Source organism: Actinomadura craniellae (assembly GCF_003289645.1).
Taxonomy (GTDB): Bacteria; Actinomycetota; Actinomycetes; order Streptosporangiales; family Streptosporangiaceae; genus Actinomadura_D; species Actinomadura_D craniellae.
This window is the reverse complement of the sequence record NZ_QLYX01000020.1, coordinates 55171-111133: the sequence shown is the minus strand read 5'-3', so window position 1 is coordinate 111133 and position 55963 is coordinate 55171. Positions and strand designations below refer to the sequence as shown.

Genomic DNA, 55963 nt, shown 5'->3' with positions numbered 1-55963 from the left:
CGATCCGCGGGCCGACCGTGCTCGTCGGCGCCCTGGCTGGACGTCCGCGAGCACGAGTCGTGCCCCGACCTGGACAGCAAGGAGCGGCGCCCCTGCCCCAGGAGATTGATGGAATGGCTCAGCCGAGCAGGCCGCTGAGCAGGCCCCGCCGCTGCTCCTCGCGCTCGATCTTGACGATCACAACCGGGCGGTTGATGTTGGTGTTCTTGTTGTCGAACCGCGTGTGATCGTGGTCCTGCTTGTAGTAGTCGAAGTCGTGGTGCGCGTGGTGCGTGTGGTGCCCGTGGTCGCCGCCGCAGCCACCGGCGAAGGCGGGCGACGCGGTCAGCAGGACGCCGCCCATGGCGGCGGTGACGGCGCCGGCAGCGGCCAGTCGCTTCAGCATATGAGCCTCCTAGCTCATTGATGAACAGTTCTCTCGTGCCCTACGGCGATGTAGCGCACGACTAGGAATAACACGGTGATCGACCTCTCACACCTGCTGGGAGCCACTGAAATACCAGGCTTGGGAATATCATTACGAGCACCTACCCGCACTCCACGGAAAGCGTCGATAGTGCCCATCCTTTGGGTAGTTCATATTCTGTGAGGTTTGCCGGTTGATCTGGTGTAATGTCCAGTATGTGGATGGTTGGAGGTGTCCTCTTTCAAGGGTTTGGAGGCGTTTTCCAAAGAGCCCGAGCGGGTGGTTTGGGTCGGCAGGGTCGGTTCGGTTCGACGGCGTTAGCAAGTCGTGATTTGCTGTACAAGTCTGAACTTGATTCGGCCACGACAACAATTATCTCGTGCGGGTCTTGTGGAGAGAGCGCGGCCGGCCGGCGGCGCGCGAGATGAATTCGATCCGCACCGGGAGGGCCCGCTCGCAGGCCGGTCTCGCGGGCCGCTCTCGGAGCCCGGTCATCTCGCCGGGATCAGCTGCGGTCCGCCACCCCTCCTGGCGATGGCACCCCCGCGGGCGACCACCCGCACGGCTGCCGTCCGTGATGTCGGTGTTGCCTGGTGCGGGCGCTTCATCGGGCGACCTCAGCTCTACCAGGGACCGGAGGCCACCGGTTCTTCGGTGACGCCTCTTCACCATCCGACCGCGACGGCCGATCAGGGACCGTCCGGCCACGCGGCGTGCCGAGGGGGTGCCTCGCGGAAGGTAAGGGGGCCGCCGCCGCGGCGCCTGCCGTCCGGCGCAGAGGGTGGAGCGTCCTCCTTATATATAAGGCGTCCTTGCTATCCGAACGGGACCGTCGAAGCCGCTTGCCGGGTGTGACCCGGAGTCGCCGGCGGAATGCGAGAACGCTCGATCGGGTCCGTTACGCCCGGCGGCGGGTGTTCCGTACCGGCGCTTGAGTAAAGCTCGAACAATGGTCGATTAACATGCCGCCATCGCGGCTACGACGATCTTTCGGATGGTGCATCTTCTTTTTCGTGCGCCGGCCCACCGGACACGCCGAACCGCAAGAAGAATCGCGGCCGGTGGACGACCCGGGTGCTAGCGTGACGCCGCCATAGAGTCCATTCGGTGGCCGACCGATCAATGCAGGCCCGAATTCCGTAAGGAGCACGACATGCGACCGGATCCGATCCACAACGGGGCGCTTCGCCCGGTGGGTCGATTCCGGCGTGGGCTGGGCCGGGCCATGCTCAAGACGGCGCTGGTCGGCGGGCTCGCCCTGGCCGGCTGGATGCTCGCGGGAGCGGCCGGCACGGCCTGGGCGGACGAGTCCGGTTCCGTCGAGGAGGTCGCCGGCACCGCGCTGCGGACCCTCGGCCCGATCGCCGACCGGCCGCTGGAGCAGGCCGGCGCGGTGCTCGACCGGACGGCCGCCGACATGCGCGGAGGCCGGATCGACCCGGTCGAGCGGGTCGCGGACACCGGCCGTGCGGTGCTGGGCCGGCCTTCGGCCGTCCTGACCGGGGCCGCCAAGGAGATCGCACCGGCACCCCGCCAGACCCGGCCCGGCATCTCGCCGCCCGCCGCCGTCGGCGGCCAGGCCGCGGAGCGAAACGACCGGCCGGTTCCGGCACCCCGGACCGCGCCGTCCGAGGCGGAGTCCGCACAGGTCACCGCCACTGCGCCCACGACCGGGGTGTCCCGGTCGGCGCAGCGGGAGGACGCCGAGGCAGGCGATCACCGCGCCGAGCGGCGTGCTCCCGTGCTCCCGATCTCCGCGCCGGAGGTTCCGGCGGGCCAGGACGACGGCGACGGCGCCTACGTGCACGGCGGGCCGGGCCCGCTCCTGGACGGCCCGGCGTCGGGCGTTCCGGCGCCCACGCCACCGCCGGCCCTCGGCCTGGTGGCCACGCGTTACTCCTACCGGGACGGCCTCCGGACACCGGCCGATCCCACCGTCACCCCCGACTAGATTCCCGCCGTACGCCCCGGCGGGTGCGACCTGCCCCGTGAATCACCGCGGCTGATCATTGCCGGTCCGAATTCACCGAAGGTCGCGACCATTCAGGGCGGTCATCGCGAATCCGCCGCCGGACGTTCCGCGGCGCGACGTTAATCCGATCAGTGTGCGGATCCGACCGGAACCGCCTTCCTTTCCGCCGAGCCCGGCGAAGTCCGATACGCCCGGCGGTCACACGAACCTTCCTGCACCATGGCCGGGCCCGCCATGCCCGGTTGTCGGACCACATCAATTCCGAGAATCACCGAGAAAGTAGGAGAAGAAATGCGTAACTGGATGAAGATGGCAACGGGTACCGCCGTCGTCACCGGCGTCGTCGCCTTCGGCGCTGGCCTGGCCCAGGCGGCCGCGCCCGCCGCCTGCCCCGGCGACGGGCGCGTGGCGGCCTGCGACGGCGACCGCTCCGGGTACGGCACGCTTCCCTTCGCGACGCCGAACCAGCAGGTCAAGCCGTGGTCGCTGCCGCACACCGGCCAGGTGGACCCGAACCGCGGCCTGCACGCCCACGCCGACCTGCGGGCGCACCGCATGGCCGACGGTTCCGCCCAGGCCCCCGCGGGCCAGCGGAAGGCCGGCGCCCGCGGCGACGAGTACTTCTCGATCAAGTTCGGCAAGCAGCACCACCACGCGGACTGCCACCACGGCTGCCACCACGACGTGCCCTGCGAGGAGCAGCACTGCGAGGGCGGCTTCGAGGAGGGTGGCGTCGAGAAGGGCGTCGAGAAGCCCCGCCACTTCCACAAGCCGCGGCACTTCCACAAGCCCCGCCACTTCCACAAGCCGCGGCACAAGGGCCGCAAGCTGCCGGTGACCCACCGGATGGCCGACCCGGCCAGCCTGCCGCAGCAGGCCCAGGGGCGTCCCATGCCGCAGCCGCGGAACGAGCCGCAGCCGCGGTCCTACAGCATGCCGCTGCCGAAGGACGCCAAGAGCCTGACCGACAGCGTGGGCGTCACGCCCGCGGAGGTCACCTACGGGCGGGGTGCCGGCGCGCGGCCCGCGAACCCGCAGCGGAGCCAGCCGAACCAGGACGGCCTGACGGTCACCACCATCCGGCCGAACGCCCCCACCGGCGGCAACTCCAGCACCGGTGCGGACCAGTCCTCGGCCCTGCGGGACCTGGACCGGGCCCTCGGCAGGATCCTCTGACGGCGTTCCGGGAACTTCCGGTCCCGTCGTGATGCATCACCGTCCGGCCCGCGGGCCGGACGGTGAGCGGGGGAGCGTCCGCCCGGGCGCTCCCCCGCTCGCGCGCCCCTCGAACGCGAGGAACAGCGAGGTAGGCATGAGATCGGTACGGCTCGCCCTGGCGGCCCTGCTGGTCGTGGCGCTGAGCGTGCCGCCCGCCGCCCCCACGGCGGCGGCGCCCGCCGCGGTCCCGGCAGCCGCCCCCAAAAAGAAAAAGAAGAAGACGACGACCGTCACCGTCCACATCCCGCGGTTCGGCCGCAAGTACCGGCACCGGGTGGTCAAGGGCGTGAGCCAGCGGGCGCTGACCCGCGGGATCGGGCACTATCCCGGCACCGCGCCGCCCGGCGCGATCGGCAACATGGTGCTGGCGGGCCACCGCACCATGCATCCCGCGCCCTTCGCGAACATCCACCTGCTGCGCAAGGGCGACCGGATCATCGTCAAGGCGCGCGGGCGCCAGTACGTCTACCGTGTCTTCAGCCTGCGCATCGTCCCCGAGAGCAACAAGAAGATCGCGGAGCCCGTCCCGTTCCGGCCGGGCAAGGTGCCGACCCAGCGGATCGCCACCCTGTTCAGCTGCCACCCGAAGGGGTCGCGGACGAAGCGGTACGTGGCGTTCGCCCGGATGGCGTAGCCCGGCGGGCGCGCACCGCGGTGAACAGCCCGGCGGCGGTGGCCCCAAGGGTCCCCAGCGCCTCGTCGCCGAGCGTGTCACGGTAGATGCCGACCGTCTCGGGGGTGTCGAGGATGAACGCCCCGTATTCGGCGATCTCCCAGCCGATGGCGGTGATGGCCCCGATCCCGGCACAGCACAGCGCCAGCACCCAGGGCGGCAGCGCGGGGCCGCGCAGCAGCGCGGCTCCGGCCGCGGCGCCCAGCAGCACCCAGTTGCCGAAGTGGCAGGCGTCGTCGAACCAGGTGACGGTGTCGTAGAGGTTCGCGGCGTTGCCGGCCACGTCGACGACGAACGGGGCGGTGAGCAGCGCGTCGATGTCCCAGGGGTAGCGGCCCCGGCGGCGGATCGCCCAGATGGCCGGGACGAGCAGCGCGGCGAGCGGGTACGCGATCGCCCGGGTGTCCATCGCCTTGTCGGCGAACCGCTCCCAGTCCTGGTGGGTCAGCGCGAACAGCAGCAGGAGGACCAGCGCGGCCTTGAGCGAGAGGGCGGCGGCCCGCCAGATCCGGTGGTCCATGGGCTCCTGCTCGGTTCGAGGGCGGGAAAGATGCCGGAAAGCATACGATCTTGGGAACGTCCGGGCGGCTCGAAGAGTCTGACCGGGGCGAGCTTCGCCAGGTAGTTCGCCGTTTGTTCACTTCGGATGCGCATCTGTTTACCTCCGCCGGGGATCATTGTGGGTATGAGCGTCAATCCAGGACATTTCCCCCTCCCGGACGAGGCGCTGCCCGGTGATCGCTTCCTCGATCGCGAGGAGAGCTGGCTGCGGTTCAACCAGCGCGTCCTGGAACTCGCCGAAGACCCCGCGCTGCCGCTGCTGGAGCGCGTGCGCTTCCTGTCGATCTTCGCCAACAACCTGGACGAGTTCTTCATGGTGCGGGTGGCCGGGCTGGCCCGCCGGCTGGCCACCGGGCTGGCCGTCCGCTCCGCCAGCGGCCGGCAACCCCGCGAGACCCTGGAGCGCATCGCCGCCGTCGCGCACGAGCTGATGCTGCGGCACTCGGCCTGCTTCCACGAGGAACTGCGCCCCGCGCTGGCCGAGGAGGGCATCGAGGTCCTGCGGTGGGACGCGCTGGCGGAGACCGAGCGCGAGCGGCTGCGCCGGCTGTTCAGCGAGCGCATCTACCCCGTGCTGACCCCGCTGGTGGTCGACTCGGCGCACCCGTTCCCCTACATCTCCGGACGCTCGCTCAACCTGGCCGTCATCGTGCGCGACCCCGACAACGAGGCGACCCTGTTCGCCCGGGTCAAGGTCCCCCCGGTGCTACCGCGGTTCATCGAGGCGTCACCCAGCCGGTTCACCCCGCTGGAGGACGTGATCGCCGCCCACCTGCACGAACTCTTCGTGGGCATGGAGGTGGTCGAGCACCACGCCTTCCGGGTCACCCGCAACCAGGACCTGGAGATCGACGAGGACATCAGCGAGGGCCTGCTCCAGGCGCTGGAGCGGGAACTGTTGCGCCGCAGGTTCGGCCCGGTGGTGCGGCTGGAGGTGGAGGAGTCGATCTCGCCCGAGGTGCTGGAGCTGCTGACGGCCGAGCTCGACCTGGACGAGTCGCAGATCTACCGGGTGCCCGGGCCGCTGGACCTGGCCGGGCTGGATGCCATCGCCGACCTCGACCAGCCGCAGCTCAAGTACCCGCCGTTCGTGCCGTCCAAGCAGTCGGTGCCGCACGACGCGGACTTCTTCGCCGCCGTCCGCGAGCGCGACGTCCTCGTCCACCACCCCTACGACTCGTTCACCACCACCGTGCAGCGGATGATCGAGGAGGCCGCCGCCGACCCGCACGTGCTGGCCATCAAGCAGACGCTGTACCGCACCAGCGGCGACTCGCCCATCGTGGACGCCCTGATCGACGCCGCCGAGCAGGGCAAGCAGGTCGTCGTGGTGGTGGAGCTCAAGGCCCGGTTCGACGAGCGGGCCAACATCGCCTGGGCGCGCAAGCTCGAACGGGCCGGCTGCCACGTGGTGTACGGGTTCGTCGGGCTGAAGACGCACTGCAAGCTGTCGCTGGTGGTCCGGCAGGAGGCCGACGGCGGGCTGCGCCGCTACTGCCACATCGGCACCGGCAACTACCACCCCAAGACGGCCCGGCTGTACGAGGACCTCGGGCTGCTCACCGCGAACGCCGCTGTGGGCGAGGACGTCAGCGCGCTGTTCAACCACCTGACCGGCTACTCCCGGCAGAACACCTACAACCGGCTGCTGGTGGCGCCGCGCAGCCTGCGCGCCGGTCTGATCGAGCGCGTCGAGCAGGAGATCGAGAACCACCGGGCCGGGCTGCCCGCCCGGGTCCGGTTCAAGTGCAACTCGCTGGTGGACGAGGCCACGATCGACGCGCTCTACCGCGCGTCCCGGGCGGGGGTGCCGGTCGACGTCTGGGTGCGGGGGATCTGCGTGCTCCGGCCGGGCGTCCCGGGCCTGTCGGACAACATCCGGGTGCGCAGCGTCCTCGGCCGCTTCCTGGAGCACTCGCGGGTGTTCGCGTTCGAGGCGGGCGGCGACCCCGAGGTGTGGCTGGGCAGCGCCGACCTGATGCATCGCAACCTCGACCGCCGGGTCGAGGCGCTGGTCCGGGTCGCCGACCGGGCCCAGCGGGCCGAACTGGTCCGGCTGCTGGACCTGGCGATGGAGGACGGCACCGCCACCTGGCGGCTGGACGGCGACGGGGTGTGGACCCGCTCCGTCGCGGCGCTCACCGACGCGGAGCGGCCCCCGCTCGACGTCCAGGTCCATCTGATGAAAAGCCGGCGCTGGAGGACGGTGGATGGCTGAGGCTCGACCCCCGATTCACGCCGCCGGGGCGGTGCTGTGGCGCCCCGGCAGCGCAGGGCCCGAGGTGGCGCTGGTCCACCGGCCCAAGTACGACGACTGGACGTTCCCCAAGGGCAAGCTGAAGGACGGCGAGCACGTGCTGCGCGCCGCCGTCCGCGAGGTGGCGGAGGAGACCGGGCTCACCCCGCTGCTCGGCCGCCGCCTGCCGCGCAGCTCCTACATGAAGGACGGGCGGCCCAAGCAGGTCGACTACTGGGCCGCCACCGTCGCGGCCGGGAACGGCTTCGTCCCCAACGACGAGGTCGACCGGATCATCTGGAGCGCTCCAGCGGAGGCGGAGCAACTGCTCAGCTACCCGCGCGACGTCGACCTGCTGCGCGAGTTCGCCGCCGGCCCCGCCCTGACCCGGCCGGTCGTGATCCTGCGGCACGGGTCCGCCGGGGACAAGGGCCGGTGGCGCGAGCACGACGCGCTGCGCCCGCTGGACTCCCCCGGCCGGGCCGAGGCGCTGGCGCTGGCCGACCTGCTCGCCGGGTACGGACCCGTCCGGCTGGTCGCCTCCGCCACCGCCCGCTGCACGGAGACCCTGCTGCCGTACGCGCAGCGCGCCCGCGTGTCGGTGGTCACGGACCTGGCGTTCACCGTCGGCCACACCGACGCCGCGACCGCCCGGTCCCGGCTGGCCGGCCTGCTGGACGACGGGGTGTCCACCGTGGTGTGCACCCACGGCGAGCTGGTCGGCGAGCTGGTGGCCGAGTTGTGCGACCGCTTGGGCGAGAAGCGCCCCGACGACCCGTCCCTGCGCAAGGGCGGCTTCTGGGTCGCGCACCTGGCCGCCGAGGACCCCGCCCTGGCGGCCCTGGAGCGGCACACGGCTCGCCCCTGACCCGTAATCGGCCCACTCGACCGGCCTGGAATTGGACCTGATGGGTGCACCGGTCGAGTCCTAAAGTCGGCGCATGGGAAGAGTTCTGTTGAGCATGTCGGTGTCCCTGGACGGATTCTCCGCGGGGCCGGACGTCGGCGTCGAACGGCCCATGGGGGAGGGCGGCGAGCGGCTGCATGAATGGATGTTCCACGGCAACGCGGATCAGGGGGTGAACGCCGAGGCGGTGCGGGACCTGCTGGCGACCACGGGGGCGACCGTGGTGGGCAGGCGGATGTTCGACGTGGGAGTCGGGCTGTGGCAGGACACCCCGTACCCCCTCCCGTGCGTCGTGCTCACCCACGAGCCGCGGGAGGACCGGGTCGAGAAGAGCGGGACGTTCATCTTCGTCACGGGCGTCGAGGACGCGCTGCGGCGGGCCCGGGAGGCCGCGGGCGGGAAGGACGTCCTGGTCATGGGCGGAGCGCACACCGCCCGGCAGTTCGTGCGGGCTGGACTCGTGGACGAGATCCGGCTGCAACTGGTGCCGGTACTGCTCGGCGCGGGCACCAGGCTGTTCGACCACCTGGACACCGGTCGCATCGAGCTGGAACGGACTGGCCTGGCCGGGTCGCCCCAGGTCACGCACCTGTGCTTCCGCGTCGTGCGGTAGCCGGTCCGGGCTAGGTCGCCTTGCGGGCGGCCAGGCGTTGCTCGTTCGGCCAGCGGACGTCGTGGGCCCAGCCGAGCCGCTCGAAGAGCCAGATGAGCCGGGCGCTGGAGTCGATCTGGCCGCGCAGCGCGCCGTGCCGGGCCGAGGTCGGGTCGGCGTGGTGCAGGTTGTGCCACGACTCGCCGCCGGAGATCGGCGCGAGCCACCACACGTTGCCGGACCGGTCGCGGGATCGGAACGGGTGGGAGCCGGCGAGGTGGCAGATCGAGTTGATCGACCAGGTCACGTGGTGGAGCAGGCCGATCCGCACCAGCCCGGCCCAGAAGAACGCCGACCAGGCGGCGCCGCCGTCCCAGGCGCCCGCGCCCCACAGCCCGCCCACCACGGCGGGGGCCAGCAGGGAGAACAGGACGATCGCGGGCTGCCAGGCGGCGACCCGTTGCAGGTCCCGGTCGGCGAGCAGGTCGGGGACGTACCGCTGCTGGTTGGTCTTCTCGTTGTTGAACGTCCACCCGACGTGCGCCCACACCATGCCCTTGACCAGGGCGGGGACGGACCTGCCGAAGCGCCACGGCGAGTGCGGGTCGCCGGGCTGGTCGGAGTACTGGTGGTGGCGCCGGTGGTCGGCCGCCCAGGTCATGACGTCGCCCTCGATGGCCATCGTGCCGGCGACCGCCAGCCCGATCTTCAGCGGGCGGTTGGCCTTGAACGACTTGTGGGTGAACAGCCGGTGGTAGCCGATGGTGATCCCGTGGCCGGTGACGACATACATGACCGCGCCGATCACCAGATCGCGCCAGGTCACGCCCCAGCCCCACAGGACGACAATGGAGGCGATCACCGCCACGAACGGGATGCCGACGAAGATCCCGACGATCACCCGGTCGGGGGTTCCCATCCGCTCGCCCCACGGGGCGTTCGGGTCGGCGAGTACAGCCTGTTCCGCCATCTGGCTCTCCTTCTGGCGAAGTGGAGTCAGCGGAACGGTACTGAGGGGGCTCCCGGTGAACTACGGGCCGAAGTCACTGCTGTCACCCGGGTTTTCGTCACGGTCGTGACAATCCCGGTGGGTCAGCAGAGGTCGTCGAGGACGGTGCGGGCGGCGGCGATCCCGTCCTCCGCCCGGATGCGCTTGCCGAGGGACCGGGCGGCGGCGCGCAGCCCGGGGGTCTCCGTGGCGGTGCGGATCCCGGCGGCCAGCCGCTCGGCGGTCAGCTCCTTGAACGGCAGCGGGGCCGGGCCGGCGTCCAGGGCCGCGACGCGCTCGCCCCAGTAGGGCTGGTCGCCGAAGAAGTGGCAGACCAGCGAGGGGACGCCGGCGCGCAGCCCGGCCGCGGTGGTGCCCGCCCCGCCGTGGTGGACGACGGCGGCCATCTTCGGGAACAGCCAGGTGTGCGGCACGTCGTCCACCACCATGAGGTCGTCGCCGGCCAGCCCGGGATCGACGCCGTGGACCACGCCGCGGGCGCCCGCCGCGCGCAGCGCCGCGACGATCATCTCGCCGGTGGCCGCCGGGTCCTTGGGGACCATGCTGCCGAAGCCCACGTACACCGGGGGCGGCCCGGCCGCCAGGAAGGACTCCAGCTCGGCGGGCGGTGTCCAGCCGGGGGCGGCGTCCAGGAACCAGTAGCCGTGCATGTGCACGTACGACGGCCAGTCGGCGGGCCGCGGGACCACGGTGGGGCTGAACGCGCACAGCACCGGCCGCCGGTCCCGCCGGGCGCGCGGCGCCGGTCCGCGCGGGGGGAGCTTCGGCAGGTCCAGCGCCGACCGCCGCCAGGGGTTGATGAACGGCCGCAGCAGCTGCCAGGCCATCAGTTCCATCAGCTCGTAGCTGAGCCGGTTGCCGGGCTTGCCGAGCAGGCCCGCCTGGGGGATCAGCGGGTGCGGGAAGGCCCGGGTGGGCTGGCTGGGCTGGAAGTGCACCAGCGCCCAGGGGATGCCCAGCCGGGCGCCGAGGTGCTCGCCCAGGAAGCCCATCGTCGGTGTGATCAGCAGGTCGGCGTCGGTGCAGGCGGCGTACGTCTCCGCCAGCATCCGCTCGGCCAGCGGCCCGAGGATCTTCTTGAAGTTGCGGACGAACTTCACCGGGTTGCGCCCGCCCGCCAGCCATTCCTGGAGCTCGTCGGACTCGGCGATCTGGGTGGGGTCGGCCGAGATCGCGGAGAGTTCCAGGCCGGCGGAGGCGACCAGGTCCTCGTACCGCGAGACGGCCACGACGCGCACCTTGTCGCCGCGCTTCGTCAGTTCCCGGCCCAGGGCGACGCCCGGCTGGATGTCGCCGCGCGAACCCACCGCGTAGATCACGACTCTTCGTGACATGCCGACCCTTTCGCGCCTACCAGGGGTCGCGACGATAGCGCCCCGGTCCACCGTGTTCCACCCGCGCGGCCACAGGTCGCCGCTCCGCCGGCACGCGTTCCGCCGTGGGGTCCGGGGCGCGGTCCGCCGCCGGGCCCGGCACGTGGTCCGCCGTGGGGCTCGGCAGGGGGCCCGGCACGCGGTCCACCGTGAGATCCGCTGTGGGGCCCGGCACGCGGTCCGCAGTGGGGCCCGCCGCGGAACCCTGCGGTGGGATGTACGGCTCGTGCCACCCCTCCGGCGGAGGGGGCGGCGGGACGCGCAGTCCCGCCCGCCGGGCGCCCTCGCCCTGCGCGTCGCGGATCCACCGGCCGGCGGAGCCGCGCCGGGTGTCGCTGCGCCACCGCCCGCCCGCGCCGCGCGCGGGCAGTGGGATGGCCGCCGGGCCCAGCATGAGGGGCTGCCGCGCCGGTACAGGCGCGGCGGACCGGCGCGGCAGGGTCAGTGCGACGATCAGGCCGCCGGCCAGTACCAGCCCGCCGCCGATCAGCAGTCCGAAGGAGACGGCGTGCCGGAACGCCTCGACTTTGTCGGCGCCGCCGGCCAGTGCGCGCTTCTCCAGCGCGGCGATGATGACGCCGAGGACCGCGATGCCGAATGCGACGGACACCTCGCGGACCACGTTGAGGATGCCGCTGGCCACCCCGGCCCGCTCCTCGGGCACCGACTTGAGCACGTACATGGCCAGCGGCATGGCCATCGCCGCGCCGGCGCTCAGCACCAGCACGCCGGGCATGAGCTGCGGCAGGCCGTCCCCGGGGCGGAGCACGGTGAAGCTGGCCATCCCGGCCGCCAGCACGCACATCCCGCCGCCGATGCTGATCCGGGGGCCGATCCGTTCGGCCAGCCAGAACGACACCGGGGTCATGAGCAGCAGGAGGATGGCGGGCGGCAGGAATACCAGGCCGGTCTTGGTCGGTGCGAAGCCCAGCACGTCCTGGAGAAAGAAGGAGGTGTAGAACAGCACCCCGTTGAACCCGATGCCCCAGAGCATCTGGGTGACGAGCCCGCCGGTGAACACCCGGTTCCGGAAGAACTCCAGGTTGATCATCGGGTCGGGGGCCCAGCGCTCCACGAGGACGAACGCCAGGGCGGCGGAGCCCGCCAGCCCGAACACGGCGAGCACCGTGGGGTCCTGCAGGCCGTGCCGGTGCGCCTGGTCCAGTCCGTAGGTGAACGCGAACAGCGCGATGGCCGAGGTGAGCACCCCGGGCAGGTCGAGCCGGGTACCGGTCTGCTCGGGCCGGCCGCTGACCACGACCGCCGCCAGCAGCATCACCGCGATGCCCGGCACCACGTTGATGAGGAAGATCCAGCCCCAGTGCCAGTGCGAGGCGATGAAGCCGCCGACGAACGGCCCGATGGCGATGGCCACCGAGGACGAGGCGAGGAAGACGATGGTGCCCAGGGACTTCTGCTTGTCGGTGCGCCCCACCGTGACGATGACCAGGGTGGACGGCAGCGCGAGGGCGGCCCCGGCGCCCTGGACCACCCGGGCGGCGATGAGCACGGTGCCGTCGGGCGCGACGCCGGCGATCAGCGAGGACCCGGTGAAGATCGCCATGCCCGTGATGAGGACGGCCCGGCACCCGTAGACGTCGGCCAGCCGCCCACCGGCGATCATCAGGCAGGAGAACATCAGGATGTAGCCGGTGGCGACCCACTGCAGCGTGCCCGAGCTCATCTGCAGGTCGTCGCGGATGACGGGCAGCGCGACATGGACCACCGTGTTGTCCATGGTGATCATGAACGCGCTGACGGCGACGACCGCCAGTGCCCATCCGTACCGGCCGCGGGTCAAGAGTCCGTACCTGTCGCTGCGGGGTGACACGAGAATGTACGCGCCGAACCGGACTTTCGTCCAAGAGGTCGGCGGACGTCACCTATCAGGCCATAGAGGGTGATCCGGAGTCTTGTTATCTCAGTGACAACTGGTCCAGAAGATTCCCGTCTTCAACACAGGGAGCCGCGTAATCGCCATGACGAGAAGTCACGGCGTGAATTCGTACGGCGACCACGGAGAGTGGTGGTACAGAAGCATATTTAGGGTTCTTAGAGGGAGTTGTTACTATTCGTGGCCATATATGGCACACTGCGAAACCGCATGTGAACGCATTCAGCCCCTATGGCCCCACTGCATACCCGTACCTTGCCCTTGTCACAGCGGTGACAAGGGGGTCAGCCGAAAAAGTGGTCTGGATGCGCATCATGGGTCGGTCAAAGTAGGACAAGGTGGTCCCTCCGCTTGAACGACCCTCGGGTTCATTGTGGAGGGAACCGGACCTATGCAGTCGCATGATCCTTCCAAAACCGCGCAGGTCGATACGCGGATCACCGAAGACGCCATCCGCCGTCACCTGATCGAGGAGATCGCCCAACGGGCCCGCCTGGACCCCGGCGAGATCGACCCCGACCGCCCCCTCGAAGAGTTCGGCCTCGGCTCCCGCGACGCCGTGGCCGTCGCCGGCGGGCTGGAGCAGATGCTCGGCCGCTCGCTGCCCGCCACCCTGGTCTGGGAGCACCCGACCATCAACCTGCTGGCCGCCGCGCTGACGGGGAACACGACCCCCGCCGCGGAGCCCGCCCCCCGGGCCACCGTCGCCGACGACGAGCCCATCGCCGTGATCGGCCTCGGCTGCCGGCTGCCCGGCGGCGTCGCCGGCCCGGCGGAGTACTGGAAGCTGCTCACCGAGGGCCGCGACGCCCTCGGCCAGGTCCCCGAGGGCCGCTGGGACGCCTACGACGACGGGTCGCCCGAGGTCGCCGACCTGCTCGCCCGGACCACCCGGCACGGCGGCTTCCTCGACGACATCGCCGGCTTCGACGCCCGGTTCTTCGGCATCACCCCGCGCGAGGCCCAGGTCATGGACCCGCAGCAGCGCCTCGTCCTGGAGGTCGCCTGGGAGGCGTTCGAGCACGCGGGGCTGGCCCCGGCCGCGCTGCGCGGCAGCCGCACCGGCGTGTTCGTCGGTGTCAGCGCGCCGGAGTACGCGGCGCTCACCGCCTCCGACCTCGCGGCCCTGGAGGGTTGGACCGCGACAGGCGCGGCGCTCAGCATCATCGCCAACCGGCTGTCCTACCTGCTGGATCTCCGTGGCCCCAGCATGATCGTCGACACCGCGTGCTCGTCGTCGCTGGTCTCCACCCACCTGGCCGTGCGCAGCCTGCGCGCCGGCGAGAGCGACGTGGCGCTGGCCGGCGGGGTCAACGTGCTGCTGTCACCGACCATCACGATCACCTTCGACCAGGGCGGCGGCACCGCCCCCGACGGCCGCTGCAAGGCCTTCGACGCCTCCGCCGACGGCATGGTGCGCGCCGAGGGCTGCGGCGCCGTGGTGCTCAAGCGGCTGTCGGACGCCGAGCGCGACGGCGACCGGGTCCTCGCCGTGATCCGCGGCTCCGCGGTCAACTCCGACGGCCGCTCCAACGGCCTGGTCGCGCCCAACGCCGACGCCCAGCGGGCCCTGCTGCGCGATGTCTACGCCACCACCGGGATCGACCCGCACGAGGTCGACTACATCGAGGCACACGGCACCGGCACCTTCCTCGGCGACCCCATCGAGGCCCGGGCGATGGGCGAGGTGCTGGGCGCGGGCCGGCCCGCGGACCGGCCGCTGCTGATCGGCTCGGTCAAGTCCAACCTCGGGCACCTGGAGTCGGCCGCGGGCATCGCCGGCCTGATCAAGACCGTGCTGGCGCTGGCGCACGGCGAGATCCCGCGCAGCCTGCACTACCGCGAGCCCAACCCGCACATCCCGTTCGAGGACCTGCGGCTGCAGGTCGTCGCCGAACCCACCGCCTGGCCCGACCGGGGTCGCCCGGCCCGCGCCGGGGTCTCCGGCTTCGGCTTCGGCGGCACCAACGCGCACGTGGTGCTGGAAGCCGCCCCGGCGCGCCGCCCCGAGCCGTCCGCTGCGCCCGTCCGGGCGTACCCGCTGTCGGACGCCGACGCCGACCGCATCCGCGACCACGCCGCCGCGCTGGCGGACTGGGTGGCGGAACGCGAGGACGTCCCCCTCGCCGACGTCGCGCTGACCCTGCACCGGCGCAACGGCCGGGGCCGGGCCCGCGCCGCCGTGGTGGCCCGCGACCGGGCCGGGCTGGCCGACGGGCTGCGCGCGCTGGCCGACGGCCGCCCGCACCCGGGCCTGGCGACCGGCAGCGCGCTGGGTACCCCGGCCCGGCCGGTGCTGGTGTTCTCCGGGTACGGGGCGCAACGCCCCGGCATGGCGCGGCGGCTGCTGGAGGAGGAGCCCGCGTTCGCCGAGGCGATCGACGACCTCGACCCGCTGGTCGCGGACGAGCTGGGCTTCTCCCTCTGGGAGATGCTGGAGGAGGGCCGCGAGCCACAGGGCCCGGAAGAGATCATGCCGGCGCTGTTCGGCGTGCAGCTCGGCCTGGCCCGGATGTGGGCCGGCTACGGGGTGGTCCCCGCCGCCGTGATCGGCCATTCCATGGGCGAGGTCGCCGCCGCCGTGGTCGCGGGCGCCCTGTCGCTCCAGGACGGCGTCAAGGTCATCTGCCGGCGCTCCCGCCTGCTGGGCAAGCTGGTCGGCGGCGGCGCGATGGCCGTGCTCGGCGCGTCCGCCGAGGAGGTGCGGGCGCTCACCCGCGACCTGCCCGAGGTGTACCCCGCCGTGTACTCCTCGCCCCGGCAGACCGTGGTGACCGGCGACGCCGACCAGGTCGCCGCCGTGGTCGAACGGGCCGAAGCCGAGGGACGGCTGGCCCGGATGGTGAAGGCCGAGGGCGCCGGGCACTCGCCGCAGGTCGACCCGCTGCTGGACCCGCTGCGCGCCCAGCTCACCGACCTCCGGCCACGGGAACCGCACGGCGTGACGCTCTACACCACCGCGCTCGACGACCCCCGCGCCGCGGCCACCCTGGACGCCGGCTACTGGGCCGCCAACCTGCGCAACCCGGTCCGGCTGGCCGCCGCGGTGGCCGCCGCCGCCGAGGACGGCCACCGCACGTTCATCGAGGTGAACGCGCACCCGATCCTGGCCCCGGCGGTGAACGAGACCCTGGAGGGCGAGGGCGCGCTGGTCGTCCACACCCTCAAGCGGGCCCGCAAGGGCGAGGAGACCGACGACACGCTCACCTTCCACGCCCAGCTCGCCACCCTGGCCGCGCACGGCTTCGCCGTGGCCGGCCCGGCGGGCGGCGCGGTCGCCGACCTGCCGCTCGCCCCCTGGCGGCACGAGCGGCACTGGATGGCGCCCCCCGCCCGCCCGAACGGCGGCCGCGACGAGCACCCGCTGCTGGGCGCGCACGTCGAGCTGCCCGGCGAGGACCGGCACGCCTGGCGCGCCGACCTGGCCGCCGAGGGCTGGCTCGCCGCCGCCCGGGTGCACGGCATCGCCCTGCTGCCCGCCGCCGCCCAGGCCGAGATGGCGCTGGCCGCCGCCGGCCAGGTGCTGGGCACCGGCGAGATCCGGGTGAACGCGCTCTGGCTGGAGCGGCCGCTGCCGCTGGGCGACGGGGTCACCGTCACCACCACCTACGCGGAGGCCGACCAGCAGGTGGAGATCCACGCCCGCACCGCCGCCGGGACCTGGGTCCGGGTGGCCGCCGCCGACGTCGTGACCGACGACCGTCCCGCAACCCCGCCGGCCGCCGGGGAGGGCATCCCGATCGAGCCGGCGGCCCGCGGCAGCCGGCACCACCGCCTGCACCCGGAGGTCCTCGACCGCTGCCTGGCGGCGCTCGGCGCCGCGGCCGGCGAGGGGACGTGGCTGCCCGAGTCGATCGGCTCGCTGCGCGTGTACGGCCCGACCCACCGGGGCGGGTCCTGCCGGGCCGAGGTGGTGCACGGTGAGGAGGGGCCGCTGGGCGCCGTCCAGTTGCTCGACGGAGACGGCCGGGTGCTGCTGGCCGCCACCGGCGTGGTGCTGCGCCGGGTGGAGCGCGCGGACGTCCCCGTCCCGCTGGCCGACAAGCTCATCGAGCCGACCTGGGCGGAGACCGACCCGATCGAGCCCGCCGACACCTCCCTGGTCGAGGAGGTGTTCCCCGGCGGGGGGCTGCTGGTCCTCGACGAGGACGGCGGGACGTCCACCGTCCCGGTCGACTGGGACGACGCCGAGCCCGCCGCCCGCGCGGCGCTGGAGCACCGGCCCGCCCGGGTCCTCATGGTGCCGCCCGCCGAGCTGACCGACGAACGGCTGATCTTCGCCACCGCCGCGCTGGCCCGCGCCCTGGCCGCCGGCGCCCCGCCGCCCCGGCTGTTCGTGGCGACCCGGGGCGCGCTGGCGGTCGCCGCGGGCGAGGCCGGCGACCCCGGCCAGGCCCCGGTGCGGGCGCTGGTGCGGGTGCTGGGCTTCGAGCACCCCGCGCTGCGCGCCACCCTGGTGGACGCCGGCTCCGCCTCCGAACTGGCCGCCGAGTTCGCCGGGCCCGGCGAGGACGCCGAGGTCGCCTGGCGCGACGGCCGGCGGTACGCGGCCCGGCTGGCCGCCGCCCCGCCGTTCACCGGTCGGCCACGCCGGGTCGTCCGGCGCGGCGGGTCATACATCATCACCGGCGGGTACGGCGGAGTCGGCCTGGTCACCGCGCGGATGCTGGCCGAGCGCGGCGCGTGCCGGATCGTGCTGTCGGGCCGGTCCGGGCCGTCCCCCGAGGCGGAGAAGACCATCGCCCGGCTGCGCGAGAGCGGGGTGGACGTCGGCGTCGTGCTCGGCGACGTCGCCGCGCCCGGCACGGCCGAGCGGCTGGTCGAGGTGGCCCAGGAGGGCGGCCGCCGGCTGTGCGGGGTGGTGCACGGCGCGGGCGTCATGGACGACCGGCTGGTCGCCGACCTGGGCCGGGCGGACCTGGCCCGGGTCTGGGCGGCGAAGGTCACCGGCGCGCACCGGCTGCACGCCGCCACCGCCGGCCTCGACCTGGACTTCTTCGCCGTGCACTCCTCGGCCGCGGCGCTGCTCGGCTCGCCCGGCCAGGGCTCCTACGCCGCCGCCAACGCCGCCCTGGACGCGCTGATCACCTGGCGGCGGGCGCAGGGGCTGCCCGGCACCACGGTCAACTGGGGCACCTGGGCGCGGGTCGGCGGCGCCGCCGACCTGTCGGTCGCGGTGCTCGACCCGATCAGCCCCGAGGAGGGCGCGGAGGCGCTGGAGGTCCTGCTCGCGCACGACCGGCCCGCCACCGGCGTGCTGCGGTTCGACCCGGCGACGGCGCTCGCGCTGTTCCCCGAGATCCGGCGGATGCCGTACTTCGCCGCGCTGGTCGAGGCGGCGGACGTGGCGGCCGGCGACGGCGGGGAGTGGATCGGCGCGGCGGCGCTGCGCGAGGTGACCGACCCGGCGGAGGCCCGGCGGCTGATCGCCGGCCAGGTCCGGTACCGGGTCGCCGCGGTGCTCGGCTTCGACGCCGACCGGCTGGACCCGGCGACCCCGCTGACCGACCTGGGACTCGACTCGCTGGTGGCGGTGCGGATCAAGAGCGCGGTCGAGCACGACCTCGGGCTGACCGTGCCCGCCGCGATCCTGCTCCAGGGCGCCAGCGTCAACGCGTTCGAGGAGTGGGCGGCGGGCGAGCTGGGGCTGGACGCCGCCCCGAGCAGCACCGCCGGGGCGGAGGCCGCCCCGGCCGGCCGTCCCTACGTGCTGCCGCGGGACGCCGCCGAGCGGCTGGCCGCGCGGATCTTCGAGGACGTTCTCGGCGTCCGCCCGGTCGGCGCCACCGACGACTTCTTCGAGCTGGGCGGCCAGGACCACCAGGCCGACCAGGTGGTGGCCCACCTGGTGGCCGAGCTGGGCGGCGAGATCAGCCGGTCGGAGGTGTTCGCCGTCCCGACGCCCGAGCACGTCGCCGAGCTCATCCGGTCGGTCGACGAGGAGGCGGCGCGGCAGACCGTCCGGCCGCTCAACGCCGGCGCCACCGGCCGGCTGCCGATCTTCATCGCGCATCCGGCGGGCGGCACCACCGGCTGCTACCAGCAGCTCGTCGCGCTGCTCGGCCCCGACCGCCCGGTGTACGGGCTGGAGCGGTTCGAGGACGCGCCCAGCGTGGTGGAGCGGGCGGCCCGCTACGCCGAGCACCTCCAGGCGGCGCAGCCCGAGGGGCCGTTCCGGCTCGGCGGGTGGTCGTTCGGCGGGGTACTCGCCTACGAGACCGCCCGGCAGCTCACCTCCGCCGGCCGCGAGGTCGAACTGGTCGCGCTGTTCGACGCGGGTCTACCGCGGCCGGTCGAGGACGAGTCCGACACCCTCGCCCGCCGGTTCGCCGCGTTCGTCGGCTACCTCAACGAGACCTACGGCCTGGACCTGACCCTCGGCTACGAGGAACTGGCCGGCCTGGACGAGGACGCGCAGTTCGCGCTGGTGATGGAGCGCGCGGCACCGCTGATCGAGTACCTGCCGCCCGCGGTGCTGACCCACCAGCTCACCTCCCATCAGGACACCCGCTCGCTGGAGGCGTACACGCCCGGCCCCTACGCCGGCCGCGTGGTGCTGTACCACGCGCCGGAGGAGACGCCGTGGGCCGTGCGGGACACCCGCTACGAGCTCGATGGGACCAACGGTTTCGGGGGGCTCTGCTCCAACCTGGAGATCGTCACGATCCCGGGGGTTCACCATCTCAACCTGCTCGACCCGCCGGGCGTGGAGGTACTCGCCGCACACCTGGCCGAGCAGCTCGCAGTGCACGAATCGGGACCGATCCCCGTAACCGGAGGATGATCGATGTCTGACCTGCTGGAAGCTGTCAGAGCCGGCGCGGCCGGTGGCGAACTCCAGGCCCTGGACCTGCCGACCAGGTTCCGGGCCGCGTACACCCGCAAGGACGAGGTCGGCATCTTCGACGGGATGACCGACAAGGACGTGCGCCGGTCGATCCACGTCGGCGATGTGGACATGCCGGAGCTCGCCCCCGACGAGGTGGTCGTCGCGGTGATGGCCGCCGCGATCAACTACAACACCGTCTGGTCGGCGATCTTCGAGCCGGTGCCGACCTTCGCCTTCCTGGAGAAGCTCGGCCGGACGGGCTGGAACGGCGCCCGGCACGACCTGCCGTACCACATCCTCGGTTCGGACGCCTGCGGCGTGGTCGTCCGGATCGGGTCCGGGGTGCGCAAGTGGAAGGTCGGCGACAAGGTCGTCGTCTCCCCGGGGATCTTCGACGAGGAGGACCACCTCTCCTACGAGGACTCGATGCTGGCCACCGGGCAGCTCGCCTGGGGCTTCGAGAACAACTTCGGCGCCTTCGGTGACTTCTGCGTGGTCAAGGCCAACCAGCTGATCCCCAAGCCGACCCACCTGAGCTGGGAGGAGGCGGCGTCCAACACGCTGTGCGCGGCCACCGCGTACCGGATGCTCGTCGGCCTGCACAGCGCCCGGATGAAGCAGGGCGACGTGGTGCTGATCTGGGGCGGCACCGGCGGGCTCGGCTCGTACGCCACCCAGCTCGTCCGCAACGGCGGCGGCATCCCGGTGGCCGTGGTCTCCTCCGCGGAGAAGGCCGAGCTGGTCCGGGCGCAGGGCTGCGAACACGTGATCAACCGCTCCGAGTTCGAGTTCGGCGAGCACGGCATGCGGCACCCCAAGGCGGGGCGCGTCCTCGGCGAGGCGGTCCGCCGGCTGGTCGGCGAGGACCCGCAGATCGTCTTCGAGTACCTGGGCCAGGAGACCTTCGGCGCCTCGGTGTACGTGGCCGCCCGCGGTGGCGTCGTCGTCACCTGCGGCTCCTCGACCGGGTACAAGCACGAGTTCGACAACCGGTTCCTGTGGATGCGGCTCAAGCGCATCATCGGCAGCCACGGCTTCAACTACGCCGAGGCCGTGGCCACCAACCGGCTGATCAACCTGGGCATGATCCACCCGACGCTGTCCACGGTCTTCACGCTGGACGAGGTCGGTGAGGCCACCCGCGCGGTGCAGACCAACCAGCACGTCGGCAAGGTCGCCGTGCTCTGCGCCGCCACCGAGGAGCACCAGGGCGTCGACGACCCCGCCAAGCGCGAGCGCATCGGCGAGGACAGGATCACCCTCTACCGGCGCCGCTGATCGACCTCCGGCGGGCGCGGGGCCTCGATCTCCTCAGCCTCCTTGGCCCTGCGCTCGCCGTTCGGCGGGACCGCCAGATCCGCGCGGAAGTGCCGGTTCAGCGCGACCCGGGTGCGGCCGAGCGGGCCGCGGGCCTCCTTGGGCGGGATGCCCTCCCCGTCCGGCTCGCCGAGCGGCACCGCCGCCCGGGGCCGCGGGTCGGTGATCCGGGGCACGTCGATGTGCCGGTGCACCTCGTAGAACTCGCCGTCCGCGCCCTGCCGGATGGTGCCGGTCTCCAGCCCGTGCGCCACCAGGTCGCGGTCGCGCCGTTGCAGGCCCAGGCAGATGCGGTACGCCACGATGTAGGCGAGCACCGGGCCCAGGAAGATCGCGAAGCGGAAGAACCAGGTCGTCGCGAACAGCGAGATCTGGAACCGGTCGGCGATGATGTCGTTGGCGCCGGCCAGCCAGAGGATGCCGTAGAACGTCACCCCGGCCATCCCGATGCCGGTCCGCGCGGGCACGTCGCGCGGCCGGTCGAGCAGGTGGTGGATCTCGCGGTCACCGGTCACCCAGCGTTCCAGGAACGGGTAGACGGCCAGCCCGGTGAACAGCAGCCCGGGCACCACCAGGGCCGGGATGATCACGCTCATCGCGAGGGTGTGCCCCCACAGCTCGATCTGCCAGGACGGCATCATCCGCAGCGCGCCCTCCAGGAAGCCCATGTACCAGTCGGGCTGGGAGCCCGCGCTGATCGCCCCCGGGTCGTAGGGCCCGTACAGCCAGACCGGGTTGATCTGGAAGAAGGCGGCCAGGACCGTCACCGCCGCGAACGTCCACAGGAAGTAGGCGGTGGTCTTGGCGATGAACACCGGGAAGAACGGGTAGCCGCGGACCGTCCGGTTGGTGCTGCCCCGGCCCGGGAACTGGGTGTGGGTCGCCCGCCAGGTGAGCACCACCGCGTGCAGCGGGATCAGCGCGGCCAGGATGCCGGGGATCAGCAGCACGTGGATGGTGTACAGCCGGGGCAGGAAGCTCGCGGAACTCGGGAACTCCCCGCCGAACAGGAACAGCGTCAGGTACGTTCCCACCACCGGGATCGACAGCAGCACCCCTTCCAGGATGCGCAGCCCGGTGCCCGACAGCAGGTCGTCGGGGAGCGAGTAGCCGAACAGCCCGTTGAGCAGCACCAGGATGAACAGCACGACGCCGATCAGCCAGTTCAGCTCGCGGGGCTTGCGGAACGCGCCGGTGAAGAAGTTGCGCAGCAGGTGGACGAGGATCGAGGCCAGGAACAGGACCGTCGCCCAGTGGTGGATCTGCCGGGTCAGCAGCCCGCCGCGGACGTCGAAGCTGATGTGCAGGGTGGAGGCGTAGGCCTCGCTCATGGTGACGCCGCGCAGCTTCTCGTACGAGCCGTTGTAGACGGTCTCGGTGCCGCTCGGCTGGAAGAAGAAGGTCAGGAAGACCCCGGTGATGAGGATGATCACGAAGCTGTACAGCGCGATCTCACCGAGGAGGAAGCTCCAGTGGTCGGGGAACGCCTTGCGGATCGCCTTCTTGGCGAACGCGGCACCGCCGAACCGGTCGTCGGTCGCCGAGCCGAGGCCGGCGAGTGCCTTGGGCGGCCGCCGAGTCGAGGAATCGCTCACGCCGGACTCCCTGGGTCGTCTCCTGCGCGGACGGCGCCGCCCGCGCCTTCGTGGTGGCTCTCCCCTGGAGACGTGCCCCGTACCCGGAATGTGACATCGATGCACGAATTTTCATCCAGGGGGACGACACCGATCGTACTCTCCGCGGTGGCTCGCCCTAACTCAGGGTGATGGTTGCAGGTCGTCGGGGGTGTCGGGGAAGTGGCCTTGCGTACTGGCGGGTTTCCGGGACATGATGTAGCTCACGTAAGTAATCAGTTACATCGAGCGCCCTCCCACCGGCGGGGGCGACCAAGGCAGGAGGCCGCCACGTGGCAGGCACGAACCTTGTAGCCGTCGGCCGGTCCCGGGCCGGCGCACCCCGGGACCTGGCCGGCCGGCTCGGACCGCACCTGGACGCGGTGGTCGACGACGTGATCACCGAGATCCGGAGCCGGGTGCGCGAGTACGACCGTCCCGAGGACGACCCCTGCTCGGCCACCCTCCGGTACGTCGTCGAGAGCGTGCTCCAGCACTTCACCGACCGGATCTCCTACGTCGAGGCGGACCCCCGCCCGGTCATGGAGTTCTTCCGGGCGATCGGCCGCAGTGAGGCGGCCGAGGGACGCGACCTGGAGACGATCCACACCGCACTGCGCGTCGGCGGGCTGGTCGCCTGGCGGCACGTCGTGACCGGGGCCGACCGGTTCGGCGCGCTGCCCCGCACGCTGGGCACGCTGGGCGAGGACCTGCTGCTGTTCCAGCACGAACTGGCCGAGGCGGCGGCCGAGGGGCACGCACAGGCCCGGGCGGACGTCGTCGGGGCGATGCAACGCCGCCGCAGGCACCTGATCGACATGCTGCTGACCGACCCGCCGGTGTCGCCCGAGCCGATCGCCGAGCACGCCGCCGCCGCGCACTGGCCGATGCCCCGGACGGTGGCCGTCGCGGCACTGAGCCGCCTGCACCGGGACGAGCCGCAACCCGTCTTCCCCGCCGACGTCCTGGTCGACCTCACCCGGCACGAACCGGCGCTGATCGTGCCCGACCCGGACGGCCCCGGCCGGTCCCGGATGGTCGACCGGGCGCTGCACGGCCGCACCGTCGCGCTCGGCCCGACCGTGCCGGTCGCCGAGGCGGCCCGCTCGATGCGGTGGGCCCGCAAGACGCTGGCCCTGGTGGAGCGAAAGATCATCGAGCCCTGTGGCGTGGCCCGCAGCGTCGAGCACATGTCCACGCTGATCCTGTTCGAGGACGAGGACCTGCTCGCCGGCCTGGGCGCGCTACGGCTGGCCCCACTGGAACACCTGCGCCCCAGCCAGCAGGACCGGCTGGCCGAGACGCTCCTGGCCTGGCTGCAGTCGAGCCGCAACGCCAACGAGGTCGCCAGCCGCCTGCACGTCCACCCGCAGACCGTCCGCTACCGGCTGCGGCAACTGGACGAGCTGTTCGGCGACCAACTGCTCGACCCCGAACTCTGCTTCGACCTGGAGATCGTGCTCCGCGTCCGGCGAATGCTGTCGGGCGACCGCTTCGCCCTCGCCGCCGACCCCGCCGTCACCCGCTGACCGGCCCGGCCCGGGGAGGCTCACACGGGGACGTGGTTGAGCTCGTGCGGTGCGCGGGGCCGGTACCGGGTCGGGCTCATCCCGGCGAACTCGTGGAAGTCGCGGATCAGGTGCGACTGGTCGTAGTAGCCGCAGCTCACCGCGATCTCGGCCCAGTCGGGCGGCCGGTCGTGCGGCACGGACGCCAGCGCGCGCTGGAACCGCCGCACCCGCGCGTAGCGCTTCGGGGTGAGCCCGACCCGGTCGTGGAACCGGCGGGTGAACGTCTTGGTCGTCAAGCCGAGCCGGTCGGCGACCTCCCCGACCGGCGCCCCGCGCTCCAGGGTCGCCACCGCGCAGGCGATCGCCGGTTCCGGCGGCTCGGCGGCGTTCTCCAGCAGCACGTCCTCCAGGACGCGCAGCTTCGCCTCGGGCGAGGCGGCCTCCAGCAGCCGCTCCCGCAGCACGGCGCCGGGCCGCCCCCACAGCGCGTCGATCTCCACCAGGTGCCCGGCGGTCGCCGCGGGCGGCGCGGCGAAGAACGGGAACCCCCCGCCCGGCTCGAACGACACCACCGCGATCGCCCGCTGCTGGTCGGTGTCGCTCTCGCAGTAGTGCGACCGGGCCCCCTGCATCACGGCCCCGCCGAACCGCAGCACCCGGTCGCCGTCGTACTCGTGCATCTCGTCGGCGTCCAGGTTCACCAGCAGTTGCATCGCCCCGGTCGGCAGCATCCGCTCCCGCACTGTGGGCCCGCCGAACTCGTAGTACCCGACCGACCGCACGAACCTCCGCAGCAGCGGATGTTCCGGCCTCCGCGCCACCTCCATGCCCGGGAGCGTACGCCGCCCCTCCGACAATCTCCCGTGCTCCTCCGGCCACCAGGGCGCGATGGCACCCCGGAAAAGTGGACCTCATGTTCGTCGCGCGGCGATGTCGAATGGCGTCGAGCCCGTTCGTAGTCAGGGTGAGAGGCCGGCAACGGGCCGGTCGCCACTCACCAGGAGAGCGTCATGACCGCCACCTACACCTTCGACGTCTTTTCCAGCCTCGACGGCTACGGCGCCGCCGGCGGCGACTGGACCGGCTACTGGGGCAAGCAGGGCCCCGAACTGCTCGACCGCCGCCTCGCCCTGTACGGCGAGGAGCAGCGGATGGTCTTCGGAGCCGACACCTACCGGGTGTTCGCGCGGATGCTGGCCTCGAGCACCGAGGAGTCCGAGGTGCGCGACCCCTGGGTCACCCGGATGCGGAACCTGCCGGCGACGGTGGTGTCGACCACGCTGGAGGGGCCCCTCGACTGGCCGGACGCGACCCTCGTGAGCGGCGACGCCGTCGACGCCGTCGCCCGGCTCAAGGAGGAGTCCCCGGTGCCGTTGCGCTCGCACGGCAGCCTGTCGCTGAACCGGACGCTGATGGCCGCCGGCCTGGTCGACCGCGTCCAGGTGACGCTCTTCCCGGTGATCACCGGCCGGACCGGGCAGGACCCCATCTTCCAGGGCGCGGCCGACTTCGACCTGGAGCTGATCGAGAGCCGCACCCTCGACGGCCACACCCAGGAGCTCGTCTACCGGCCCACCCTGCACACCTGAGCCCGCCGCACCCCCGTCAAGGGCTTCGGCCTCCGGGGCCGCATGACGCCCTGAAAGCCGAAGGGCCACCTGATGAGAGCGCACGTAGCCCTGATCCTTCAGCTTTCGGGGTGCTGGAGCGCCCTGGATCCTGAAGGATCAGCGGGGCCAGGACCTTGGCTTGGTGATCCTTCAGCATCCAGGGCGCCGTAGCGCACCGGATGCTGAAGGATCACCAGGCGGTGGGGTCAGGTCAGGGGCGGGACGGTTTCCGTGGTGGGGGGCGGGCCGGGCGGGGTGCCGTCGCCGAAGGGGCGGCCGCCCAGGGACTCGCGGCCGTGCGGGGTGAGCCAGGTGCGCGGGTCGGGGCCGATCGGGACGATGCCCGTGGGGTTGATCTGGCGGTGGACGGCGTAGTAGTGCCGGGTGATGTGGTCGAAGTCCACGGTGTCGCCGAAGCCCGGGGTCTGGAACAGGTCGCGGGCGTATGCCCACAGCGCGGGCAGCTCGGTGAGCTTGGTGCGGTTGCACTTGAAGTGGCCGTGGTAGACCGCGTCGAACCGGACCAGGGTCACGAACAGCCGAACGTCGGCCTCGGTGATGGTGTCGCCGACCAGGTAGCGCCGGGTGGACAGCCGCTCCTCCAGCGCGTCCAGCCGCTCGAACAGCCGGGTCGCCACCTGCTCGTACGCGCGCTGGCGGGTGGCGAAGCCGGCCATGTACACCCCGTTGTTGACGTCCCGGTAGACGTCCTCGATCACCGCGTCGATCTCGTCGCGCAGGTGCTCGGGGTACAGGTCGGGTGCGCCGGGGCGGTGCAGCGCCGTCCACTCGCGCTCCAGGTCGAGCGTGATCTGCTGGTAGTCGTTGGTCACCAGCGTCCCGGACGGCACGTCCACGATCGCGGGGACGCTGATCCCGCCGGTGTAGCCGGGTTCGCGGGCCAGGTACGCCTCGGACAGGTAGGCGATCCCGAGCACCGGGTCGCGGTCGCCGGGGTCGAGGGTGAACCGCCAGCTCCGCTCGTCCTGGATCGGGTCGGTGATCGCCAGCGAGATCGCGCCCTCCAGCCCGAGCAGCCGCCGCACGATCATCGCCCGGTTCGCCCACGGGCACGCCCGGCTGACCACCAGCCGGTACCGGCCCGCCTCGACCGGCCAGCCGTCCGCCCCGTCGGCGGTGATCCGGTCGGCGAAGTGGCTGGGGGAGCGCTTGAATTCCTTGGTGTCCGGCGTGGTGGTCATGGGAGGCTCCTGTGCACAGGGGGTCGGCGGCCCGTTCTATCCCCGCCCGGGGGACATGTCACGCATCGTGTGACCGTTTGGCGACGCGCCGGCGGATCTCGGCGGCGTAGACCGCGTTGAGCGCGTCCCCGGCGGCCAGGACCCGCGGCAGCAGGTCGCCTTCGAGGGTGATCGCGCGGAAGCAGAACCCGACCGTCACCTCGTGGTCCGGCCGCGACACGATCTCGACGGGGTCGCCGGCCCGGACCTCGCCGGGCTCGATCACCCGCAGGTAGGCGCCGGGCCTGGCGGCCTGCGTGAACCGCTTCACCCAGCCCCGCTCCGCCAGCCACTCGGCGAACGTGCGGCACGGGGTGCGCGGGGAGGTGACCTCCAGGAGGAGGTCGCGGCCGATCCGCCACCGCTCGCCGACCAGCGCCCCGGTGACGTCGATCCCGGTGGTGGTCAGGTTCTCGCCGAACATCCCGTTGGCCAGTTCGCGGCCCAGCTCCCCGGCCCACCCGTCGAGATCCTCCCGCGCGTAGGCGTAGACGGCCTGGTCGTCGCCGCCGTGGACCCGCAGGTCGGAGATCACGTCCCCGGAGAGCCCGCCGCCCCCGGTCCCCGGCGGCCCCGGCGCCGCCACGGCGACCGGCCCTTCGACGGGCCGCTTGTCGATCCCGGTGAACCCGGTGGCGGCGTACCCGACGGCCTGCCGCCGCCCGACGTTCACTGAAAGCACCTGAGCCACGGTTCGCACCTTACCGCCTGTCAATGGAGGCGCGACGAACTGTTCCTCCGAACTCGTCCGAGACCGCGCCGCGGACGACCCCGCGCTCCCGCAGCGCCCGTGTCCGGTCCAGCGCCGTGGCCGGCGAGACCCCGACCGCGGCGGAGACGCCGGCCGACCGGATCGATTACTACGCGGTCAGCATCGTCGGACCCCGGAACCGGATCGACAAGATCGTCGGCCGCCTGCCGCTGCTTCCCTGAACGCGACCAGAGAAGCAGCTGTCATGGCCGCCCGGCTGTGAACCGGCTGGAGGCCGACGACCGATCAGCTCGGCAACGCCTATTTGGTGGGAATTGCCGGAAGGGAAGTCGGAGCATTTCGCCGCAAGTTCCACTCTCCTTTTCATTCGAAACTGTGTTCGATAGGATGCCTCCACGCTTGGTCGGCGCTTCGGGGGAGGCGGGTGCTGGTGTCGTCGTACACGGATGCCCGCTCGTCCCGCGGGGCGGCGGCGGTGCGGGTCCGGCCGGGGCGCGACGACCCGCACGAGGTGGTCTACTTCCGGCGGCACGCCGGTGACGATCCGGGCGAGGCGGTGCCGGGGCGGGAGTTCCTGCGCGGCTGCCCGGCACCGGTGCGGGCCGGGTTCGCGGCGATCGTGACCCAGGTGGCCGCCGCCCCGCCCTGCCGGTTCGCGGGCGGCGGGTACTGGGAGGCGATGCACGGCGAGATGGCGGGCTGGTTCGAGGTGCGCAAGGACGGCCCCCGGCCCGGCGGCGGCCGGGGGCGGCACCACTACCGGCTGTACTGCCTGCTCGACTACGCCGCGGCGAACGCCGGCCGGCCGCTGCTGGTCATCGTGACCGGCCTGCACAAGCCGTTCCGGACCACCCTGACCAGCGCCGACTACGCGGGCGTCCGCCGGCTCGGCGCCGAGTACCTGTCCCGCAACCCACGTTCGCTCGCCTAGGGAGTGCTGGTCCGGTGTCTGATACCCGCGGTGCCGTGGCTGCGGCGAGCGCGTCGCGGAGGCGGCCTGTTCCGTCCGTTGGGGCGGGCGGGCGAGTTCTGTGCGCGGCGTGCCCGGGTCGGCGAGGATGGCCCGATCCCTGCAGTACCAAGCCCGATCCCTGCAGTACGAGAACCCGATCCCTGCAGTACGAAGAAGGAGCCGACGTAATGGCGAAGTACCTGATCTCGTTCCCGAGCGGTGCCCTCCTCCTTTCCGAGGAGGATCTGCAGGCGGCTTCGGATGCGTCGCACGCGGTGGTGGAGGAGGCGAAGGCCGCCGGGGTCTGGGTGTTCGGCGGCGGCATCGACGAGAGCGTCCCGCCCGTCATGGTGGCGGGGGACGGGACGGTGACCGAGGGCACGTACCCGCAGACGAAGCAGCTCGAGGGCGGCTACGCGGTGCTGGAGGTGCCCTCCCGCGAGGCGGCGCTGGAGTGGGCCGCGAAGATCGCGGCCGCCTGCCGGTGCGCGCAGGAGGTGCGCGCGTTCCACTACGACCCCGCCAGCTGACGGACGGGCCGGCGGGTCAGCCGGCAGGATCGGGGCGGTCGCCGAGCCGGGCCAGGGCGGCGGGATCGGCCCGGCCGGTGCGGAGGGCTTCGGCGACCGTCGCCCGGACGTCCTCGGGGAGCGGTTCGAGGCGCACGGTGAGGCCCAGCGCGGCGGCGAGCTCCACCAGCGTGCCCACCGTCGGGTTGGGACCGGTGTTGCCGGGGGCCAGCAGCCGGCGCACCGCGGCGGGCTCGGCGCCGACCGCCCGGGCCAGGTCGGCCTTCGACAGGCCCTGCGCGGCCCGCGCCGCGTCCAGGGCGTTCACCAGCGCGTCGACCGTGGACACCCGGACGGATTCGCGCACGTACTCCCGCAGGAACCGCGGATCGTCCAGATCGGCGGCCAGATCGTCCCAGAACGCGCTCGTCACGGCCCTCACCCTCTTGGCGTAACGTAAATGATACGCCAAGCGGGCGAAGTCAGATACCGACGGGCCAGGTGTGCACCGGCTCGTTGGTGTGCATCAGCTCGATGTAGCGGCGGGTCATCAGGCGCAGCGCCTCGAACCGGTCGACGCCGTAGGACTCCTCGATGGAGCGCACCGTCTCGGCCTGCCAGGTGGCGCCGTTGCGGCCGGTGAGCGCACGTTGCTCGATGACGCCGAGCAGGCGGTCGCGCCTGGCGGCGTCGATGCCCCAGCGGTCCAGGCCCTCGTGGGCCAGCGGCAGCAGCTTGCGCAGCACCAGCTCGCTCACCGGGACGGTGCCCAGGCCGGGCCAGTAGAGCTCGGCCTCCAGCCCGTCCCTGGCGGCGCGGTGCAGGTTGTCGCCGGCGGCGGCGAAGGACATCCGCGTCCACACCGGGCGTTCCTGCTCCGCCAGCATCCGGACCAGGCCGTAGTAGAAGGCCCCGTTGGCGACGATGTCGGCCACCGTCGGCCCGGCGGGCAGCACCCGGTTCTCCACCCGCAGGTGCGGGCGGCCGTTGACCACCGCGTAGATCGGCCGGTTCCACCGGTAGACGGTCCCGTTGTGCAGGGTGAGCTCGCTGAGCTGCGGGATCTCGCCCTGCTCCAGGACGGCGACCGGGTCCTCCTCGTCGCACAGCGGGAGCAGCGCCGGGAAGTAGCGGATGTTCTCCTCGAACAGGTCGAAGACCGAGGTGATCCAGCGTTCCCCGAACCACACCCGGGGGCGGACGCCCTGCGACTTGAGCTCCTCGGGTCGGGTGTCGGTGGCCTGCTCGAACAGGGTGATCCGGGTCTCCTGCCAGAGCCGGCGCCCGAACAGGAAGGGCGAGTTGGCGGCCAGTGCCACCTGCGGCCCGCTGATCGCCTGGGCGGCGTTCCAGTGCGGCGCGAAACCGTCCGGGCTCACCTGGAGGTGGAACTGCACGCTGGTGCAGGCGGCTTCGGGGAGGATGCAGTCGGCGTGCATCGCCAGCCGCTCCGGGCCGTCGATCTCGATCCGCATGTCCTCGCCGCGGGCCGCGAAGATCTGGTCGTTGAGCAGCCGGTAGCGGTCGTTGGACGACAGGGCGTGCTCGTCGATGTCGGACTCGCGCAGCGTCGGCAGGATGCCGACGATCATCAGCCCGCCGCCCACCTCCTGGGCCCGGGCGTCCGCCTGGTCGAGGCTCGCCCGGATCTCGCGTTCCAGCTCGCCCGTGCTCCCGCCGCCGAGCTGCCGGGGCGGGACGTTGATCTCCAGGTTGAACTGGCCCAGCTCGGTGTCCCAGGCCGGGTCGGCGATGGCCTTGAGCACGTCCGCGTTGCGCATCAGCGGTAGGCCGTCCGCGTCCACCAGGTTGAGCTCGATCTCCAGGCCGATGTGCGGGCGGTCGAACTCGAACTGCGCCTCGCGCAGCATCCGCGCCAGGACGTGCAGGTTGCGGTGCACCTTGTCGCGGTAGAGGCGACGGTCCTCGCCGCTGATGGAGAACGAGGTCACGTCTCTGCCCATGCGGAGGACCTCCCACTAGGACGAATGCCTACAAAAGGGTTCTCCCACCCATGCGCTGACCAAACCCAGGAGAAGTAGGGGTGTGGTCACGGGAGGTCAAAACGTCAATCTTTCTAAAATTCCGTATCCCGTCAGGCTGCGTCGGGACAAGCTGCACCAGGGGGTGAGATGCGACTACGACCGCGATCGATCCGGGCGCGCGACACCATGCTCGCGGCGCTGATCTCGGCGACGGTGCTGAGCCTGCTGGCGGTGGCGTTCGACCCGCTGATCCGCAGCGCGGTCAGCAGCGACCTGCTGGCCGAGGTGCAGAACGCGGCCCGCCGCGCCAGCCAGGCCGAGCGCGACGGCACGCTGCCCGCCCGCATCCGGGCCGACGGGCGGGTCGCCCTGATCCAGGTGGTCACCCCCGACGGGCGGGTCGTCAAGGCCACCGCCGCGGCGGCGGGACGGGCACCGGTCAGCACCCTGCGCCCCCCGGCGGCCGTGCGGGTCCAGGACCGGATCGACTGCGGCGGCCCCGACCGCTGCCTGGTGATCGAGGCGATCCGCACCACCACCGCCCACGACGCGCCCACCGTCTACGCCGCGGCCGAACTGCCCGTGCTGATGGTCCCGGGGCTGCTGGAACTGCTGCTCCTGCTGGGGGTGGTGCTGCTCGCCGTCCCGATCACCGTGTTCACCTGGTACCGGGTGGGCCGCACGCTCCGTCCGATCGGCGAGATCGAGGCCCAGCTCGCCGAGATCAGTGGCAGCGACCTGAGCCGGCGGGTGCCCGAACCGCCGGGCGAGGACGAGATCGCCCGGCTCGCCCGGACCAGCAACGCGACCCTCGAACGGCTGGAGCGGGCGGTGACGCGGCAGCGGCAGTTCGCCGCGGACGCCTCGCACGAGCTGCGCACGCCCATCGCCGGGTTGCGGGTCAACCTCGAGGACGCCCTGATGCACCCCGACGACACCGACCTGGTGGCCACCGTCCGGGCGGCGCTGCGCGACACCGACCGGCTGGAGGCGATCATCACCGACCTGCTGTTGCTGGCCCGGCTGGGCACCGGAACAGCGGTGTACGAGCCGGTCGCGCTGACCGAGCTGGTGGCGGCGGAGCGGGCCCGGCGCGCCGTGCGCCGGATGGACTGGGAGCTGGCCGCCGGGCTGGTGGTGCGCGGCGTGCCGACGCAGCTCGTCCGGCTGTTGACCAACCTGCTCGACAACGCCGAGCGGCACGCCGAGTCCGCGATCGACGTCCGGCTGCGGCGCGACGGCGGCCACGCGGTGCTCACGGTGGCCGACGACGGGGCGGGCATCCCCGAGGCCGACCGGGAGCGGGTGTTCGAGCGGTTCACCCGGCTCGACAGCGCGCGCAGCCGGGATTCCGGCGGAACCGGCCTGGGGCTGGCCATCGCCCGCGACATCGCCGTCGCGCACGGCGGTTCGCTGCACATCGCGGACGCCCCCCGCGGTGCCCGCTTCGTTCTCCGCCTGCCGGCGGAATGACCCGAGGCCCCGGCCGGGACGGATCCCGGGCGGGGCCTCGCGGAGCGGGGTCAGGCGCGGACGGCCTGGACCTCCAGGCTGATCGAGATCTTGTCGCCGATCAGGAGCTTGTCGCCCTGGACGGGGATGTTGTAGGTCAGGCCGAAGTCCCGGCGGTCGATCGAGGTGGTGGCGCTGAAACCGGCCTTGGTGGCGTTGTAGGGGTCGGTGTCGACGCCGTTGAACTCGGTCTTCAGGGTGACCGGACGGGTGACGTCCTTGATGGTCAGCTCGCCGTCGATCAGGTAGTCGTCGCCGTCCTCGCGGACACCGGTGGCCGCGAACTTCAGCACCGGGTACTTCTCGATCTCCAGGAAGTCGCCGGAGCGGAGGTGGCCGTCGCGGTCGGCCGAGCGGGTGTCGATCGAGCCGGCGGAGATCTCCACGGTGGCGGTGGACGAGGCGAGGTCCTCGGCGATCTCGACGGTGCCGGAGAACTCGGTGAACTGGCCCCGGATCTTGGTCATCAGGTGGCGGACGGTGAAGTCGACCGACGAGTGCGTGGCGTCGATGGTCCAGGTGCCGGCGGTGAGGCCGAGGTCGGCAAGGGTGGTCATCTCAAGCTCCTTTGATTGAATCTTCAACTACCTGGGTGAGGTTAGTTGAACTTTCAATGGCGGTCAACCAAGGCGCTCCCGGATCTGTTCCCGCCGGATCCGGTTCAGCCCAGCGGGCGCTCCACCGGCTCGACCGGCTGCGGCGGCTCGCCCACGGCCGGCTCGGCGGCCGGCGCGACCCGGGCCGTGGCACTGCCCTCCAACAACACCTTCGCCACCAGGTCGGGATCGTCGCCCATCGGCACGTGCCCGCAGTCGGCCAGCCAGACGAACCGGGCTCCGGGCAGCCGCTGCTGCGCGCGCAGCGCCTGGATCGGCAGCAGCAGCCGGTCCCGGGTACCCCAGGCGATCGTCACCGGCACGTCCGCGCAGGCGCCCCGGAACCGGACGCGCCGGCCCGTCCGCAGGGTGGGCTCGAAGCCGACGCACTCGCGCAGCACCCGGGCGTCCTCGGCCAGCGTCTCGATGCTGAGCCGGTCCGGGTGGCCGTAGATCATGCCGAACACGGCCTTGCGCCGCCTGGGCGTGCTCGCCAGCCGGGCGAGCACGCCGTCCGGTACCCGGGCCGCGAGCCGGGAGAAGCGCAGCACCGACGACGCGTACAGCAGTTCGGGGGCGGTGAAGAACCCGGCGGGCGACAGCGCGGTGGCCGAGCCGACCAGGTTCCGGTCGGCGGCCTCCAGGGCGAACAGCCCGCCCAGCGAGTTGCCCGCGATGTGCGGCCGGTCCAGCCCGAGCTTTCCGAAGAACTCCGCCAGCACGTCCATGATGGTGTCGAGGTCGTATCGGGCTCCGGGGGGCAGCGGCGGTGACGCGCCGAAACCCGGCAGGTCCACCGCGATGACCTCACGTTCCGCGGACAGCCTGCCCATCACGGGTTCCCAGGCCTGCCAGCGGTGGCCGATTCCATGCAGCAGCACCAGCGGGGGGCCGTCCCCACGGCGCTCGAAGGCGATGTCCACGCGGTCGAGGGTACGCCGATGTTACCCGTCAGTCACATGTGCTGCTCGTCACGACCGGGCGGCGGTGCTCCAGCGCCTCGCGAAGCTGGGCCCGGCCGCGGTGGATCCGGCTGCGCACCGTGCCGAGCTTGACCCCCAGGGTCGCCGCGATCTCCTCGTACGTCAGCCCCTCGATGTCGCAGAGCACGACGGCGGCGCGGTACTCGGGCGCCAGCGCGTCCAGCGCCGCCTGGATGTCGGCGTCGAAGCCGCGCTCGTCGATGGTCTGCGCCGGGCTGGGCTCCCGGCCACGCAGCCGTTCGGCCGCGTCGTCGGCGAGCGGGTCGAAGCGGATGCGCTGCTTGCGCCGGGCCTTGTCGAGGAAGAGGTTGGTGGTGATCCGGTGCAGCCAGCCCTCGAAGGTGCCCGGAGAATACGACGACAGAGAGCGGAAGACCCGCACGAAGACGTCCTGAGTGAGGTCTTCGGCATCGTGCCGGTTGCCGGTCAGCCGGTAGGCCAGCCGGAACACCCGGGTCGAGTGCTCGTGGACGATCTCCTCCCACGTGGGCGGCGTCCACGCCATCACGCCTGCGCTCACCTCTACCCCCGCCCTGATACAAAATCGTTACTGCCAGCATGCCTGTACCCGGATAAGAGCGACGTAAGAGCGGCGCTCCCCGGCGGGCGCCGTGCCTTACGTCACGGTGCGCGTGATCCGCACCGTGAATGCTCACCCCGGGAGGTGTTCCGAACCGAGAACCCCATGGTAGGAGACGCTTTCAGATGTGACCGAGTTCATTGGACTTGTTGTTAATAGGCGTTGAACGCGCGCCGGACGCGGATGATGATCGGGGTTACCTCGGTCTCCGCCCCCACCCAGAGGAACCCCATGACGCAGCGCAGTTACAACCTCGCCGACCTGCTGGAGATCCTCGCCGCCGCGGCCCCCGACCGGCCCGCGCTGGTGGCGGGCGACCGCCGGCTGACCTACCGGGAGCTGAACGAGCGGGCGAGCCGGGTGGGCCACCACCTGGCCGGCGCCGGCGTCCGGGCGGGCGAACACGTGGCGATCCTGTCCTGGAACCGGGCCGAATGGCTGGAGAGCATGCTCGGGATCTTCAAGATCCGCGCCGTGCCGATCCCGGTCAACTACCGGTACGTCGCCGGCGAGCTGCGCCACGTGCTGACCGACTCCGACTCCGTGGCGCTGATCGGCGAGCGCTCGCTGCTGGCCCGGGTCGCGGAGATCCGCGCCGAACTGCCGAAGCTGCGGCACGTCGTCGTCCTGGAGGACGGGTCGGCCGACGAGATCCCGGACGCGGTGCCCTACGAGGAGGCGCTGGCCGCCGCGGCGGCGTCGGACGACTTCCCGCCGCGCTCCGACGACGACCGCTACATCATGTACACCGGCGGCACCACCGGCTACCCCAAGGGCGTCGAGTGGCGCTGCGAGGACATCTTCTTCGGCGCGCTGGGCGGCGGCAACGTGCTCGGCGACCCGGTCACCAGCCCGGAGGAACTGGCCGCCAACGCCGCGCAGCCGGGCATGGCGGTGCTCGACTGTGCGCCGGTCATGCACGGCGCGGGCCAGTGGGTGGCCTTCATGGGGCTGCTCAGCGGTGCCAAGGTGGTGCTCTCCACCGAGCACGCCTTCGACCCGGCCCGGGCGCTCGCGCTGCTGGCCGAGGAACAGGCCAACGTGATCATGGTGGTCGGCGACGTGATGGCCCGGCCGCTGGCCGCGGAACTGGCCAGGGGCGGCCACGACACCTCGTCGCTGTTCGCGGTCGCCTCCGGCGGAGCGCCCCTCACCGAGGGAGCCAGGGCCGAGTTGCAGGCCCACCTGCCGAACGTGCTGTTCCTGGACAACTACGGTGCTTCGGAGACCGGCGCCTGTGGCCCGTCCGTGGGCGGCAAGGCGGGCACCGCCCGGTTCATGATGAAGCCGGGCATCACCGTCCTCGACGACGACCTGCGGCCCGTCAAGCCGGGCGAGATCGGCCGGCTGGCCCGCAGCGGCCACATCCCGCTGGGCTACTACAACGACCCGCAGAAGACCGCCTCGACCTTCTTCACCGACGCCGAGGGCACCCGCTGGTCGGTGCCCGGCGACTTCGCGAGCCTGGAGCCCGACGGCACGATCGTGCTGCTCGGCCGGGGCTCACTGATGATCAACACCGGGGGAGAGAAGGTCTACCCCGAGGAGGTCGAGGTGGCGCTCAAGGACCACCCCGACGTCTACGACGCGATCGTGGTCGGCCTGCCCGACGAGCGCTTCGGCCAGCGGGTGGCCGCGGTGATCGCACCCCGCCCGGGCGCGCGGCCCACCCTGGAGGAGATCTCCGGGCATCTGCGGGGCCGGCTGGCCGGCTACAAGCTCCCCCGGCAGATCCACCTGGTGGACGAGGTGCGGCGGACGGCCGTCGGGAAGTCCGACTACGCCTGGGCTCGCGCGGTGTTCGTCTGATCCCGGAACGCGGGCAACGGATGATCTTCGCTGCACCTTGCGTGTCTTGACAGCTTTCATGCGCATACTCCCCTCATGGGGGAGTACGCGTGATTCTCCTGGCAGATCGGTATCGCCTGATCTCCGTCGCCGGTCGTGGGGGGATGGGGACCGTCTGGCATGCCCGTGACGAGATCCTGAATCGGGAGGTGGCGGTCAAAGAGGTCGAACTGCCCGATCGGCTGACCGGCGCCGAGCGGAGCGCGCTCTGCCACCGGCTGGTCCGCGAGGCGCGAGCCGCGGCGGCGCTGCGGCATCCCGGCGTGGCCACCGTGCATGACGTGCTCGTGGCGGACGGCCGCCCCTGGATCGTGATGGAACTGCTGCGGGCCCGCTCGCTCCAGCAGGTACTCGACACCGCGGGCCCGCTGCCGCCGGTGCCCGCGGCGCGGATCGGCCGTGCCGTGCTCTCCGTGCTCGACGCCCTGCACGCGGCGGGCTTCCTGCACCGCGACGTCAAGCCCGGCAACGTGCTGCTCACCGACGACGGCCGGGTCGTCCTGTCCGACTACGGGCTGGCGGTGCGCACCGGCGAGCGGACCGGCTTCGAGGGCTCGCCCGCGTACGTGTCGCCCGAGCAGGCACGCGGCGAGTCCGGCACCGAGGCGTCGGACCTGTGGTCCCTGGGGACGCTGCTGTACGCCGCCGTGGAGGGCCGGTCGCCCTACGCCCGCAAGGGCGCGCTGGCCTCGATGGTCGCGGTACTGATCGGCGAGTACGAACCGCCCGGGCACGCAGCCGAGCTGGGCCCGGTCATCGAGGGACTGCTACGGCCGGATCCGGCCGACCGGCTGACCACCATCCAGGTCGCCGAACTGCTCGACCGGATGCTGGACGCCCGGCAGGAGGCGCAGCGCGGCCGGCGGTGGTACCCGGCCACGGTGGCCGGCTTACTGCTGGTGATCGTCGTGCTGGGAGCGCTCGCCGGCTGGGCGGTGCGCTGGTACCCGGCCGCACCGGGCCCGGTCTCCCTGGTGGAGGCCGGCAGCGCGACCACCTCGTACACCCGGCCGGGAAGCTACCGGGTGCGGGTGCCCGCGGACTGGCGGCGGACGGAGCGGGAGCACGGCGTCGAGTGGTCCCTGCCCGGCTCCGGCGGGCGGCTGGTGATCGCCCCGGCCGCGGGCGACGCCGTGGCCGGCCTGCTCGCCGCCGAACACCAGGCGCTGGCGGACGGCCGCTACTCCGGCTACCGGCGGCTGCGGCTGGAGGCCACCCCGGAACTCGGCCCGGGAACGGCGGAATGGGAGTTCACCTGGCGGGACATGCGCGGGCTGCACAGCAGGGTCGGCGGCCACGACCTGTTCTTCACGGCCCCGGTGGACCGGTGGACCCCCGGTCAGCGCCACTTCGACCGGGTCCGGGCGACGTTCCGGCCGGCGGCGCGCTCCTAGCGGAGGCGATCGGCGGCATCGAGCCGGCCCGGCAGCCGCGGTGGTGCGCTCCTGCACGTGCCCCTGGAGGGTCATGCGCTTCGTGCAGCAGGTCGGCGACCTCGGCGAGTTGCCCCTGCAGGCGCCCCAGGGGGTCGTGCGCTGCCTGGACGTCTGCGGCGCAGTCGATGACGCGGTGGAACCTGCGGGTGCCCCTAGGGGGTCGTGCGCTGCCTGGACGTCTGCGGCGCAGTCGAGACGCGGTGAACCTGCGGGCGCCCCTAGGGGGTCGTGCGCTGGATCTGGAGCAGGATCTCCGCGTTGGACGAGCTCTTGCGGACCTTCTCCAGCAGCAACTCGATGCCCTGCTGCGGGGTGAGCGACTGAAGCAGCCGGCGCAGCCGCCAGTGCAGCTCCAGTTCCTGCGGCGACATCAGCAGCTCTTCACGGCGGGTGCCGGAGGCGATGACGTCGACGGCCGGGAAGACGCGTTTGTCGGCCAGGCCCCGGTCGAGCTTCAGCTCCATGTTGCCGGTGCCCTTGAACTCCTCAAAGAACACGTCGTCCATCCGCGAACCGGTCTCGACCAGCGCGGTGGCGAGGATGGTGAGGGAGCCGCCGTCCTCGATGTTGCGGGCGGCGCCGAAGAACTTCTTGGGCGGGTACAGCGCGGTGGTCGCCACGCCGCCGGCCAGGATCCGGCTGCTGGCCGGGGCGGCCAGGTTGTAGGCGCGGCCCAGCCGGGTGATCGAGTCGAGCAGGATGACCACGTCGTGGCCCAGCTCGACCAGTCGCTTGGCCCGCTCGATGGCGAGCTCGGCCAGGCCGATGTGCTCCTCGGAGGGCCGGTCGAAGGTCGAGTGGATCACCTCGCCGTTGATCGAGCGGCGCATGTCGGTGACCTCTTCCGGCCGCTCGTCGATGAGGAGCACCATCAGGTGGCAGTCGGGGTCGTTGGTGGTGATCGCGCCTGCCAGGGCCTGGAGCACCATGGTCTTGCCGACCTTGGGCGGCGACACGATCAGGCCGCGCTGGCCCTTGCCGATCGGCGCCACCAGGTCGATCACCCGGGTGGCCGGGGCGCCGGTGTCGAGCCGCAGCCGCTCGTCGGGGAACAGCGGGGTCAGCTTCGCGAACTCGGGCCGCTCGGTGCCCGGGGCGGCGCCGTTGACGGTCTCGATGTGGACGAGGGCGCTGAACTTCTCGCGGCCAGAGCGCGGGGCGCGGGCGGTGCCGCTCACGGCGTCACCGGGCCGCAGCCGGCCGGCCTTGATCTGGGCGAGGGAGACGTAGACGTCGTCGGGACCCGGCAGGTAGCCAGAGGTCCGGACGAATGCGTGTTTGTCCTGCACGGACAGGATGCCGGTGAAGGCGCGCACGAGATCGTCGGAGCGTTGCCGGGGGACGGTCGGCGCCGACGGGTCGAGCTCTGTGATGGTCATGTGGTCCCTTCTGAAGACCGATAGGGGACGGCCAGCGCAGGTTCGGTGACTTGCTCGAACCGGATGCGCGTGGCGGAAGAGAAGACTCCTCAACGGAGATCTGGGAAATCAGGCACTCAGATGGCCTGCTGGGACGGCACTTCACCGCGGAACGGGATCTACCGGTGCCCCCATGACAGTACAGCACGGTGACCGACCGGCGCATTCCCCCCGGTGCGGGGATTTTGCTAGGCACTCGCCCAGCGCAGGCGCGGGCGCTCAGGCGGCGGTCACCTGCCGCGGCCACGCCGACAGGTCGTGGCAGCGGGTGTCGGGCAGGTCCTGCAGCCGGGCCGCGGCGGCGGCCGGGTCGGTCAGCAGCTTCCCCGTCTCGGGCCGGCCCAGCTCGGCCAGCGGCAACACCCCGCACAGCAGCGCGTCCGGGGTGCGGGCGAAGACCAGCGGGCAGCACTGCACCACACCCGACTCCAGCCGGTTCAGCGCGAGGATCAGCGACTTCGTGGCCGCGGCACCGGCCGGCAGGTCGGCCGCCGCGCCGCTGCGCAGCGTGTGCAGCAGGTCGAGGAAGTCGCGCTCCAGCTCGCGCGGGCTGCGCCCGGACAGGTAGTAACGGGCCTGCCAGGGGCCCTTGCCGGTCGACCAGGCCCGCAGCTCGCGGCGCAGCCCGAACTCCTCGGCCCACTCCTCGAACGCCTGCCCCAGCGATTCGAGCGGTTCCCGGGCGTCGCCGTGCAGCGTCCCCCGGACGATGTCGACGGGACCGGCGCCCAAGGCCAGGCCGACCGCCTCGTCCAGCTGGCCGAGCATCCGCCCGCGCAGCCGGGCGACGGTCTCGCGCAGCGCGTCGAACGAGTCGGTCAGGTCGGTGCGCGACTGCTCCAGCCGGGCCAGCCGGGCGGCGGTGTCGTGCCGGGTGCGGTCGAGGTCGCGCCGTGCCTGCTCGGCGTCCTCGCGGTGCAGGTCGAGCTGCCGGTTGACCTCGGGCAGCATCCGGTCGTTGATCTGGGAGACCAGGGAGCCGATCCGCTTGTCGGCGGCCTCCAGCGCCTCCTCGTGCCGGGTCTGCGCGGCCTCCAGCCGCTGGACGCGCTCGCCCAGCGCGTCCGGGTCGAGCTCGGCGAGCCGGGCCCGGAGCTCGGCGACGGCGGGATCGGGGCGCTTGCGGTCGTACACCAGGTAGAGCTCACGTCCCGTGATCACCAGGCACAGGATGATCAAGATCACGGTCATCCGGACTCCTCGGGCTGAAGACCCCGCCTTCAGTTGGGGAAGGGCGTCAAGACTTCCTCCGGGCTTGTCACTAGGAAGATAGGCCAATCACAACACGTTTGACATAGACCCGCGAGGTGTTCGTGGTAACCGTGTCGAATCTTTCCCGGGAAAACGCGGTAAAACAGATGAGGGGTCTTTCGGGGGCGTTCTGGGGTGTTTACCCTCCGACCGGTCAAGGAAAAATATTCCATCCGCAACAAACTCAGTGGTGGAATTTGACCAATATGTCCCGGTAGGGGGCGTGCCTGGCTACACCCCGTTCAGCGGAGGGCCGCCGCGCCGAAGGAGACGCGGAACCGCTTGCACCAGATGGACACGCTGGTGAGCTCGGCGAGGTCCGTGTCCGCCGGGATGGCGTAGTTCTGGTCGCCCTTGTTGCCCTTGAGTTTGCCCAGTTCCAGGTATTCGCCGTCGTCGAACACCCCCCAGCCCGCCACCCCGGGCTTGACCGGCTGGTCCGAGAGCCACACCCGCAGATCGGGGCCGTCGGAGGTGTCGAGGTTCTCGATCCGCAGGACGCGCCGGCCGTCGGGCAACATGATCACCTTTGCGGTGCCGGACGTGCCGTGCTCGTGCGAGATGAACCGGCCGCTCGACAGGGTCCGCGGCGCGGCGGGCGTGCCGCTCGCCGGCGGCGGCGCCTGCCCGGCCGAGGTCGGGACCACCGCCTCCGGTGCGGCTTCGGCCACCGTCCGGTCGGTGAACAGCCGCCATGGCTGGAACAGGTACAGCCCCGCGGCCAGGGCGACCGCGAACACGGCCAGCAGTGCCACGGCCCAGGGCCGCCGCAGGAATCCGATCATGGTGACCTCCCGGCGTCTTTCGCCAAGCCCACCACAGGTGCCGCCGCGGCCGGGCGCGAAAGGTCTTACCGATCGCTAACGTTCGATTGGTCACACCCCCGTGAAATAAACTCTTTCTTTTAAGTTAAAGGCAAGGTAAACTACTTACAGGTGTGCCGGGAAGCCTGGTCGGCGACGGGGAGAGTCGTCCCTCGACCAGGGAGATGTGGTGCCGATGTTCCTGCCATGCGGCGGGCCACGCCCTTCCCCGCGATTCTCACCACGTGCCACGCCCGCCCTCGGGCGCCCGCCTTCGTGCAGCTGACGGCCTTCTCGACCGGCGTTCTCCACCATCGCGCCGGATCACGGTCATGCCGTTGATCCGGTGAACTCCGCTGCCTGATATTCCATTGCATGCGCATTTGTGGAGGCTTGTTAATGCTATTCGCCATGCTCTTTTTCCTGCTCGGTGCGTCCATTCTCGTCATGGCGGCCGACCAGCTCGTGCTCGGCTCCGGCCGGCTCGCCGAGCGGCTGGGCATCGCTCCGGTCGTGGTGGGCGTCGTCGTGCTCGGTTTCGGCACCAGCACGCCCGAGTTGCTGGTCACCGCGACCGCCGCGATCCGGGGCGAGGGCGGGCTGGCGGCGGCCGGGCTGGCCGGTGCCAACATGATCAACCTGACGCTGGTGCTCGGCGTCTGCGGGCTGGCGGGGCCGCTCGCCGTGCGGTCGGCGGTGCTGCGCCGGGAGGCCCCGTTCGCGGTCGCCGCCGTGGCGCTGTTCGCCGTCGTCCTGCTGCGCGGCCCCGACCCGCTCGGCGGCGCGGTGTGCGCCGTCGGGTTGGTGCTGCTGGTGGCGGCGCTGGTCCGGACCGCGCGGTCTGCTCCGGACGACCCGATCGCGGTGGAGACGAGCACGGTGCTGGCCGACGGCTCCGCGCACTCCCTGGCCCGCGAGTCGGCCAGGGCCGCCGCCGGCCTGGCCGGGCTCCTCCTCGGCGCCGGGCTGCTGGTGACGGGCGCGACCGACCTGGCGACCCTGGCGGGCGTCCCGCAGGCGTTCATCGGCTTCACCCTGGTCGCGCTGGGCACCACCCTGCCCGAGCTGGTGACCTCGCTGCACGCCGCCCGCCGGGCGGAGACCGACCTGCTGATCGGCAACCTGCTGGGCAGCGACGCGTTCAACAGCCTCGCCGGCGGGGCGGTGCTGGGCGCGTTCTCCACCGGCGTCCGCGTCCCGGTGCTCATGGTGCTCGCCATGGCGGCCGTCACGCCGGTGGCCTGGGGCCTGCTGGCCCGGGGCGGCGGGCTGACCCGTCCCGAGGCCGGGCTGCTGGTCGCGCTCTACCTGGTGTTGCTGCCGGTGCTCAGCTGAGGGTGCGCAGGTCCGCCGGGGTCCGGGGGTCGGGTGTGCCGGGCGGCAGGATGCCGTGCGCGCGCAGCAGCCCGCCGACCGCCGGGCCCCAGGCGGGACGCAGCCGGGCGGCGGCCAGCAGCGCCTCGTCGGTGAGCAGGTCGCCGGCCGGCCCGGTGCGCAGCCCGCCGCCGGCGAGCACGGCCGCGTCCTGGGCCCACCGGTAGGCCAGGTCCACGTCGTGGGTGGCCGCGACGATCGTGGTGCCGCCCGCCTGTAGCCGGTCCAGCGTGCCGAGCAGGGCCTCCACCCCGCCCGGGTCGAGCCCGGCGGTCGGCTCGTCGAGGATCAGCACGGCCGGGCGCAGTGCCAGCGCCCCGGCGATGGCGGCCCGCTTGCGCTGGCCGAAGGAGAGCAGGTGGGTGGGGCGGTCGGCCAGCTCGGTGATCTCCATGGCGGCCAGCGCGTCCCGCACCCGGGACCGCACCTCGGCGGCCGGCAGCCCCAGGTTCAGCGGGCCGAACGAGACGTCCTGCGCGACGTCGGCGGAGAACAGCTGGTCGTCGGGGTCCTGCAGGACGAGCTGCACCCGGGTGCGCAGCGCGGCCAGCCCGCGCCGCGAGTAGGAGACGGGCGTCCCGTCCAGCCGGATCTCGCCGCCGGACGGCCGCAACCCGCCGCTGAGGACGCGCAGCAGGGTGGTCTTGCCGACCCCGTTGGGGCCGAGCAGTGCCAGCGCCCGGCCGGTCCGGACCTCCAGCGACAGCCCGGTGAACACGGGCTCGCCGCCCTCGTAGGCGTACGCCACCTCATGCGCGCTCAGCACTGCGGGGGCCGGGGTCATCGCAGGCCGTCCAGGGTGAGGGTGGCCGCGAGGGCCAGCAGCGCGGGGATCGGGGCGAGGGCGAGGAAACGGGTGGCCAGCGGGATCTCCCGGACCGCGACGGTGAGGTCGCCGGTGTAGCCCCGCCCGGCCAGGCCCACCTCCAGCCGCCGGGCCCGGTCGAACGAGCGGATGAAGATCGCCGAACCGAGCCCGCCCAGCGACCGCCAGGTGGCGCGGAACGTCAGGGTGCCGAGCCGCCCGGCCTGGGCGGCCCGGATCTGCCGGGCGGCGTCGAGCACCAGGAACAGCAGCCGGTAGATCAGCGCCGCCACCTCCACCACCGCGGCCGGCACGCCGATCCGGGTCAGCCGGGGCAGCGCGTCCGCCAGCGGGGTGGTGCTCGCGAACAGCAACTGGCACAGCAGGGCCGCCGCGCAGCGGGCCACGACCTCGGCGGCGCGGTGGCCGCCGTCCGGGGCCCAGCCGATCCCGCCGGGGCCGACCGTGACCAGGAACGCCAGCGAGCCGGTCAGCACGAAGCCCAGCGGCGCCCGGGCGGCCCGCGCCAGCGTGCGCGGCGGCACCCGGGCCCAGCCCAGCGCCACCGCGAGCGCGACCGCGAACGTGACGGGGGCGCCGGGCCAGGGCGGCAGGGCGAGCGCGCAGGCCAGCAGGCCCCCGGCGAGCAGCCCCTTGGCGGCGGGGTGGTGCCGCCGCCAGGGGCTGCGGTACGCCGCGGCGTCGATCGCGAGCACGGCTCAGCCGGCGTCCGGCCCGCTCTCCGCCCGGGCGAGCTTGCGGCGGGTGCGGACGGCGCCGAGGCAGTAGCCCAGGACGCCCATGCCGATCCCGGCCTGGAGGGCGAACAGGCCCGACTCGATCTCGCCGGACGGCGGCTCGTACAGCGGGCTGAACCACGGCTCGTAGTCGGGGTCGTGTTCGAGGATCGCCGGCTCGGCCTGGGCGTCCGCCCCGGCGAACGGCTCCTCCTTGCCGTCGCCCGCGCCGATCGCCAGCGGGATGACGGCCAGGGCCGCCACGGCCAGCACGAGCAGCAGATTGATCATCGTGCCGCGCTTCATGCCGCCACCTTCTTCTTGTCCGTGACGCCGAGCCGGATCAGTTCCGCCGCGGCCGAGGTGCGCAGCAGCCGGACGACCAGCACGGTCAGCAGCCCCTCGCTGATCGCCAGCGGGATCTGGGTCACCGCGAAGATGCCGCCGAACTTGGCCAGCGCCCCGGCGAAGCCACCCTCCGGGTCGGGGAAGGCCAGCGCGAGCTGGAGCGAGGTGACGCAGTAGGTGACCAGGTCGGCGACGAACGCCCCCAGGAACACGGCGGGCAGCAGCCCGGCCCCCCGCGACAGCCGGTACACCATGTACCCCGCCCAGGGGCCGGCGATCGCCATGGAGAAGGCGTTGGCGCCGAGGGTGGTGAACCCGCCGTGCGCCAGCAGCAGGGCCTGGAAAACCAGGGTGATCGTGGCCAGCACGGTCATGATCGGTGGTTTGAAGAGGATGGCGCCGAGCCCGGTGCCGGTCGGGTGCGAGCAGCTTCCGGTGACGGAGGGGATCTTCAGTGCGGACAGCGCGAAACAGAAGGCGCCGGAAGCGCCCAGCAGCAGCTTGGACTCGGGGTCGTTCTTGACCTGGCGGGTCAGCATGACGACGCCGTGGACGACGAACGGAGCCGCCGCGGCGGTCCACACCGCGGCATGCAGGGGAGGGAGAAAGCCTTCGGCGATATGCACGGGCGGGCACCCGGACCTTTCCAGCACCTCGTGGACGGTTCACAGCGCCGTGGCCGGTCTCCTGGCTGACGGTTGCCCTCTCGCTCGCCTTCCCAGACCTGGGCCCAGTGGCTTCCCCTGCGGGGATGAACGAGAAGATCCCGATCACAGTGGCGAGGGCCGCTCCGGTTTCGCACCGGAATTCCCGTTCACCACGGCTTCGTCAGCGTAGGACAGCTGTCTGATATCTGCAAGAGTGCGCAGGTAATCAGGTGTTGGAACGTTTCTGGCAGGATGGCATCGTGCATCTGATTCCGCGGGAACGCGCTCAGCGAAGCACCATCGACGACCACCAGGCGTGCCGCGCCGCCGCGGGCATCGGCGACCCCGCCCGGACGGCGGCCTGGGCCCGGCGCTTCGACCTGCTCGCCGACCCCGGCCGGCTCACCCTGCTGCTGGCCATCGAGGCGGCCGGCCCCATCGCCGTGACGGACCTCGCGATCGCCACCGGGATCTCCGACACCGCCGTCTCCCAGGCGCTGCGCGTGCTGCGCACCGCGGGCGTGGTCGAGGGCCGCCGGGACGGCCGGGTGGTGCGGTACGCGATGAGCGACCCGGAGGTCTCCGCCCTGCTGCGCCGGATCGGCTGAACCCCGGCGCGCCGAATGCATCCGCCCGGATCGGGTACCCGAAGCGGGCTAGGGCATCGACGCAAGGCACCCGCCGCCCCGCGGGTGGGAAGGGGCAGGTCATGACCAGTCTGCGTAACGGACGGACCGGAAGCACCGTGGCGGCAAAGGCCGGCAACGGCTCGGTGGCGAAGTCGGAGCGCTCGGTCGGCGAACTGCTCGGCGAGATGACGACGGATCTGCAGAAACTGTTCCGGCAAGAGGTCGAACTGGCCAAGACCGAGACCAAGAACGAGATGCGCAAGGCGGGCAAGGCCGCCGGGTTCTACGGCGGCGCCGGGTTCGCCGGGTACATGGTGCTGCTGCTGCTCAGCCTCACCGCGGTCTTCGCACTGGCCAACGTGATGAACGCCGCCTGGGCGGCGCTGATCGTCACCGCCGTCTGGGCGGTCATCGGGGCGGTGCTGTACGCGCTCGGCCGCAGCCGGATGCGCCGGGTCTCGCCGCGGCCCGACCGGACCATCGAGACCCTCCGGGACGACGCCCGCTGGGCCCGGCACCCGATGACGCACTGAACCGTCCCGCCTGACCTGGCAGGGTCGGGCGCATGAACACGACCGTGGGCCCGACGCTCGGGCTGGTGCTGCTCGGGCTGGCCGCCGTGGCCGCGCTGCTCGTCCGGCTCGGGTCGCTCGAACTGGGCCGCCAGGTGCTGGTGGCGGCCGGGCGGGCGACGGTGCAACTCGCCGCCGTCTCCCTGCTGATCGCCGTCGTGGTGCGCAGCGCCGGCTGGACGGCCCTGTTCATCGCCGGCATGGCGGTGGTGGCGACCGTCACCGCGGCCGGGCGGGTCGCCGAACCCCGGGCCTGGTGGGTGGGGGCGTCGATCGTGGGCGGCGTGGCCCCGGTGCTGCTGCTCGTGCTGGCCACCGGGCTGGTGCCGCTGCGTCCCATCGCGGTGCTGCCGATCGCCGGCATCCTGATCGGCGGCGCGATGACCGCGACCGCGCTGGCCGGCCGCCGGGCGCTGGAGGAACTGGCCGACCGGCACGGGGAGTACGAGGCGGCGCTCGCACTCGGACTGCTGCCCCGGGACGCCGCGCTGGAGGTCTGCCGCCCGGCCGCCGCGCTCGCGCTGATCCCCGCGCTGGACCAGACCCGCACCGTCGGGCTGGTCACGCTGCCGGGCGCCTTCGTCGGCGTGCTGCTCGGCGGCGCCGACCCGGTCCAGGCCGGCGCCACCCAGCTGCTCATCCTGATCGCGTTGCTCGCCGTCGAGGCCGTCGCCGTCCTGGCGACCATCGAACTGGCCGCGCGGGGCGCCCTGGGCACCCGCCGCCGCGCGTAGCACGCGCACAGCCGCAGGGGCGGGCGGATGGACCGCGGCACAGCTCCCGAGGGCGAGGTGGGTGGCGTCCCGGACGCGTGGTTTAGTGACCGGTGTCGTGATTCTGCCGAGCCAGGAGGGCCGTCAGCGTGGGCGCCGACTACATGCACTGGGTGAGCGTGCCGACCCGGTGGAAGGACAACGACGTCTACGGACACGTCAACAACGCGGTGCACTACTCCCTGATGGACACCGTCATCAACACCTGGCTGATCGAGGAGGCCGGGCTGGACATCCACGCGGGCGGGTCCATCGGGCTGTGCGTGGAGTCGCACTGCACCTACACCGCCTCGGTGTCGTTCCCCGAGGTGATCCGGGTCGGGCTGCGGATCGGGAAGCTGGGCCGCTCCAGCGTCCGGTACGAGCTCGGCCTGTTCAAGGCGGACGGCGCGACCCTCGTCGCCGAGGGGCACTTCGTCCACGTCTTCGTCGACCGTGACACCCGCCGTCCCACCGAGATCGGCGGCGGGCTGCGGGCGGCGATGGAGCGGCTCGTGGTCGCCTGACCAGGGGCGATCGGATGACCGAACGAAAGGGTGGGGCCCGCGCCCCGGATGCGAGATGACCGAGACCCGTGCCGCCGTCCTCGTCGAGTCGGGCCGCCCGGGGCCGTACGCGGACTCCCGTCCCCTGGAGGTCGCCACGCTGCGGCTGGACGACCCCGGGCCGGGGGAGCTGCTGGTGCGGGTCCGCGCCGCCGGGCTCTGTCACTCCGACCTGTCGGTGATCAACGGCTCCCGGCCCCGGCCGCTGCCCATGGCGCTGGGGCACGAGGCGGCCGGGGAGGTCGTGGCGACCGGCGGCGGCAGCGAGTTCGAGCCCGGTGACCACGTGACGCTGGCGTTCGTCCCGGCCTGCGGGCACTGCCCGAGCTGCGTGGGGGGACGGCCCGCGCTGTGCGCCCCCGGCGCCGTGGCCAACCGGGCGGGCACCCTGCTCGGCGGCGGGATGCGGCTTTCGGCGGCCGACGGTACCCGGCCCTACCACCACCTGGGCGTGTCGGCCTTCGCCGAGTACGCGGTGATCTCGGCCCGGTCGGCGGTCAAGGTCGACGCGGACCTGCCGCCCGAGATCGCCGCGCTGTTCGGCTGCGCGGTGCTCACCGGGGCCGGGGCGGCGCTGTACGGGGCCCAGGTCGAGCCGGGGGAGAGCGTGGCGGTGTTCGGGCTCGGCGGGGTCGGGCTGGCGGCGCTGCTGGCGGCGAAGGCCGCCGGGGCGGCGAACCTGGTCGCGGTGGACGTGGTGCCGGGCAAGCTGGAACTGGCCCGCTCGCTGGGCGCCACGCACGTGGTCAAGGGCGGTCCGGACGCGGTGGCCGAGATCCGTGACCTGACCGGCGGCGGGCCGGAGAAGGCGATCGAGACGACCGGTGTCGTCCCGGTGCTGAAGCAGGCGTACGAGGCCGTCCGGCCGGGCGGGACCGCCGTCACCGTCGGGCTGCCCGACCCTGGCGACGAGCTCTCCTTCCCCGCGCTCGGCCTGGTCGCGGAGGAGAAGACGCTGCGCGGCAGCTACCTCGGCTCGTGCGTGCCGCGCCGGGACGTACCGCGGTTCATCGACATGTACCGCGCGGGCGTCCTGCCCGTGGACGCGCTGCTGTCGCACCGGCTGACCCTGGACGAGGTCAACGAGGGCTTCGACCGGCTGCACGGCGGCGAGGCCGTCCGCCAGGTGATCATGCTCTGAGCGCGGGGTCGGGCGGCCGGGACCGGGCCGGGGTTGAGGAGGCCCCCGCCCACCGGCCGCCCACTCCCCATGGAGCCTCGCGCTCCGGGCCTCCGGGGGCGTTCTTCGGCCGCGAAGAGGCGAGATTCAGACCATAACCGGGCACGCTGACCTGTGAGAAGTGACCAGATGTCTACGGTTCTTCACAACGCGTGTAAGGACTTTCCGGTCACTCCTTCACCTTGCCCGGAGCGGCCCGGAGGGGCCGCTGCGGGGGTCCGACGAAGAGTTCCTTGGCATGCTCGGCGACCGCCGCGCGGGCGATGTTGCCGGGCATCCGGCCGAAGATCAGCCGGTGGAACGGGACGAGCGACCACCAGTAGAGCTGGCCCAGCAGCCCGCGCGGATGGAAGATCGACCGCTGTGTGTACAGCGAGCCACCCGGCCGGGGCCGCACGGACATCTCCAGCCAGGCCAGGCCGGGCAGCCGCATCTCGGCGCGCAGCCGGAGCAGCCGGCCGGGCTCGATCTCCTCCACCCGCCAGAAGTCGAGGGCGTCGCCGACCCGCAGCCGGGCCGGGTCGCGGCGCCCCCGGCGCAGCCCCACCCCGCCGGCCAGCCGGTCGGCCAGCCCGCGCAGCCGCCACGCCACCGGCAGCGAGTACCACCCGTTCCGGTCGCCGATGCCCTCGATGACCGACCAGACCGCTGCGGCGGGGACGGGCACGGCCTGCTCGCGGGCGTCGACGTACAGGGTGCCGCCCGCCCAGCCGGGGTCGGTGGGCAGCGGGTCGCTGGGCGCGCCGGGCGTCGCGGCCGACGACCAGCGGGTCGCCACGTCCGCCTCCCGGATCCGGCGCAGCGCCAGCGCGACCGCCCGGTCGAAGCCGATCAGCCCGCCGGGCGGGTCGGGGACGTACCCGGCGATGTCGTGCTCCTGGCAGATCACCTCGGTGCGCAGCGACTCGACCAGCGGCCGGGCGATCCCGGCGGGCACGGGGGTGACCAGCCCCACCCACTGGCTCGACAGCCAGGGGGTGAGCGGCGGCACGGGCAGGACGAGCCGGCGGGGCAGCCCGGCCACCGCCGCGTACCGTTGCATCATGTCGGCGTAGGTGAGCACGTCCGGCCCGCCGATGTCGAACGTCCGGTGCACCGACGCGGGCAGCCCGGCGCAGCCCACCAGGTAGCGGAGCACGTCGCGGACGGCGATCGGCTGGATCCGGGTGTGCACCCACCGCGGGGTGACCATGACGGGCAGCCGCTCGGTGAGGTAGCGCAGCATCTCGAACGAGGCCGAGCCGGAACCGATGATCACCGCCGCCCGCAGCACCGCGGTCGGCACCCCGGAGCCGAGCAGAATCGACTCCACCTCGGCCCGCGAGCGCAGGTGCGGCGACAGCCGCCCGGCCGAGTGCAGCCCGCCCAGGTAGACCAGCCGCCCGACCCCGGCGTCGCGGGCCGCCGCGCCGAACGTGCGGGCCGCCCGGCGGTCGCGCTCGGCGAAGTCCGCCCCCCGCCCTATCGCGTGGATCAGGTAGTACGCGACGTCCACGCCGGCCAGCGCCCGCCGCACCGCCGCGGGCTCCAGCGCGTCCGCCTCGACGACCTCGACCCGCGCCGCCCATGGCTGGTCGCGCAGGCCGCCCGCCCGCCGGACCATGCATCGCACCCGGTGGCCGGCGGCCAGCAACTCGGGTACCAGCCGCCCGCCGATGTATCCGCTCGCTCCGGTGACCAGGCACAGCTTCTCCATGTCGGCCACCTACCCCGCGCGGGCCGGATCGGTCGGCCGCCGGTCAGGTGGTGGCCTTGGCGTCGGATTCGCGCGGGCGCGCGAGCCAGGCGTGCAGCACGATCTCCAGCTCCAGCCGGGCGTTCGGGTCGTCGAGGCGGTCCCGGAAGAGGCGCTGCAACTGCTGCAGCCGGTAGCGGACGGTCTGCGGGTGGACGTGCAGCCGGGTGGCCGCCTCGGTCGCGTTGAACCCGTTCTGCAGGCAGGCCAGCAGGGTCCGGGCCAGTTGCTCGCGGTGCGCGGGGCGCACCTCCTGGAGCGGGGCCAGCCGGCGCTCGGAGACCGCGGCCACCAGGTCCTCGTCCTTGAACGTGATCAGCGTGGTGACGTGGTCGATGGCCGGGATCAGCCCGTCGGCGCGGATGATCCTCCGCCGGACCAGGGCCATCGTTTCGGTCGCCCAGCCCAGCGACTTGGCCGCGCCGTCCAGGGGCATCGACGGGCCGATCACGGCGGTGCGTCCGCGGAGCACGGTGCCGAGCGCCGAGCGCCGGCCCGGCCCGTCCGGGTCGGGGATCAGCGCGCACGGCAGGTCCCGGGCGAAGTCGGTGAGCACCTCGGGCGGCAGGGTCGCGTGCGGGCCGCCGTGCTCGTCGAAGACGACCACGGCGGCGGTCCGGGGCAGCCGCCAGCGGGCGAGCCGGGCCAGTTCCTCGACGGCGGGGAACGACATCCCCGAGGAGGTGAGGATCAGGTCCAGCAGGCGGCGCCGGTGCCGGGCCATCTCGTCGGCCGACTCCATCATCGCGCGGGCGTGGCCGGCCGCGGTGGCGGTGGCGATCCGGTCGATGTACTCGAAGAACCCCTCGGCGAGCAGGCCCATGGTGCGCTGCGGGATGTCCTCCCGCTCGCAGTGCGCGGCCAGCTTGCGCCAGGCGGTCCAGGCACCCACCCGGAGCGCGGTCTGGCACGCGTCGAGGCTGCGTCCCTCGCCCGCCTCGCCCCGGCCGATGGCCTCGTAGAACTCCTCCACGGGCTGCCAGGGCGACTGCGGGTCGGCGACGAGGTCGAGGAAGTGCCGCAGGCAGATGTCCACCGCCGTGAGCAGCGTCTGCCCGTAGGCGGGGTCGGCCCGGGCGTATTCGGGGACCCGACGTTGAATTTCGGCGACCATTTCGGTGGTCAAATCATCGACGTGGGGTCTGAACGCGTCCGCGAGTTCGCTCGGCACGATCGCCCAGGGCGGGGTGGTGTCAGTGTCCATCTCGGCCTCGTTCTCTGAGATCTGCCACGAAAGTAGGGGCCGGATATGACCTGCGACACGAAGGCTCGGGAGAACTCGGTGGGCGGTGTTGTCACCTTCCTACGTAAGCGGTTGCGGGGACGGGCCGATTTCCGACCCCCGGCCCTCGAACCGCAACCAGGCGTGCAACAGCAGCATCATCTCCAACCGGATTTCCGGGTCGTACAGATCTCCGCCCAGCAGGTCCTCCACCCGCCGCACCCGGTACCGCACCGTCTGCTCGTGGACCAGCAGCCGGTCGGCCGCCGCCACCGCGTTGTCGTGGCTCTCCATGTAGGTGAGCAGGGTGCGGGCCAGCGGTTCGCGGCGGTGCGGGGGCAGTTGCATGAGCGGGCTCAGCCGGTTGCTGACCGCGAGGCCCAGCAGGTCCTCGGCCATCGAGGTGACCAGGGTGGGCAGGTGGTCGAGGCAGCGGACCATCCCCTGTTCGGGCAGGACGCCGCGTTCGGTGAGCCGGAGCGCGTGCCGGGCCCAGCGCAGCGACAGTTCCCCCCGGGTGAGCGGGACGGCCGGGCCGAGCGCGGCGGGGCAGTCCCGGGACAGTGTGGCGATCAGCCGTTCCCGGCCGGGTCCCTCCGGGTCGGGGACGATCACGTACGGCTGGGCGGTGTGCCAGTCCGCGAGCATGACCGGGGGCAGCACCGGGACGATGTACCCCGCGGGCGGGCGCAGCGCGACCACCCCGATGGTGCGTGGCGGGTCCCAGTCGGCCGAGCGGGCGAGGTCGACCAGCGCCTCGCGGCTGGCGGGCGGGTCGGCGACCAGCAGGTCGCGCAGCCGCCAGCGGGACCGCTCCCGTTCGGTGGCGATCTGCCCCTGCGCGTCGGCGTAGCCCTGCGCGGCGGCGCTGGCGATCTTCTCCATGAAGACGAACAGCGCCTCGGTGAGCCGGCCGAGCGTCTGCAGCGGCCACTCCAGCCGGCGGGCGTCCTTGATGAACCGGCGGCAGGCGACCTGGCCGCTCATCCGGATCGCGGTCTGCAGCCCGTCCAGGCTGCGGCCCTCCTTGGCCTCCCGCGCCCCGACCTCCATGTACAGCCGGGCCAGCGGCTCCCATGACGCGTCCGCGTCGCCGAGCGCGTTGACGAAGTGGGCGACGGTCTGGCCGATGTCCTCGCGCATCCGCCGGGTGTACTCGCTGGCCAGCGGGCGGGCGTACTCGGGGACCAGGTGCTGGATCTCGCGCACGATCTCCTCGGCGGCGGCGTCCATGTGCGGCAGGAGGTCCACGACGAGTTCTTCGGGGACCTCCGCCCAGGGCTCTGCGGAGTCGAGCAGGGACTTCGTCTCGGCCATGTCGGCCTCCTCCGGGCGCTGCGTTCCCGTACCGGCGGGAGCGGGGACGGGTGGGAGACTGCGCGGGCGTCGATATTCGACATGCGGCCGCCCGAAGGTACAACCGCCGGCTGGACGTGACTTTTCGGGCGTCTTTGTCAGTCTGCTGAGCGCCCGAGGGTACGTCCTTTGTCAGCCGGCAACGGCTTCGCTGTGCAGTTCCCCAAGCCGGTCGCCGGGCACACCGAACGTCTTTGTCACATGTGTGCGATGCACAGGGCCGAAATGCCGACTCAAGACAGCAGCGCCGCTCACGCGGGAGCCGTACGGTCGTTTCCACATCCCCGGGGTCCGGGGGACGCGCCATTTCTCCATGGGTCGTCCGGGGGTGCACACCGGACCTGATCTCGACGAGCTCCTCCTGCCGGTCACCCCACCACCCGGGGGTGACCCCGACGTCCGCCCGCCGTGGCCCGCGCGATCATTCGGGGAACGCGCGCCGGAGCGGCGGGCGGGCGTCTCAACCGGTCGGCCGGTCAGCGCCGCCGGGTCAGCCGGGAACGCAGGCTGCGGATCTTCGCTTGGGTGCGCGGGTCGCGGGCCATCCGCTCGGCCCGGGCCCGGGCCTGGCGGCCCTGGGGGCTGGCGGCGAATCGTCGGATCTTGGAGATGAGCGAGGCCATGGTTCCTCCTCGGACTGCGGGACGGCGGGTGTTCCGGCGTCCCTTCCGGGACAACGACCGGCCGTGCCCGGCGGGTTCCGGCCGGGCTGTCCGTCATCTCCCCGGCGGGGCGGCCGCGAAACGTCGCGGGGGCGCGGGGCCCTGGCCGGGTGAGAGAACCGGCCAGGGCCCGCGCCGGCGGCGGTCGCCGGGGAGAGGACCCGGCGGCGCCGCCGTCCGAGGACCGGTGTTCCCGGGCGAGCGGCCCAGGGCGCCCCGGAGCGCCGAGCCCAGACCAGCACGCCACGAGCGACACGGTCCAGGGACACGGCCCAACGGAGTGAGCTGTCACGACGCTGGGCGCCGGTCGATGTGCACGCGCACAAGACAGCGCCCGGAAAGCACGGTTGTCTGGCAAGGGCGCTGGTGTGGTGACACCATGAGCGTCCCGCAGAGGCCTGGAGGTGGCCGTGACGGTGTTCGCACTCACACATGAGAAGTCGGATCGCGTCATCATGCAGAACGCGGTCCGCCGGCTGGCGGAGCGGCTTCCGGAACTGGCCGACCGGCTGGTCGAGGAGATCCTGAGCGGGGAGCAGCACGAGCGTTCCGCGGAGCTGCGCGGGGATCTGTGGAAGATGTGCCATGTCGGTCTCGGGCACGGGATCGAGGCGATCCTGAACCCCGGCGGCACCCGCACCGACCTGCGCTGGGCCGAGTACCTCGGCCGCCGCCGCGCCGAGCAGGGCCTGCCCCTGGACCAGTTGCTGCGCTCCTACCGGCTGGCCGGCAGCGTGTTCTGGCAGGGCATCGTCGAGGTGATCAGCGAGGACAACCCCGAGTACGTCCCGCAGCTCGTCCGGCACGTGACGAACACCTGGCAGACCATCGACCAGCAGTCGGTGGCGGCCGCGGAGGCGTACCACCGCACCGAGTACGACGTGCTGCGCCGGGGCGACGAGCGCGTCCAGGCCGTGGTCGACGCCCTGCTGGAGGGCCGCGGCGCCGACGGGGGCCTGCTCAACACGGCGACGACCGTGCTCGGGCTGCCCGCGCACGGCCGGTACGCGGTCGTGGTGCAGGGCCAGCGGGGCGACACGGCGCTGCCGCCGCACGGCGGCCCCGCCGAGGCCCGCGGCATGCGTTTCATCTGGCGGATGCGCGCCGACACGGTGATCGCCCTGGTCAGCCTCGGCTCGGCCGGCATCGACGAGCTGGTGGAGGTGCTGCGGTCCCGGACCCGCTGCCACACCGGGATCAGCCCGGTCGTGGAGGGGCTGGCCGACCTGGGCCGGGCCCGCTGGCTGGCGGACCTCGCGCTGCGCACCTGCTCCGGCCCGGAGCCCGAGCTGGCCCGGCTGGACGAGCGGCTGCCCAGTGCGCTGGTGGTGTCGCAGCCGGACCTGGCCGGCTACCTGTACCAGCAGGCGCTGGGCGGGCTGACCGACGTGGAACCGGGCTACCGCGACATCCTGGTCTCGACGCTGACGGCCTGGCTCGACTGCAACGGTTCGGCCGGGCAGGCGGCCCGCCGGCTGTACTGCCACCGCAACACGGTGCTGAACCGGCTGCGCCGGATCGAGGCGCTGACGGGCCGTTCCCTGGCGTCCCCGCGCGACCTGGTGGAGCTGGTCCTGGCGCTGAACGCCTTCACCCTGCGCAGCGGGCTCGACGAGCTGTCCGGCTGACCCCCTGACCCGGCGGCCCGCCGGCGCCACTCCCCCCTTGCGCCGGCGGGCCGCCGTGTTCCACGGCGGTCACTGGAAATGCCGGGAGAGCTCCACCCGGGAGCGGATGCCGAGCTTGGCGTAGATGTTCCGCAGATGGTGGTCGATGGTGCGCGGGCTGAGCACCAGCTGGGCGGCGATCTCCCGGTTGGTGGCGCCCTCGG

48 protein-coding genes, 1 pseudogene and 1 riboswitch (1 of these 50 cut by a window edge) are annotated in these 55963 nt (G+C 72.6%); of the genes and pseudogenes, 23 read left to right on the top strand and 26 right to left on the bottom strand.

The window, feature by feature from the left end; translation table 11 throughout:
* Positions 1-118 precede the first annotated feature (118 nt).
* Positions 119-385, bottom strand: coding sequence for a hypothetical protein (locus tag DPM19_RS31505; protein ID WP_111871730.1), 267 nt, complete (start codon positions 383-385; stop codon positions 119-121).
* A 1174-nt stretch (positions 386-1559) separates the two neighbouring features.
* Here DPM19_RS31505 and DPM19_RS31500 point away from each other — a divergent pair.
* The 3 genes from DPM19_RS31500 to DPM19_RS31490 all read left to right on the top strand — a co-directional run bounded on the left by DPM19_RS31500 (position 1560) and on the right by DPM19_RS31490 (position 4230).
* Positions 1560-2357 carry a hypothetical protein gene (locus tag DPM19_RS31500; RefSeq protein WP_146779072.1) on the top strand — a complete coding sequence of 266 codons (798 nt, stop codon included), beginning with the start codon at positions 1560-1562 and terminating at the stop codon, positions 2355-2357.
* A gap of 312 nt (positions 2358-2669) precedes the next feature.
* Positions 2670-3554 (top strand): hypothetical protein, encoded by an 885-nt coding sequence (locus tag DPM19_RS31495; RefSeq protein WP_146779071.1) that lies wholly within the window; start codon positions 2670-2672, stop codon positions 3552-3554.
* A gap of 136 nt (positions 3555-3690) precedes the next feature.
* Complete coding sequence (locus DPM19_RS31490) at positions 3691-4230, top strand: class E sortase (protein WP_158566957.1); 540 nt, start codon at positions 3691-3693, stop codon at positions 4228-4230.
* On the opposite strand, the gene DPM19_RS31485 is transcribed toward DPM19_RS31490, so the two are convergent.
* Positions 4169-4789 carry a hypothetical protein gene (locus tag DPM19_RS31485; RefSeq protein ID WP_111871726.1) on the bottom strand — a complete coding sequence of 207 codons (621 nt, stop codon included), beginning with the start codon at positions 4787-4789 and terminating at the stop codon, positions 4169-4171. The two genes, DPM19_RS31490 and DPM19_RS31485, sit on opposite strands and share 62 nt — an antisense overlap.
* Before the next feature lie 165 nt (positions 4790-4954).
* On the opposite strand from DPM19_RS31485, the gene DPM19_RS31480 reads away from it, so the two are divergent.
* From DPM19_RS31480 to DPM19_RS31470, 3 genes are all read left to right on the top strand, one after another.
* Positions 4955-7048: an RNA degradosome polyphosphate kinase gene (locus DPM19_RS31480; RefSeq protein WP_111871725.1), complete on the top strand. Its 2094-nt coding sequence runs from the start codon at positions 4955-4957 to the stop codon at positions 7046-7048.
* Positions 7041-7934: an NUDIX domain-containing protein gene (locus tag DPM19_RS31475; RefSeq protein ID WP_111871724.1), complete on the top strand. Its 894-nt coding sequence runs from the start codon at positions 7041-7043 to the stop codon at positions 7932-7934. The genes DPM19_RS31480 and DPM19_RS31475 overlap by 8 nt, the downstream gene beginning before the upstream one ends.
* 73 nt (positions 7935-8007) lie before the next feature.
* The gene (locus DPM19_RS31470; RefSeq protein WP_111871723.1) at positions 8008-8586 is read left to right on the top strand and encodes a dihydrofolate reductase family protein; all 579 of its coding nucleotides are present in this window, start codon (positions 8008-8010) and stop codon (positions 8584-8586) included.
* A gap of 10 nt (positions 8587-8596) precedes the next feature.
* On the opposite strand, the gene DPM19_RS31465 is transcribed toward DPM19_RS31470, so the two are convergent.
* The 3 genes from DPM19_RS31465 to DPM19_RS31455 form a co-directional block, all read right to left on the bottom strand.
* Positions 8597-9535: an acyl-CoA desaturase gene (locus tag DPM19_RS31465; RefSeq protein ID WP_111871722.1), complete on the bottom strand. Its 939-nt coding sequence runs from the start codon at positions 9533-9535 to the stop codon at positions 8597-8599.
* A 122-nt stretch (positions 9536-9657) separates the two neighbouring features.
* Positions 9658-10908 (bottom strand): glycosyltransferase, encoded by a 1251-nt coding sequence (locus DPM19_RS31460; RefSeq protein ID WP_111871721.1) that lies wholly within the window; start codon positions 10906-10908, stop codon positions 9658-9660.
* A 16-nt stretch (positions 10909-10924) separates the two neighbouring features.
* Positions 10925-12748, bottom strand: coding sequence for an MFS transporter (locus DPM19_RS31455; RefSeq protein WP_233510973.1), 1824 nt, complete (start codon positions 12746-12748; stop codon positions 10925-10927).
* 484 nt (positions 12749-13232) lie between these two features.
* Between DPM19_RS31455 and DPM19_RS31450 the strand changes: the two genes are divergently transcribed.
* Positions 13233-19625, top strand: a complete 6393-nt coding sequence (locus DPM19_RS31450) for a type I polyketide synthase (protein ID WP_199485387.1) — start codon at positions 13233-13235, stop codon at positions 19623-19625.
* Positions 19626-19628: 3 nt separating this feature from the next.
* Positions 19629-20948, top strand: a complete 1320-nt coding sequence (gene ccrA, locus DPM19_RS35950; protein ID WP_199485386.1) for a crotonyl-CoA carboxylase/reductase — start codon at positions 19629-19631, stop codon at positions 20946-20948.
* Here ccrA and qcrB read toward each other — a convergent pair.
* The gene (gene qcrB / locus DPM19_RS31445) at positions 20933-22582 is read right to left on the bottom strand and encodes a cytochrome bc1 complex cytochrome b subunit (protein ID WP_111871720.1); all 1650 of its coding nucleotides are present in this window, start codon (positions 22580-22582) and stop codon (positions 20933-20935) included. The genes ccrA and qcrB overlap by 16 nt on opposite strands.
* Positions 22583-22893: 311 nt before the next feature.
* On the opposite strand from qcrB, the gene DPM19_RS31440 reads away from it, so the two are divergent.
* Positions 22894-24129, top strand: a complete 1236-nt coding sequence (locus DPM19_RS31440; RefSeq protein ID WP_233510971.1) for a PucR family transcriptional regulator — start codon at positions 22894-22896, stop codon at positions 24127-24129.
* Between the two features lie 20 nt (positions 24130-24149).
* On the opposite strand, the gene DPM19_RS31435 is transcribed toward DPM19_RS31440, so the two are convergent.
* Positions 24150-24938 (bottom strand): helix-turn-helix domain-containing protein, encoded by a 789-nt coding sequence (locus DPM19_RS31435; protein ID WP_111871719.1) that lies wholly within the window; start codon positions 24936-24938, stop codon positions 24150-24152.
* 183 nt (positions 24939-25121) lie between these two features.
* On the opposite strand from DPM19_RS31435, the gene DPM19_RS31430 reads away from it, so the two are divergent.
* Positions 25122-25700 carry a dihydrofolate reductase family protein gene (locus tag DPM19_RS31430; protein ID WP_111871718.1) on the top strand — a complete coding sequence of 193 codons (579 nt, stop codon included), beginning with the start codon at positions 25122-25124 and terminating at the stop codon, positions 25698-25700.
* Positions 25701-25927: 227 nt separating this feature from the next.
* Here the strand turns inward: DPM19_RS31430 and DPM19_RS31425 are convergent, their stop codons facing one another.
* Positions 25928-26923 carry a glutathione S-transferase family protein gene (locus DPM19_RS31425; RefSeq protein ID WP_111871717.1) on the bottom strand — a complete coding sequence of 332 codons (996 nt, stop codon included), beginning with the start codon at positions 26921-26923 and terminating at the stop codon, positions 25928-25930.
* A 58-nt stretch (positions 26924-26981) separates the two neighbouring features.
* Positions 26982-27653, bottom strand: coding sequence for an MOSC domain-containing protein (locus DPM19_RS31420; RefSeq protein ID WP_111871768.1), 672 nt, complete (start codon positions 27651-27653; stop codon positions 26982-26984).
* A 116-nt stretch (positions 27654-27769) separates the two neighbouring features.
* On the opposite strand from DPM19_RS31420, the gene DPM19_RS35945 reads away from it, so the two are divergent.
* The 3 genes from DPM19_RS35945 to DPM19_RS31405 all read left to right on the top strand — a co-directional run bounded on the left by DPM19_RS35945 (position 27770) and on the right by DPM19_RS31405 (position 29156).
* The gene (locus DPM19_RS35945) at positions 27770-27895 is read left to right on the top strand and encodes a DUF2000 family protein (protein ID WP_199485384.1); all 126 of its coding nucleotides are present in this window, start codon (positions 27770-27772) and stop codon (positions 27893-27895) included.
* A gap of 209 nt (positions 27896-28104) precedes the next feature.
* A complete protein-coding gene (locus DPM19_RS31410; RefSeq protein WP_199485383.1) occupies positions 28105-28605 on the top strand; it encodes a hypothetical protein in 501 nt (166 codons plus the stop codon).
* A 209-nt stretch (positions 28606-28814) separates the two neighbouring features.
* Positions 28815-29156 (top strand): YciI family protein, encoded by a 342-nt coding sequence (locus tag DPM19_RS31405; protein ID WP_111871715.1) that lies wholly within the window; start codon positions 28815-28817, stop codon positions 29154-29156.
* A gap of 16 nt (positions 29157-29172) precedes the next feature.
* Here DPM19_RS31405 and DPM19_RS31400 read toward each other — a convergent pair whose 3' ends face one another.
* On the bottom strand, positions 29173-29568 hold the full coding sequence (locus DPM19_RS31400; RefSeq protein ID WP_199485382.1) for a helix-turn-helix domain-containing protein: 396 nt from the start codon (positions 29566-29568) through the stop codon (positions 29173-29175).
* A 49-nt stretch (positions 29569-29617) separates the two neighbouring features.
* The gene (locus DPM19_RS31395) at positions 29618-31099 is read right to left on the bottom strand and encodes a glutamate--cysteine ligase family protein (RefSeq protein ID WP_111871713.1); all 1482 of its coding nucleotides are present in this window, start codon (positions 31097-31099) and stop codon (positions 29618-29620) included.
* Between the two features lie 168 nt (positions 31100-31267).
* Between DPM19_RS31395 and DPM19_RS31390 the strand changes: the two genes are divergently transcribed.
* Positions 31268-32593, top strand: coding sequence for a sensor histidine kinase (locus tag DPM19_RS31390; RefSeq protein WP_111871712.1), 1326 nt, complete (start codon positions 31268-31270; stop codon positions 32591-32593).
* A gap of 50 nt (positions 32594-32643) precedes the next feature.
* Here the strand turns inward: DPM19_RS31390 and DPM19_RS31385 are convergent, their stop codons facing one another.
* The 3 genes from DPM19_RS31385 to sigE form a co-directional block, all read right to left on the bottom strand.
* Positions 32644-33189, bottom strand: coding sequence for a YceI family protein (locus DPM19_RS31385; protein WP_111871711.1), 546 nt, complete (start codon positions 33187-33189; stop codon positions 32644-32646).
* Between the two features lie 104 nt (positions 33190-33293).
* Positions 33294-34151 (bottom strand): alpha/beta fold hydrolase, encoded by an 858-nt coding sequence (locus DPM19_RS31380; protein WP_111871710.1) that lies wholly within the window; start codon positions 34149-34151, stop codon positions 33294-33296.
* Between the two features lie 28 nt (positions 34152-34179).
* Positions 34180-34716, bottom strand: coding sequence for an RNA polymerase sigma factor SigE (gene sigE, locus DPM19_RS31375; protein WP_111871709.1), 537 nt, complete (start codon positions 34714-34716; stop codon positions 34180-34182).
* Positions 34717-35022: 306 nt separating this feature from the next.
* Here sigE and DPM19_RS31370 point away from each other — a divergent pair, with 306 nt between their 5' ends.
* The gene (locus DPM19_RS31370; protein ID WP_111871708.1) at positions 35023-36600 is read left to right on the top strand and encodes an acyl-CoA synthetase; all 1578 of its coding nucleotides are present in this window, start codon (positions 35023-35025) and stop codon (positions 36598-36600) included.
* Positions 36601-36689: 89 nt separating this feature from the next.
* Positions 36690-38033 (top strand): serine/threonine-protein kinase, encoded by a 1344-nt coding sequence (locus tag DPM19_RS31365; protein ID WP_267900929.1) that lies wholly within the window; start codon positions 36690-36692, stop codon positions 38031-38033.
* Between the two features lie 260 nt (positions 38034-38293).
* Here the strand turns inward: DPM19_RS31365 and rho are convergent.
* From rho to DPM19_RS31350, 3 genes and pseudogenes are all read right to left on the bottom strand, one after another.
* A pseudogene (gene rho / locus DPM19_RS31360) lies at positions 38294-39415 on the bottom strand (transcription termination factor Rho); the annotation flags it as partial.
* A 297-nt stretch (positions 39416-39712) separates the two neighbouring features.
* Positions 39713-40684, bottom strand: a complete 972-nt coding sequence (locus tag DPM19_RS31355; RefSeq protein WP_111871705.1) for a hypothetical protein — start codon at positions 40682-40684, stop codon at positions 39713-39715.
* A gap of 302 nt (positions 40685-40986) precedes the next feature.
* Positions 40987-41529 (bottom strand): DM13 domain-containing protein, encoded by a 543-nt coding sequence (locus DPM19_RS31350; protein ID WP_111871704.1) that lies wholly within the window; start codon positions 41527-41529, stop codon positions 40987-40989.
* 429 nt (positions 41530-41958) lie between these two features.
* Here DPM19_RS31350 and DPM19_RS31345 point away from each other — a divergent pair, with 429 nt between their 5' ends.
* Positions 41959-42882 carry a sodium:calcium antiporter gene (locus tag DPM19_RS31345; protein ID WP_199485381.1) on the top strand — a complete coding sequence of 308 codons (924 nt, stop codon included), beginning with the start codon at positions 41959-41961 and terminating at the stop codon, positions 42880-42882.
* Here DPM19_RS31345 and DPM19_RS31340 read toward each other — a convergent pair.
* Genes DPM19_RS31340 through DPM19_RS31325 form a run of 4 tightly spaced genes read right to left on the bottom strand, consistent with a single transcriptional unit; the run spans position 42875 to position 45437 of the window.
* Positions 42875-43705 carry an energy-coupling factor ABC transporter ATP-binding protein gene (locus DPM19_RS31340; protein ID WP_111871702.1) on the bottom strand — a complete coding sequence of 277 codons (831 nt, stop codon included), beginning with the start codon at positions 43703-43705 and terminating at the stop codon, positions 42875-42877. The two genes, DPM19_RS31345 and DPM19_RS31340, sit on opposite strands and share 8 nt — an antisense overlap.
* Complete coding sequence (cbiQ, locus tag DPM19_RS31335; RefSeq protein WP_111871701.1) at positions 43702-44442, bottom strand: cobalt ECF transporter T component CbiQ; 741 nt, start codon at positions 44440-44442, stop codon at positions 43702-43704. The genes DPM19_RS31340 and cbiQ overlap by 4 nt, the downstream gene beginning before the upstream one ends.
* A gap of 3 nt (positions 44443-44445) precedes the next feature.
* On the bottom strand, positions 44446-44769 hold the full coding sequence (locus tag DPM19_RS31330; RefSeq protein ID WP_111871700.1) for an energy-coupling factor ABC transporter substrate-binding protein: 324 nt from the start codon (positions 44767-44769) through the stop codon (positions 44446-44448).
* Positions 44766-45437, bottom strand: coding sequence for an energy-coupling factor ABC transporter permease (locus DPM19_RS31325; RefSeq protein ID WP_111871699.1), 672 nt, complete (start codon positions 45435-45437; stop codon positions 44766-44768). Before DPM19_RS31325 ends, DPM19_RS31330 begins: the two co-directional genes overlap by 4 nt.
* A 34-nt stretch (positions 45438-45471) precedes the next feature.
* A riboswitch (cobalamin riboswitch) is annotated at positions 45472-45648 on the bottom strand.
* 70 nt (positions 45649-45718) lie between these two features.
* On the opposite strand from DPM19_RS31325, the gene DPM19_RS31320 reads away from it, so the two are divergent.
* From DPM19_RS31320 to DPM19_RS31300, 5 genes are all read left to right on the top strand, one after another.
* Complete coding sequence (locus tag DPM19_RS31320) at positions 45719-46066, top strand: ArsR/SmtB family transcription factor (RefSeq protein ID WP_111871698.1); 348 nt, start codon at positions 45719-45721, stop codon at positions 46064-46066.
* Positions 46067-46167: 101 nt separating this feature from the next.
* Positions 46168-46620 (top strand): phage holin family protein, encoded by a 453-nt coding sequence (locus DPM19_RS31315; RefSeq protein WP_111871697.1) that lies wholly within the window; start codon positions 46168-46170, stop codon positions 46618-46620.
* Between the two features lie 32 nt (positions 46621-46652).
* On the top strand, positions 46653-47393 hold the full coding sequence (locus DPM19_RS31310; protein WP_111871696.1) for an ABC transporter permease: 741 nt from the start codon (positions 46653-46655) through the stop codon (positions 47391-47393).
* Positions 47394-47521: 128 nt separating this feature from the next.
* Entirely contained in the window at positions 47522-47938 is a 417-nt protein-coding gene (locus DPM19_RS31305) for an acyl-CoA thioesterase (RefSeq protein WP_199485380.1), read from the top strand.
* Positions 47939-47993: 55 nt separating this feature from the next.
* Entirely contained in the window at positions 47994-49118 is a 1125-nt protein-coding gene (locus DPM19_RS31300) for a zinc-dependent alcohol dehydrogenase family protein (protein WP_111871695.1), read from the top strand.
* A gap of 208 nt (positions 49119-49326) precedes the next feature.
* On the opposite strand, the gene DPM19_RS31295 is transcribed toward DPM19_RS31300, so the two are convergent.
* The 4 genes from DPM19_RS31295 to DPM19_RS35940 form a co-directional block, all read right to left on the bottom strand.
* Positions 49327-50853: an SDR family oxidoreductase gene (locus tag DPM19_RS31295; RefSeq protein WP_111871694.1), complete on the bottom strand. Its 1527-nt coding sequence runs from the start codon at positions 50851-50853 to the stop codon at positions 49327-49329.
* A 43-nt stretch (positions 50854-50896) separates the two neighbouring features.
* A complete protein-coding gene (locus tag DPM19_RS31290) occupies positions 50897-52096 on the bottom strand; it encodes a PucR family transcriptional regulator (RefSeq protein WP_111871693.1) in 1200 nt (399 codons plus the stop codon).
* A 99-nt stretch (positions 52097-52195) separates the two neighbouring features.
* Positions 52196-53431 (bottom strand): PucR family transcriptional regulator, encoded by a 1236-nt coding sequence (locus tag DPM19_RS31285; RefSeq protein ID WP_111871692.1) that lies wholly within the window; start codon positions 53429-53431, stop codon positions 52196-52198.
* Between the two features lie 515 nt (positions 53432-53946).
* Positions 53947-54093, bottom strand: coding sequence for a hypothetical protein (locus DPM19_RS35940; protein WP_199485379.1), 147 nt, complete (start codon positions 54091-54093; stop codon positions 53947-53949).
* 449 nt (positions 54094-54542) lie between these two features.
* Here DPM19_RS35940 and DPM19_RS31280 point away from each other — a divergent pair, with 449 nt between their 5' ends.
* Positions 54543-55760 (top strand): PucR family transcriptional regulator, encoded by a 1218-nt coding sequence (locus DPM19_RS31280; RefSeq protein ID WP_233510968.1) that lies wholly within the window; start codon positions 54543-54545, stop codon positions 55758-55760.
* Between the two features lie 69 nt (positions 55761-55829).
* On the opposite strand, the gene DPM19_RS31275 is transcribed toward DPM19_RS31280, so the two are convergent.
* A protein-coding gene (locus DPM19_RS31275; RefSeq protein WP_146779069.1) for an ATP-binding protein crosses the window boundary here: on the bottom strand, positions 55830-55963 show its 3' portion. The gene runs 2650 nt beyond the window's last position; 134 of the gene's 2784 nt are visible here — the last part of the coding sequence; its start codon lies beyond the right edge, outside the window — the gene reads right to left on this strand; its stop codon occupies positions 55830-55832.

Coding starts and splice junctions, on each gene's coding strand:
- DPM19_RS31355 (WP_111871705.1), bottom strand. CDS start 40,684: ATGACCGTGATCTTGATCATCCTGTGCCTGGTGATCACGGGACGTGAG.
- DPM19_RS31385 (WP_111871711.1), bottom strand. CDS start 33,189: ATGACCACCCTTGCCGACCTCGGCCTCACCGCCGGCACCTGGACCATC.
- DPM19_RS31475 (WP_111871724.1), top strand. CDS start 7,041: ATGGCTGAGGCTCGACCCCCGATTCACGCCGCCGGGGCGGTGCTGTGG.
- DPM19_RS31285 (WP_111871692.1), bottom strand. CDS start 53,431: ATGGCCGAGACGAAGTCCCTGCTCGACTCCGCAGAGCCCTGGGCGGAG.
- DPM19_RS31505 (WP_111871730.1), bottom strand. CDS start 385: ATGCTGAAGCGACTGGCCGCTGCCGGCGCCGTCACCGCCGCCATGGGC.
- DPM19_RS31315 (WP_111871697.1), top strand. CDS start 46,168: ATGACCAGTCTGCGTAACGGACGGACCGGAAGCACCGTGGCGGCAAAG.
- DPM19_RS31430 (WP_111871718.1), top strand. CDS start 25,122: ATGACCGCCACCTACACCTTCGACGTCTTTTCCAGCCTCGACGGCTAC.
- sigE (WP_111871709.1), bottom strand. CDS start 34,716: ATGGCGTGGACGCCGCCCACGTGGGAGGAGATCGTCCACGAGCACTCG.
- DPM19_RS31460 (WP_111871721.1), bottom strand. CDS start 10,908: ATGTCACGAAGAGTCGTGATCTACGCGGTGGGTTCGCGCGGCGACATC.
- DPM19_RS31390 (WP_111871712.1), top strand. CDS start 31,268: ATGCGACTACGACCGCGATCGATCCGGGCGCGCGACACCATGCTCGCG.
- DPM19_RS31350 (WP_111871704.1), bottom strand. CDS start 41,529: ATGATCGGATTCCTGCGGCGGCCCTGGGCCGTGGCACTGCTGGCCGTG.
- DPM19_RS31465 (WP_111871722.1), bottom strand. CDS start 9,535: ATGGCGGAACAGGCTGTACTCGCCGACCCGAACGCCCCGTGGGGCGAG.
- DPM19_RS31425 (WP_111871717.1), bottom strand. CDS start 26,923: ATGACCACCACGCCGGACACCAAGGAATTCAAGCGCTCCCCCAGCCAC.
- DPM19_RS31490 (WP_158566957.1), top strand. CDS start 3,691: ATGAGATCGGTACGGCTCGCCCTGGCGGCCCTGCTGGTCGTGGCGCTG.
- DPM19_RS31345 (WP_199485381.1), top strand. CDS start 41,959: ATGCTCTTTTTCCTGCTCGGTGCGTCCATTCTCGTCATGGCGGCCGAC.
- DPM19_RS31395 (WP_111871713.1), bottom strand. CDS start 31,099: ATGGGCAGAGACGTGACCTCGTTCTCCATCAGCGGCGAGGACCGTCGC.
- DPM19_RS31310 (WP_111871696.1), top strand. CDS start 46,653: ATGAACACGACCGTGGGCCCGACGCTCGGGCTGGTGCTGCTCGGGCTG.
- DPM19_RS31340 (WP_111871702.1), bottom strand. CDS start 43,705: ATGACCCCGGCCCCCGCAGTGCTGAGCGCGCATGAGGTGGCGTACGCC.
- DPM19_RS31495 (WP_146779071.1), top strand. CDS start 2,670: ATGCGTAACTGGATGAAGATGGCAACGGGTACCGCCGTCGTCACCGGC.
- DPM19_RS31295 (WP_111871694.1), bottom strand. CDS start 50,853: ATGGAGAAGCTGTGCCTGGTCACCGGAGCGAGCGGATACATCGGCGGG.
- DPM19_RS31300 (WP_111871695.1), top strand. CDS start 47,994: ATGACCGAGACCCGTGCCGCCGTCCTCGTCGAGTCGGGCCGCCCGGGG.
- DPM19_RS31405 (WP_111871715.1), top strand. CDS start 28,815: ATGGCGAAGTACCTGATCTCGTTCCCGAGCGGTGCCCTCCTCCTTTCC.
- DPM19_RS31450 (WP_199485387.1), top strand. CDS start 13,233: ATGCAGTCGCATGATCCTTCCAAAACCGCGCAGGTCGATACGCGGATC.
- DPM19_RS31435 (WP_111871719.1), bottom strand. CDS start 24,938: ATGGAGGTGGCGCGGAGGCCGGAACATCCGCTGCTGCGGAGGTTCGTG.
- DPM19_RS31500 (WP_146779072.1), top strand. CDS start 1,560: ATGCGACCGGATCCGATCCACAACGGGGCGCTTCGCCCGGTGGGTCGA.
- DPM19_RS31370 (WP_111871708.1), top strand. CDS start 35,023: ATGACGCAGCGCAGTTACAACCTCGCCGACCTGCTGGAGATCCTCGCC.
- DPM19_RS35940 (WP_199485379.1), bottom strand. CDS start 54,093: ATGGCCTCGCTCATCTCCAAGATCCGACGATTCGCCGCCAGCCCCCAG.
- ccrA (WP_199485386.1), top strand. CDS start 19,629: ATGTCTGACCTGCTGGAAGCTGTCAGAGCCGGCGCGGCCGGTGGCGAA.
- DPM19_RS31290 (WP_111871693.1), bottom strand. CDS start 52,096: ATGGACACTGACACCACCCCGCCCTGGGCGATCGTGCCGAGCGAACTC.
- DPM19_RS31330 (WP_111871700.1), bottom strand. CDS start 44,769: ATGAAGCGCGGCACGATGATCAATCTGCTGCTCGTGCTGGCCGTGGCG.
- DPM19_RS31470 (WP_111871723.1), top strand. CDS start 8,008: ATGGGAAGAGTTCTGTTGAGCATGTCGGTGTCCCTGGACGGATTCTCC.
- DPM19_RS31485 (WP_111871726.1), bottom strand. CDS start 4,789: ATGGACCACCGGATCTGGCGGGCCGCCGCCCTCTCGCTCAAGGCCGCG.
- DPM19_RS31480 (WP_111871725.1), top strand. CDS start 4,955: ATGAGCGTCAATCCAGGACATTTCCCCCTCCCGGACGAGGCGCTGCCC.